Below are 57,671 nucleotides of genomic sequence, written 5' to 3'. Positions count from 1 at the left end.
ATGTCATTTCCATGTCTCTCGGTGGCCCACAATCTAGTCAGGCGTTATTTAAGGCAATCCAATACGCCCTCTTTCATGGGGTTTATGTTATCTGTGCTGCCGGGAACGAAGGCGCACTAAACTCGAACAGTATTGGCTATCCTGGGCGATATGGCGGCGTCATTACGGTCGCGTCACACGATCAGAATGGTAATCCATCTGGGTTCTCTTCTCAGGGCGGTGAAGTGGATGTCATGGCACCAGGCAGCGAGATTTGGTCCACTTACAAAGAGGGTGGGTACGCCAGTTTGAGCGGTACTTCCATGGCTACACCCTTTGTGTCTGGTCTGGCAGCACTCATTGCTTCCAAGCATAAGACTTCAACAGCCAATGACACTCCTTTGCAGAACAATGAAGATATGAAAAACCATTTGCTAAGAATGGCGACACATCCCGGTTATCATGACAATCAATCAGGTTATGGTCCGCTGATCCCATTCGGTTACTTCTATAGCTAGAAGCGTTAATTCGTGCACTCACCTTATGCCCAAAAGAAAAAAGGGCTCAATCAAACGATTGAGCCCTTTTACAACATAGGGGGAAACTAATTCGCCACGTTGATTAGTTTACGCGGTATTTAGCAATGATTTCTTCATCAAGCTCTACACCCAGTCCCGGAGTGTTAGGGACAGCAACATAACCATTTTCAAACGCGATTTGGTTTTTAACCAGTGACGTAAAGAGTGGACTTGTGCTCTGAGAGTATTCAATCAGATCGCCGTGCTCACGCGATGCAAGGAAGTGCACTGTCGCCGCAATCAAGATACCGGTTGAAAAACCGTGTGGAACCAGCTTCATACCCGCCATGTGCGCCATATCGTAGATCTTCACCATTTCGGTGATACCACCACAACGGGTCACGTCAGGTTGAACGAAATCTGCTCCTGATTTTTCGATGAAGTTTGCGAACTCATAACGCGTTGTCAGCGTCTCGCCACCCGCTAGCTTTTGAGTGGTTGACTGAGAAACCTTGCGGTAACCAGCAAGAACGTCATCAGTGATTGGCTCTTCAATCCAAAGCAGGTTGAACTCTTCCAGCTTCTTCGCCATTTCAATTGTGTGACCCGCAGTGCGCCATGCGCTTGCCAGATCGATCGCAATCTCAACGTCTTTGTTGATGCCACGTGCAGTTTCACACACAGTCTTGATGATTTCGTAATCTGTCTCAGCGTTTTTGCCCAGAGGGCCGCCACCGAATTTCAGAGACGTAAAGCCTTGAGCTAGCAGTTCCGTTGTACGGGCAACGTTCTCTTCTTTAACCGCAGAAGGGATAAAGGTACCGTATGCACGGATTTTTTCACGGAATTTACCACCTAGAAGTTGCCATACAGGCACTTGGTAGAATTGACCCGCGATGTCCCACAGTGCCATATCAATTGCAGAGATAGCGTGGATCATTGTCGAACGACGGCCCGCATAGTGAGTACCGTTGTACATCTTGGTGTAAAGACGTTCGATTTCTAGTGGATTTTCACCAATCAAAAGACGCTCAAGACCTTGAGAAGAACCGTGGCTTTGTGTTGCTTTAATGCACGCTTCAATCATCATTGGAGAGCTATCTGACTCACCCACACCTGTGATACCTGCGTTGGTATGAACGCGGATAAGTACACCATCTTCTCCCCACTCACACGCTTCATCGATAGCAGGAACGCGCAGGTGAATTACTTCTACTTCAGTAATTTTTAGTTCGTTGAATTTCATTATGAGTCTCTAAATTTTTGCAGTCTTTGGGTCAAGTCGTTGTGGAGCAAATTCATTGACCTGAAGATGCTGCCAGCATCATTACTGGCAGCATACTTATGAGGGAGAAGATTAGGCAGCAGCCACTTCAATAATTGGTTTCTTGGTGAACTTGTCACCCACCGTGTAGATACACAGTGCGATAACTACCGTCACAACACCCGCAAGTTTCTGCATTGTCATCATTTCGCCCAGCAGGAAGTAAGCAACGATCATTGCGAACAGTGGCAGAACATTCAGAGCCATCGTGGTGATTACTGCATCTTGGGTTTTCAGTGTCGCCACTTCCCAAAGCGCATACGCGATACCCGAACATAGCATGCCAAGTGCCAGGATACTGCCGATATGCTTGCCATTCTCAACCAGAACCGATGCTGACGCGAAGTCTGCACCCGTCACCACCCCAAGAACCAACAGAGCAACAGTTGCTGCGCCAAACTGGTAGAAGCAGCTTGAGAACGTGTCGTAACGCGAATTCAGGTCTGAACCGAATTTGCCCAGAATGTAGTTGTAGGTAACAAAGCCCAATACACCAAACAATGCGAACAGGTGACCCAAGTTCAGGCCTTGGATTTTGTTCGATGGGTCGTAAGCAATCACACCTGCGCCAATCAAAGACAGTACAACCGCAAACACTTTTGGTGCAGAAGGTTTGATTTTGTCTATCACGAAAACAGCCAGCATGGTCAGGAACGGAGCCATGCCGTTGATGACGCCAATCTCACCCGAAGATGTAAATTCGTACGCTAGGATAGTGAAGTAAAAGAAGATTGCTTGAGCAGAAACACCTGCCGCAGCCAACAAAAAACCGTCTTTTTTGTTTTGAATTTTCTTCAGCGTATGTTTCTTAGAGAACATGAAAAGAACCACGAAACCCAGTGTTGCAATCGCGTAGCGTGCGATAGCCAAAACAACCGGATCCAATTTACCCGCCAAAACACCACCCAGTGGGAATGACGCACCCCAAAGGGCAGCACAAACGAGAGCCAGGGTTAGACCCACCGACTTATTCGGAGCAGTTTTACTCATTTTAATTTACTCAAATGAAGGCGCACACTTCGCGCCTTTAAAAAGGAATGCTTATTGAGGGCAGATGCCGATAACGTGTTCTAGACGCTGATCTTTCTGATACAGAGACGCGTACGCGTAACCCACACCTTCAAGGTTGGTTGCACCACCGTTCGCTACATCAAACACTTTCTCAACGATCTTGTTAGAAACGTTGTCGATGGTGTCGGTCGCATCCATGATGCCGCAGGCATTGATATCCATGTCTGCAGTGATCAGAGAGCTGTTACCCGATACGCGGATAACGGGAACGATAGAGTTGTTAAAGCCCGCAGCACCTGCGGTCCAGATGATCAATTGCGCCCCCAGAGATGCGAAGTGCATCGCCGCGCCACCACATAGCATGGTGGTTTCAGTCAGGTAGAAACCTGGCGTGGTTGGCTTCTCACGGTAAATGTGGTTAATACGCAGACAATCTTGGATTGGGCGTGTACCGGTCTTGTGCATTGCACCTTGAGACTTCTCATCGATGGTCGTCAAGCCACCCACACTGTTACCGATAGACATGGTTTCAGTGCCTTCAATGACGTGCCAACGCTTCAGGTCTTCTGCAATCAGACGTTCAATTTTCTCGCCGACTTCTGGGGTAACAGAACGTGCTTTCAGAATGTCTTCACAGCCCAGCAACTCCAGCAGCTCACCCGCCATGGTGGTAGCACCCATGTCGACAAGCTTGTCAGATGCAGCACCCACTGAAGGGTTTGAAGCCAAACCACTCGAGGTGTCTGAACCACCACACTTGATACCGATGCGCAATGAAGAGATCGGCGCGTCAACACGCTCTACGCTGTCTGCGTAAGCTTTAAGTTCTTTCGCCAGCTCGACACCATCTTTGATGGTTTCGATGGTGCCTTTGTTTTTGATAACGGTCAGACTGTGCGCAGGCAGGCCTTCTTTGCGAACAGGACCCGCCACCAGCTCAGGGTCGATCGAACCACAGCCCATCGCAATAACCAGCACACCCGCAATATTCGGGTTGATACCCGTGTGGATGATGGTGTCGATCATCTCTTCGTTACCACCGTACATACAGGTGTAGTGGTTGGTAACAACAACAGATCCTTCGACTTCTTTGCTGATGTTGCGCGCAATGCCTTCACAGCACTCGTCAATCGCCACAATCATGATTTGGTTACGGATACCAAAAGTACCGTTCGGGCGTGGGTAGCCTTTGAAAGTCGCAGTCATTATTGCTCGATCCCCATTTGCTTGATGATTTCTTCGATGATGGCTTCTGGAATATCAAGACGTTCACTGCGAACGTTTTGAACGTGTACCAGTTGACCTAGAGGGATCTCGACAATCGATTTACCAATCGAGTGACCGCACTTCAGAATGTGCTCGTCATTGGCGATATTGCACAATGCGATTTTGTTGCCAAAGGTGATTTTTTGTAGCGCAGTCACTGTCGCGATGACTTCGTTATCAGCAGAAATAATTTCTACCGCTTCGTGCTTTCCTACTTCACCCAGCAGCGTCGCCACATTGTCTGTAGGAGAAAGTTTTATTGCTTTCATTTTGATGTTCTCTTTTAAACAGTATCATTCCGTCGCCTACAGTCCATTGTCCGACAATCGACATTCTACAAATAAACAGTCGACAGAAATTGATATTAATCACATCTCCGATGCAATTTTTTTCGTCGCAAAAAAACACCTTGTTAATCGAACCTCTCAATAGTGTTAATGCACACCATCATCTATCATTAAGTATTTGTTTTTTATTTAGAAAACAACAACGACAAACAGGCAATAAATGTTACAAATATGCTTTTCTCTACACAGGATGAAATCTGTACTAGATTCAGAAGTTTGATCTCGGTCTCACTACTAAATAGGGTTAGAACACCACCCCTCAGAAGTTCGTGGCTAATTACTAAACAAAAAGACGAAAAGCTCGGCTATTACACCGAGCTTTTCGTCTTCGTTTATGTTCGACCCTAACCTACTTTTTGAGGCTGGGTCTTTAAGTGAAATCCGTTTCGTTTAATACTGGACTAATCACCCGCCACACGATTTTGAAGCATTGCACATAATTCATTGAACGACGTAATGTTTGCTTTCGCGGCTTCCATCGCTTTGTCTGCATCCCCTGCGACGATTGCATCAACCAAATTTTGGTGCGTTGCCGCACTCTGAGACAAGTCGTAATCGATATGCGTCATGCAAAGATAGGTTTTCAGCTGATTGGCAATTTGCAGATAGAATTTTTCCATCCGCGGACTGTTACTCGCCTCAACAATGCGAGAGTGAAGGTTAAAGTCCGCCTCGGTTATGGCCATAATGTCGTCTGGCGATTCCTCACAAAGGCGATAGTGTTCTTTTAGCAGTGCTTGCAGTTCTGCTTTGCATTTGTCCGTTGCTTGCTGCGCTGCCATCGCTGCGGACTGACTCTCCAGTGCAACGCGCAGGTTATAGAGTTCCCACAAATCATTCTCATCAATAGAAATGACCTGCCAGCCAGCATACGGTTTAGAAACGACAAGACCCTCGTGAGACAAAGAGTTAAGTGCCATACGCACAGTGCTACGCGATAAATCCAGCTCTTTCGCCAAGGTACTTTCGGTGATCTTTTCCCCTTGACTCATATTGCCGGACACAATTTTCTCACGGAGAAAATCAGTAACTTGCTCTTCAAGACTCTGTTTGTTGAACTTCATGGAAATGTATCTAGGTCTTTGTCGTTATAAAGTAAGGGTCAAGTTTACGCATAACCCCCAGACTCAACAACTTAAACTCGCGGGATCCATCCTCTTCAGTGTGTTTTGGCACAATATCCTCGTGTTATCCGTGTAGCTCTTGGTGTTATCCGTGTAGCTCTTGGCTTTACCCTCATTGCTATAAAGAAAAGCCCAGCGGACGCTGGGCTTCATAGGCAGGGGGAAGTTAAAGCTATTTACTAACGGATTACCAGTAAACTCGCGCACCCAGTGCGTAGCGAACCTCACCGTCATAGGCCGATGGGCCAACAGACCATTCTGAATTACCGTTGCTAAAGCCAGGCGTTTTGCCATCACGGTAGCCTACTTCACCGTATACACGGAAGAAGGAATTAAATTTGTGTACTGCACCCGCGTAGACGTTTACCAGATCATCTTTATCAACCGTCCCGATTGTTTGACCTTTCAGGTCGTAATCAGAGAACTCAACGCCACTGTAAAGCGAAGACTTTGCGTCTACCGCATAGTTCAGTGCCAGCGCGTAACCTGAGCGGTCGAGTTCCAATGATGTTGCATCACTTTCTATTGAGCTGGCGGTGTACTGCACGCCGACAGACAAGTCACCAAACGAACGCTGCGCAAACACGGTGTAATACAAATCATCAATTGAACCTGCTGATACCGCCACGTTATTTAAGGTGAATGCATCATGGTCTTGAGATGATGTCGACACACCAGCAGTTACATCAAAGCCTGCCAGATTTTTACTCACAAACAGTTCTAGAACTTCAGGAGATGTACCGTCTTCAGGCAGTGCGTAACTTGCATCGATGTAGATCGCATCGTTTTCAAAGACATAGCGAATCGCATTGTCGTGCTTACCGCCGGATACTTGCTCTTCAATGATGTGGCTACCACCATAGAAGTAAGAATTATCAATGCCGCCCAGATCATCTGCCGTTAGGTATAAGCGACCAAAAGACACCTGACCAAAATCACCCGATACACCCATGTAACCTAGTCGATTTTTTAGGTTGCTGTCGCTGTCAGAATAAGAAAGGCTGTACTCAACCGTACCAAAAACATTCAGGTTTTCATTAACGGTATAGAAGGCGTTAACACCTGTACGAGAGCCACCATCATCGAGTTTTACATCTTTATTCTCTAGCTTTTGGACAACGGCGCGGAGTTGGCCATAAACCTCTACAGAACCTGCATCACCGCTGTATGCTTCAAATGCGTTTACGTTGCCTGCCAAAATAGCTGCCGGAATTGCCACGGCTAAAATTTTCTTATTCATAAAATACGATCCTGTATTTTTGTTTAAATCCATTTGCAAAAATGTTGCAGAACCAAGCTAACATTCTGAAAACACAGAGATCAACGATACATTTTCTAACAATTTCAATGAATTCAATACATTCCGCTCACTTGTTGAGCAATTTGGCGAGCAAAGCTCTAAACAGCGAAAAGTGCATAATAATTCGCACTTTTCTGAATTGGCAGGGAGTTATTGCAAGGGAAATGAGAATTTGAAGAATGGCTATTCATAGTGACCTGACGACACAATGGTCACTTTTTACACAATTGAATAAATAGAGCACGAAACACTTTATGCGACACAGTTCACATTAATCAGTTTCACATTGTGGTCTCAACTTCGACAATTGACTGTATATCATCCAAATATCAGAGTTTGATTTCGCTTATTGAAGCCTGTCTAGCACGTCATTTCAGCCCTAATTGCTTCAATCGTTTATACACTGTATTGCGACTAACCCCTGAAATTGATGCGATTCGCGAAATGTTGCCATCCGTCTGTGCAAAAAGTGCGGGTAAGGTGTCTTGCCAAGTCGACGCTTCAACGAGTATCTCGGTGTCAACCACCACCTCTTTGTCTGGCTGATTGAGATCCAGAAAAAAATCGTCGGGCAAATCAGTAATACCTATACGCTCCTTGCCAGAAATGGCCAACGATACCCGCAATACATTGATCAGTTGTCGAATATTGCCAGGCCAAGGGTGGAGTCGAAATGCAGCAACCACGTCGTCCTCTAAGTAAATAGGAATCCCATTCGAAAGCTGATGCAGCAGCACTTCAACGAGGGGAAGAATATCTTGCCGCTCACGAAGAGAAGGAAGAAAGACGGTCAGCCCATTTACGCGATAATACAAGTCTTCTCTAAACCGTTTTTCAGCGACGGCCTCTCGCAGCGATTGGTGGGTAGCGCAAATAACACGAAAATCGACAGGATAGCTTTCGGTGCTTCCTAATGGCGTAACCACTTTTTCCTGCAACACACGAAGTAACCTTGCTTGTACATGCAAGGGCATATCGCCGATTTCATCAAGGAGCAAGGTTCCGCCGTCTGCCTGACGGAAATAGCCGATGCTGCCTTTGTTGTTTGCACCCGTAAATGCGCCTTTCACATAGCCAAACAACTCCGACTCAACCAATTCAGCAGGTATTGCCGCGCAGTTTACCGCCACCATTTTTTTGCTCGCTCGCTCCGACGAAGCATGCACCGCTTGCGCGAACACCTCCTTTCCCACCCCCGTTTCGCCTTGCAGTACCAAAGGAATATCGCTGTTTACCACACTCAACGCTTGTCTGATCGCCTTTTGCATACTCGGATCGCCAAGGTCTAAGTGATGAAGCTGCCGCTGGTGCTCGGCGATAGGAGGCTCAATGCGTTTTTGGGATTTGCTAGAAACTGAAGAAAAGATCCGATTTCCCGCAGGCCGTCGGATAGTGCCAAACAGGCGGTAATGCGATAAACCCACAAAGGTCAGAGGGTGGCCTTCAGGGTGAGCAGAAAGCTGAAGTTGGGATATGCCCGTCACCATTTCAACAGACAATCCACGCAGAGATTGTCCCACCAGTAAATCGGCCCGTCGGTTGGCAGCAATGATGTCACCATCGTCATTAAACACCAATAACCCTGCCCACTGGCTCGCCAAATTGTCTGAGCTGGTGTTGAAAATCAACATATTGTTATGGCTTTTGTAGGTCGCCATGATGAGCTGATTTTCTACTGCTTGTGTCATCACTTTTACCATGCCATTCACATGGGAAGTCGGCAGGTAGGCATCAGAAGATATGTTTAATACACCAACCAAGTGGCGCTCACTGTTATAGATAGGCGCAGCAGAAGCGGTCATATAGCGGTTTGCCACCAGATAGTGCTCATCTCGCCCTACGACCACAGATTCACCGGTTTGCAATGCCGTCCCGATGGCATTGGTGCCGTTATAGCACTCTCGCCAACTTGTTCCTTTGTCAAAAAGATGGTTTTCCATCTGATTTACAAATCCCGCTCTTCCCCAGCGGCTTAGCAAGTTCCCCTCTTTATCTGCCAGTAACACCAAGCTATTGCTGTTAACCAAGATGTTTTCGTAGTAAGGCAGCACCTGCTCTTGGGTAGTAAGAATGAGATCACTGCTGCGTTCTTCCGCTTCCTGCCACTGCCCACCATGTAGCGTCACGATTTCCGGGGAATGCTTGGGGTCGAGACCAAACGACTGACAACGCTGCCAAGATGCACGAATAACTTCATCATGCATATGAGCTTTATCGCTCATCTCTCTCTCCTTTATCGCTCATTCGAACATTCCTGTGAGCGTTAAGCATTGTTCACAAATTGTTAACCGTCAACAAAACACTGAACAGTCGATGAACAGCTAACTGACCACCCCGATTGGCAATATTAAGAAAAACAACATGTTAAATTTTCGATCTAAATTGGCACGGTTCTAGCGTATGTCATTCTGATTGTGATGAGCATGTGCGCACTACAAAGAATGTTACGCAGCACAACGATTCGCCCCATCTGACACGGAGTTGTCATGTCACTTGAATTAGAAAATGTCACGAGAATAAGTAACAACGAATGCTGGCTGGACGACATCAATATTCGCATTGAGCCCGGCTCGTTTAACGTCCTCCTCGGGAGGACCTTGGCAGGTAAAACCAGCTTGATGCGGTTAATGGCTGGGCTAGACCGTCCATCTTCCGGACGTGTGTTATTTAACGGTCAGGATGTCACTGGCGTCCCTGTGCGCGAACGCAATGTCTCGATGGTTTACCAGCAATTTATCAACTACCCCAATTTGACTGTGTTTGAAAATATTGCCTCGCCACTTCGTCTTGAGAAACAGTCTGAGCAGGTGATCAAAGAGCGAGTTCAAGAAACAGCGGAAATGCTTCACATAGAAAACTTTCTTAATCATTTCCCGCTTGAGCTCTCCGGTGGCCAACAACAACGCACAGCAATGGCAAGAGCTCTCGTCAAAAACGCCGACCTCATTCTGTTCGACGAACCGCTTGTGAATCTCGATTACAAACTCCGCGAAGAACTGCGACAGGAAATGCGAGAACTGTTTTCTCAACGTAACACCATTGCTGTCTATGCAACGACCGAACCGAACGAAGCTCTCGCCTTAGGAGGTAATGTGGTGCTTATGCACGAGGGCAATGTCATTCAAACGGGGCCAACTGCGGAGGTCTATCACCACCCCGCTTCGGTGACCTGTGCTGAGCTGTTTGGTGAACCGCCCATTAATCTCATTAACGGCAGCGTCGGAGACGGCAATGTGTCGTTCGATGAACACATTCACTTCCCACTGAACACCGACTTAGGTGAGCTTTCCGAAGGCAGTTACCAGTTCGGCATTCGTCCGAATCACTTGAGCCTTGTTCCACGCAATGATGACGACCTCGAGCTCGTGGTCGACGTTGAGCTAGCCGAGATCAGTGGCAGTGAAACCTTCCTGCATGTGCGTAACCGCGACATCAACATGGTGCTCCATTTGCCGGGCGTACATGACTATGACGTCGACGAGAAAATCAGCATCTATGTCCCTACCCATAAGCTGTATGTCTTTGACCATCAAAAAAAGCTGATCCAATCAGCCCGTCGGATTTAGGAGCGCATCATGGCAGAAATTACGCTTCAATCCCTTGCTCATTCTTACCAACGTTCGCCGCAACACCGCGATGATTATGCAATTAGAAGAATGACACACGTATGGCGAAACGGGGGAGCTTACGCATTACTTGGCCCGTCAGGCTGTGGCAAAAGCACCATGCTGAATATTATTTCTGGGCTTCTGACGCCGTCTGAAGGCTCGGTGATCTTCGATAAACAAGACGTCAGCCACCTTGCCCCGCAAGAGCGAAACATTGCGCAAGTTTTCCAGTTCCCGGTTGTTTACGACACCATGACGGTGTACGACAACCTTGCCTTTCCGCTTCGAAACATGAAAACGCCGGAAGCCAAAGTTCGCTCACGTGTCAGTGAAGTGGCCGAGCTTTTAGAGCTTTCCAGTGTGCTCGACAAGCGCGCCAGCAACCTCAATGCCGATGAGAAACAAAAGGTTTCTATGGGGCGCGGTTTGGTACGCGAAGATGTGTCGGCCATCTTGTTTGATGAACCGTTAACAGTCATCGACCCACACCTCAAATGGAAGCTCAGACGCAAACTGCGCCAAATTCATGAGCAATTCCATATCACCATGATTTATGTCACCCACGACCAACTGGAAGCTGCCACCTTTGCGCAGGAAATCGCGGTGATGTACGACGGGGCAATCGTCCAGTTCGGCACACCTCGCGAGTTATTTGAAACACCGAACCATACGTTTGTCGGTTTCTTCATTGGCAGTCCCGGCATGAACCTGTTGGAGGTCGAACGGAACGCGGATGGGAACGTCACGTTTAATCGCTATGACTTGCCACTCACCGCTGAGCAACGTGCCGCACTCGCCGCCACGGAAAGCACAAACGTCAAAGTCGGCATTCGACCCGAATTTGTGCACGTTTGGCAGGAGCAACGCGACGACGCTTGGCAAGTTCCTGTGCAATACGTGGAAGATTTAGGGACATACAAAATCATTTCAGTCCTTTTTGGCGAGCAGGTTCTCAAGATCCGAATAGCGGAAGAAGACCCGGAGCCCACTGACCATGCCTTCATCAGCTTCCCAGCGCAATGGCTGAAACTCTACATTGACGAATATCTGATCGGCGAGCCGGACGTGGTAATGGACGTGATCAACGAGGAGACGCAGGATGCAGACTAAAACGGAAAACAATCGCGCGTGGCTACTCGTTCTTCCGGTGTTTTTGTTGGTTGCCTTCTCCGCCATCATTCCTTTGATGACAGTGGTCAATTATTCCATTCAGGACATTTTTGACCAAAACACCCGTTACTTCGTCGGTACTGAGTGGTACCGAGAAATCCTGAACGATCCGCGCCTGCATGACTCGTTAGTTCGCCAGTTTATTTATTCTTTCAGTGTATTGGCGATAGAAATTCCACTGGGCATCGCTGTCGCACTCACAATGCCAGCGCGCGGGTTTAAGGCCTCCATCGTGCTTATCATTCTCGCGATTCCACTGCTGATCCCATGGAACGTCGTTGGCACCATCTGGCAAATCTTTGGACGTGCTGACATTGGTCTTCTTGGCTGGTTCTTAAACAGCATTGGCGTGCAATACAACTACGCCGCCGACCCCGTTGACGCTTGGATCACTGTGCTTGTGATGGACGTGTGGCACTGGACCTCTTTGGTCGCTCTGCTTTGCTACTCCGGGCTCCGCGCCATTCCCGATGTGTACTACCAAGCAGCAAAAATCGACCGCGCTTCTAACTGGGCAGTGTTCAGATACATCCAACTTCCCAAGCTGAAAAGCGTGTTGCTTCTCGGGGTTCTGCTTCGGTTTATGGACAGCTTTATGATTTACACAGAGCCATTTGTACTGACTGGCGGCGGCCCCGGCAACGCCACAACCTTCTTGTCTCAAGCATTAACAAAAATGGCGGTCGGTCAGTTTGACATTGGTCCTGCTGCAGCGTTTTCGATCATCTACTTCTTGATCATTCTTCTGGTTTGTTGGGTGTTCTACACCGCCATGACCAACATGGATAAGAGGGCCTAATCATGAACAGAAAAACCATTGGCCTTCTTGCCTACATTATTTTCCTGATGGCACCGATTTACTGGCTGTTGATGATGTCATTCAAAACCAATGAAGAAATTTTAGGCAGGCTAACCTTCTGGCCTCAATCCTTCACGTTGGATAACTACATCGTCATTTTCTCTGACCCTAGTTGGTACAACGGATACTTAAACTCACTGACCTATGTGACGATCAACACCCTGTTGTCATTGGCTGTCGCCTTACCCGCTGCTTACGCGTTTTCGCGTTACAAGTTCGTCGGCGATAAGCACCTCTTCTTCTGGCTATTGACCAACCGTATGGCACCGCCTGCGGTGTTCTTGCTGCCTTTTTTCCAGCTCTACAGCTCGGTTGGCTTGTTTGACACACATATCGCCGTTGCACTGGCGCACTGTTTGTTCAATGTGCCGCTGGCGGTGTGGATTTTGGAAGGCTTTATGTCCGGCGTGCCAAAAGAGATTGACGAAACCGCGTATATCGATGGCTACAGCTTTCCAAAATTCTTTGTGCGGATTTTCATTCCCATGATCCGCTCAGGCATTGGTGTCACTGCCTTTTTCTGCTTCATGTTCAGTTGGGTGGAGCTACTGCTTGCCCGAACGCTGACGTCGGTTAACGCCAAACCCATTGTTGCCACCATGACACGAACGGTCAGTGCATCCGGCATTGACTGGGGCGTCTTGGCGGCAGCAGGTGTACTTACTATTGTGCCGGGGCTTCTGGTGATTTGGTTTGTCAGAAACCATGTCGCTAAAGGCTTCGCACTCGGACGCGTATAAGGAGAATCACGATGGGCTGGATGGCATGGACACTCCCAAGCGCACTATTTTTTATCACCATTGCCTGCATGTTAGCGGCAATGACCATATTCGAAGTACTTCGTCCTTGTGTGGAACGAAAGGGATTTCTCCCGATCCGCACAACACGAGGTGATCGACTCTTTATAGGGCTGCTGGGCAGTGCCTATATCCACTTGTTCTTCATTGGCGGCACAGAACTGGCCATTTGGTATCCTTTTGGGATTTCCATTGTTTGGCTGATCACTGTGCTGCGTTGGGGATAAGGAAACACGACAAAGGAGCGAAACTATGAAGCATCTGCCTGCTGTATCCAAATGGACGCCCTTAGGGTGTCTGATAGGTACACTACTGGCACCGGCAGCCCTCGCCGACCAGTACAGCGACGCTGCAGCAAAATGGGTGAGTGATGAATTTACACCATCGACGCTAAGCAAAGATGATCAGCTAAAGGAAATGGCGTGGTTTACTGAAGCCGCTAAACCTTTCCGTGGCATGGAAATCAAAGTCGTATCTGAAACCATCACAACCCATGAATATGAATCGAAAGTGCTCGCAAAAGCCTTTGAGCAAATCACAGGTATTAAAGTGACGCACGACCTGATTCAAGAAGGGGATGTGGTAGAAAAACTGCAAACTGAGATGCAATCAAACCGCAGTATTTATGATGCCTACATCAATGACTCAGACTTGATTGGTACGCACCTGCGTTATGGCAAAGTGTTCCCGATCAGTGACTACATCACCAGCGAAGGGAAAGACGTTACGCTGCCAACACTGGACCTTGACGACTTTATCGGCATCAGCTTTACCACTGGCCCGGACGGAAAAATCTACCAACTGCCTGACCAGCAGTTTGCCAACCTTTATTGGTTCCGCGCCGATTGGTTTGCTCGTGACGATCTGAAAGCGCAATTTAAAAAAATCTACGGGTATGAGTTAGGTGTTCCTGTTAACTGGTCTGCCTATGAAGATATTGCCGAGTTCTTTTCGGTTCACGTAAAAGAAATCGATGGTGAGCGCGTCTATGGTCACATGGACTACGGCAAGAAAGACCCGTCTCTCGGTTGGCGTTTTACCGATGCATGGTTCTCCATGGCGGGTGCGGGCGACAAAGGCATCCCCAACGGCATTCCTGTTGACGAATGGGGCATTCGCGTAGATGGCTGTTCACCTGTGGGCTCAAGTGTTGAACGTGGCGGCGCGACAAATGGCCCTGCGGCCGTCTTCGCCACGACCAAATATGTGGATTGGCTGCGTGAGTTTGCGCCACCAGAAGCCCAAGGCATGACGTTCTCCGAAGCGGGACCGGTTCCTGCTCAAGGGTCTATTGCTCAGCAAATCTTCTGGTACACCGCCTTTACCGCCGACATGACCAAACCCGGTCTGGCTGTGGTGAACGAGGATGGCACACCGAAATGGCGTATGGCACCTTCACCTCGCGGACCTTACTGGGAAGATGGCATGAAGCTTGGTTATCAAGATGCGGGCTCATGGACACTGATGAAGTCCACCGAGCCTAAACGCCGCATGGCAGCATGGCTTTATGCGCAGTTCACCGTGGCCAAATCAATCTCACTCAAGAAAACACTCGTGGGTCTGACGCCAATTCGTGAATCTGACATTAACTCTCAAGCCATGACAGACGTCGCGCCAAAATTGGGCGGTTTGGTGGAATTCTACCGCAGTCCTGCGCGTGTTCAGTGGACACCAACAGGTACAAACGTGCCTGATTATCCAAAACTCGCACAGCTTTGGTGGCAGTTTATCGCGGAAGCAGCAAACGGTGAGAAAACACCACAGGAAGCACTTGATGGTCTGGCAAAAGCGCAAGACCGTGTACTCCAGCGTCTAGAGCGTGCGAAAGTACAGGGTGAATGTGGTCCTAAGTTAAACAAACCACGTGATGCCTCTTACTGGCTCGAACTGCCTGGCGCGCCAAAAGCCAAGTTGCAGAACGAAAAACCTCAGGGACAAACGATCAATTACGATAAGTTGCTCGAAGAATGGAAGTCAGCAATGTAATTTAATTTTTCCCACTAAAAGCACCTGTCATCTCAGGTGCTTTTTTTATTTTAATGAAGGAAAATAGACAGTTACCATGTGTTCAAAGCGTGCACAGCCTTGATTCAACCACGCCAAAAAATAGTGATATTAATCACAAACATCAATAGGTTACGCAAAATGCAATCTTAGTTTCCACTATTGGCTTTTTCATTTTTGCTTACACTCAACTAAAATTCGCGCGCATTTTTTATCAACTTTTTTTATAGGAACGCGCGAATGTCTACGAAATTGGCCAACCCAGCCCCATTAGGCTTAATGGGCTTTGGTATGACCACAATCCTGCTAAACATCCACAATGCAGGCTTTTTCCCAATTGATTCTATGATCCTAGCCATGGGAATTTTTTACGGTGGTTTGAGCCAAGTATTGGTAGGCATGATGTGCTTCAAACGTGGTGATACCTTCGGTACTACCGCGTTCACGTCTTACGGCCTTTTCTGGCTGACACTGGTTGGTCTTATCGTAATGCCATACATGGGTCTGCCTGCAAGCCCTGCATCATTCATGGGTTGGTACCTTGCTCTATGGGGTATCTTCACTGGCTTTATGTTTATCGGTTCACTGTGCTACCCAGTAGCGAAACAAGTGGTTTTCGGTTCTCTGACTGTTCTGTTCTTCCTTCTAGCAGCACGTGATTTCACTGGCAGCACCCTGATCGGCACAATCGCAGGTATCGAAGGTATCTTCTGTGGTGCTAGCGCAATCTACTTCGCGATGGCACAAGTGCTGAACAACGAATACGGCCGCACTATCTTGCCTATCGGCGAAAAGAAAAAGCCAGTCGTTAACGTTGCGACTGCAGAAGTAGCAGCATAAATAGCAACGACGCAATACAAAAAAGGGCTAGCGATTTGCTAGCCCTTTTTTTATGTCAATCAACCACTACCGTGTTTGTGCTTCTTCTTTATTCATTGGGGGAAGATGAACCCGCAACATGCGTTCAAGATCGGCTTTACTGACAGGCTTAGCAATATAGTCATCCATCCCTGACTTCAAGCACTCTTCTCTGTCTTTTGACGTTGCATTAGCAGTTAATGCAACGATAGGTGCATGATCCGCCAGATGGTGATCCCTAATCATCCGTGCAGCCTGGAACCCATCCATAACCGGCATTTGGCAGTCCATAAAAATCAAATCAAACATATCGCTTTCACAATACTCAACGGCAATTTTACCATTCTCAGCGATCACGACATCCACACCCATTTTTGTCAGCATGGCTTCAGTCACCCGTTGGTTCACTTTGGTGTCTTCGACAACCAATATTCTCGCTGAAAACGCCACCGAAGCGATGGCAGACTCACCCACGTGTTGCGTTTTAGGAGAGTTCAGCGATGACACAACGCCAAGTTGAGGCTGTTGATGCCGCAATACACGGAGAATTGTGCTTTTTAGGTCGCTGAATTTGTAAGGGCGGGAAAGGTAACCCTCTATACCGAGCGTATCTAACTTCACGTTGTCATGAACTTCCGGGGCCGCCGTTATCATCATCAAGCTAGGGCATCGAGCACCAAAACGTTTCTTCAATTGCGACGCGACTGAGAAACCATCCACACTTGGCATCAACTTATCCAAAATAACAATTTTATATGGCTTGGCCGTATCTAGGCGTTCAGCAATCATTTCCTCAGCATCTTCCGGCCGCATACAACAGGTGATATGGCAGCCCAAATTGCCCAATTGAATACTGGTGATACGCATGTTCAGGCGGCTGTCATCGACCAACAGCATTTCTGTATCTGCAAATAGAAGCGCATCAATGGGTGTCGCTTCCGGCTCCTGTGCCCTCTCAAAGGTTGCCGTAAAGAAAAAGCGGCTACCGACATGCTCTTGGCTATCTACCGACAACTCGCCATACATCAAATCAACGATCTGCTTTGAAATGGCAAGCCCCAGCCCTGTTCCCCCAAAATTGCGCGTTGTACTGCCATCGGCTTGTTCGAACTTTTCGAAAACGGTTTTTAATTTATCTTCAGGGATACCAATCCCAGAATCCGTCACCTCAAACAATATCGTACAGAAATCCCCGGACTCCCCTACTAATTTAAGGTTTACCTTAACACTGCCTTTCTCTGTAAACTTAACAGCGTTACCCACCAAGTTAATCATTACCTGCCTGAGTCTTGGTGCATCTCCCATCAGTAACGGAGTGATCTCTGGGTCAACAAAGCACTCGAAATCAATGCTTTTCTCCTTCGTTCGAAGCTTAAACATTTGCTCAATGTCTTTGTTCAGCTCAAAGACATTGAGTTCTACTGTGTCCAGTTCGAGCTTTCCTGCTTCAATTTTTGAAAAATCGAGGATGTCATTGATGATATCCAATAAGGTCAGCGAAGAGGTTTCAAGCATCTCGATGAACTCACGCTGCTCCGCATCTAGCTTGGTACCTTTAAGCAGTGAAGACATTCCGATGATGCCATTCATTGGCGTTCGAATTTCATGGCTCATATTGGCAAGAAACTCACTTTTCTTTTTATTCGCTCGTTCAGCGACGTGCTTGGATTCCTTCAGCTCTTCACTGTTGTTTCGCATTCGCTCAACAGTGTTGTTGTATTGGGTGTATAGCTGGACCAGTTCCTCACCCATGCTTTTCTGCGGGGGCTCTATTGGCTCGGGAAGGTTGTCAATATCGAACTTGGTGACACCTTTTGATATCCAAATCAAAGGGCGCACCACATCAACATAAACAATGATAAATACAATACCGCCCAGAACCAGCGTCGCGGCACCTAAGAATAAAAGTAAGGTGATAAATCGATCGGTAAGGCTGTTATAGATATGCTGAAGGCTGATATCGACTTTTATGTACCCAAGCTCAAACTTTTCACCAAACTGGGCATATTCGATCGGCCATTCATACTCTAGCTTTGGCTCAGGCGGCCTGCCACCTGCCTCGGCCAAGACACGGTCATTATCGTAAACAAGAACATACGCAACATCCGGATTTCGAAATATCCCGTCTGTAACCACTTTCAGTTGTTCAACATCTTCTTGCCAAACACTGCTTGCCACAGCTGGCAGATCTGTTGATTTGATCAGCAATGCATTTTCCCGTGCTTGCTGGTAACGCGCCTGATAATCAAGATACAGCGCAAACGCTGCAACCAGAAAGGCCAGCAATGTACATACCAACAATATTCGCCCAACCAATCTAGCAGCCATGCTCACAGGCGGGCGCAAATTCTCGTTTTTATTCAACATAGTCTAGGCTTAGTAGTGTCTTAATAATGGAACGTTTACCTTTAAGAATAGCGTCGATTCACAAAATGAGAGTGCCGATAATATGAACAATTCAAAAGTCCAACGCCCAAACGGATTTAGAGTGTCTTTCGCCATCATTCTCTCCGCTCTGCTCAGTACAACCGCTACCGCCGCATCGATAGACTATTACGTCATACAAGGGCAATCAGAACCGTTGCAAATTCAAGAAGATGGTGAAAATCATCGAGGAATAGTGACCGATATTGTTCAGAAGGCACTGAAAGGGTCAAAGTATCAACTTAATATCCATACCTATCCCTTCAATCGCATGATTGCCGAACTGGCAAAAAACCAACAAGCCAATTGGGTGACCTATGGCAGTCCTTTATGGGGAGATATGCAGGCTGCCAATTTGTCCGAATATCCGATATTGGAAGTCGAGCATAGTATTTTGAGCGGGGCTAAGTCTGAATTTGACTACCAAACGACCGACGATCTCGAAGACAAAGTCGCGATTTTACTGTTTGGCTTTGATTACCCAGGACTAGACAAAAAAATTCAAAGTGGCGATGTAAGTGAAATCCGCGTCAAAAACTACGACTCTGCGCTCCGCGTGGTGGATAGGCTCAAAGGTACTGGCGGATTTGTCGAGATGGACTTGCGACTGCAATACCATTTGAAACAGCTTGGCTTCACGCGAGAAGATTACAAGCTTCAAAAAATCAACAACATGATCCCTAACTACCAGATTCATATTGCTTTCTCTCCAGGCATTGACCCGGAAATTAAAGCCTATATCGATGACAGAATTAAAGAAATGAAAGACAACAATGAGCTGCAAGAAATTGTGGCTAATTACCTTTGATCACAGGTAAACGTTAAACCATGCAGACTATCAAAACCGATGCATCAGACAGTTTCTATCGGCTTCTTTCCGTGGGGTCTCGGCTGAGTATTGAACTCTCGGATGACCCTAAGAAAACACAAGTGAGCTCTAGGCTTGTCGGTTTTCGAAAAGAGCAGTTCTTATTAATTGATTGCCCTACAGGCCAAGACCCCATCATTGAACGTTTTTACATCCCCAATAATGAAATAATCATTCGCGCAGTCACCGACAGTGAGTTTCGCGATGTCATTGCATTTCGTTCACTGGTCATGGGCGTGATCCATAAACCGATTCGTCTTCTCATCGTGTCAATTCCTGAAAATGTCGCGCATCGTCAAATTCGACAAGAACCACGTATCGACACCAACCTATGGATAACAGCCGAGTGCGGAAGTGATACTTTTAAAGCGTTTATGCTTGATTATTCTGTGTCGGGTTGCTGTTTAGAGGTGAACGCTGATGACAGACTCATGTTTGAAGATGAAACCTTGGTATTGAACATCAATAAAGGTGACGATTTAAAAGGAAAAGTCGCTGGCCTTGTCGTCGCGGTTAATAATGAGAAAACCCCGCCCACCGTTGGTGTTCGTTTCGATGAGACACAAGGCACCTTAAGAAAAGAGCTCTTCTATCAATTTTTGTTTGACCTTCGCGCGAACGACCGCTCACTCGACGTCTAAAAAAAGTAGGTCATTGCTGACCTACTCTTCGCTATAAACTCGCCGAGAAGTGATTGGGCTAGCCCGCATCCAATACACCCCGGCGTATTTGATCCAATTCAATCGACTCAAACAATGCTTGGAAATTACCTTCGCCAAACCCTTGGTTGCCTTTACGCTGAATAATCTCGAAAAAGACTGGGCCGATAACGGTATCCGTAAATATCTGCAAGAGAATACCTGTTTCAACGCTGCCATCTATAAGCACTTGTAGATCCTGAAGTTGATTGACATCTTCTTCGTGTCCTACAACACGCTGACCCACTTTTTCGTAGTAGGTCGAAGGCGTCGACATAAACTTCATCCCTCGTTGACGAAGGGTGGTTACCGTTTTATAGATATCCTCAGTGCTCAACGCGATGTGCTGAATACCCTCACCGTTGTACTCTTTCAAATACTCAGCAATTTGTGATTTGTCATCACTCGATTCATTGATGGGAATACGGATCTTTCCACATGGCGCAGTCAGTGCGCGTGACTTCAACCCTGTGCGTTTACCTTCAATGTCGAAAAAGCGAATTTCTTTGAAGTTGGCTATGCGATCATAGAAGTCCGCCCAATTGTCCATATTGCCTTTTTCAACGTTGTGCGTCAGGTGGTCGATAACGCCCAATCCCGCATCACAACGTTTCAGCGTTTCTTTCCAATCCGGGTAAAAATCAAAGTCGATATCGTAAATTTCCTGATCGCCATACCGGTCGACAAGGTAGAGATAAGATTCACCAATACCATGTATGGCGGGAATATTGAGCTCCATGGGTCCGATACAAGGTTCGCATGCTTTTGCACCTTGCTTGACTGCATAGCTCAAGGCGTGCGCTGCATCTTTAACCCGAAAAGCCATCGCGTTAACACTCGCTCCATGCTGCTGTGCAAAGCCTTCTGCCTGTGAACGCGATTCGCCGTTAACGATGAAGTTGATATCACCTTGGCGATAAAGCCAGACAGATTTATGTTTGTGCTTTGCAATTTCGGCAAAGCCCATGAGAGTGAATAGTGCTTTGAGGTCCGTGATGCCCTTTTCTGTCGGGGCCGTGTATTCAACAAATTCGAAACCGTCGGTTCCCATCGGATTGATCATTTTCTCTGCCATTGGTCTCCCATCCCTTTTCGATTCGCGTCATTGCTTAGTTAAAGGAATAGCAGTCGGTATCAGGGAACGACAAAAATGCAGCGCGCACGACAAGGTGCTCACTGTAAAGTGGGAAATGTACACTGAAATTGACGGACGTTAGTTTATGTCTGTTTCAACGAGATATTTTAAAACGAGATCACTGGGTTCTACTTCCTCTCCACAGAGATCCGTTCCCCAATCTGGTCCTAGCATCACGGAATCATTCGCTAAATCCACCAGCCAATCTTCAATAAATTCTTCGAGGGGAATCGCCACCGGAGCAAAGTCTTGCCATTCGTCGACACAATGAATCGCCGCAGCGTCCTTGGTTGACCAAAACGGCATGACATCGGTTTCTTCATAGATGGCAGAGTCACAAATCACCCAACCATCTTTACAGTGTAAACCCCATATTTCCCCGCTTGAACGGGAGGCTGCAACAAACTGTTCAACGGGCGATGTCTCGCTGGTTGTCATGCCATTTCTCCTGTGTAGAGCCGTTATATCTCTAGTCGCAAGGCGACTAACTAACTCTTCAATCTACCCAGTGAAAACGCTTGCTAGTGTCTTAATAGTGAGGATTTGGCCTCTCTTTTCTAAGAGGCGGCTAAAGCTTTATATTTTGATTGCGGCGGTAGCTGGCAGGACTTGCCCCAACACGCTGTTTGAACTGTTGTGAGAGGTGCTGCTGAGAAGAAAAACCACACATAGCTGATATATCTGTCAGCGGACTTTTGCTATGAATGAGCAAAGACTTGGCGCGCTCGATGCGCTTTCCAAGAACATATTGATGAGGCGTACAACCAAAGCTCACTTTAAACATTCTTGCAAAGTGAAAATCACTCAGTTGCGTGATGGCTGCCAAATCACTTAACGTAAATGACCGCGAAAGCGACGCATCAATATATTCCATGACACGTCGCTGATTCACAGGTGACAACCCGCCAGTCACTAACGCCTGTCGGAGCGGTTCGTGACAGTGTTGGCGCACGAGATGAAGTAGCATCATTTGCTGTGCATGAGAAAGCATTAATTGATCCGTCGTATTGGACCAGTCTAATTTCAGCATTGTTTGGCGAATAAGCTGAGTAATAAATGGATCATCGGTAAAGGTGCATTCTTTCAGCTCGATATGTCGACCTTCTTTATCGAAGACTTGCTCAGCAAAACTCTGCAGATGAGATTGCTCAAAATAGAAGTGAAAAAACGAGAATGGATCAGCATAATGCCATGCTGAACGATGGTTAATTGGCATTAAACACAGCTTATCTTCACCACCAAAAAGATCACCGCCCCTCATGGCGCGTTTCGTGTTTTGTCCGCCCTGTACGTAATAGCTTAGGGTGTGATGATTCGGCTTATCATAAACAGTGGTACCGTGACTATTGCTCCAAAGTGCCACACCCAATCCGTTGTCGAGGAAAACCTCATTACGTAACTGGGCGGTGTTACTTTGCAACACATCGTAAACCTGTCTGCTTTTGTTCTCTTCCGCCAATCCTTTCGTCATCTAAAATCACACCTCCGTAACGCTTACTATAAATCCATGCAACACCTCGTGAACACCTTGCATCGTTAAAAATGCGCAAGAATCTATAAAAACAGCAATTTTCTGAAAGCGTTAATAATGTAAAGCCCCTAGCATTCCCATTAAGAGACAATCTTTCTCACTGTCTTCTGAATAATGATAACAACGTTAGTCCGCTAGAACTTACTGGGCATAGGCTAAGCCCAGTGTAATTTAAGGATAAAACAGTGAATACATTTCTATATTTCATCACCGTTTTGATTTGGGGAACCACATGGTTAGCCATCGCCTTTCAGGTGGGTGAAACACCGGTTCCGGTTTCCGTAGGTTGGCGATTTGCGCTCGCTTCTATCGCACTGTTTGCAATCCTCGCTTTTCAGCGAAAGCTGGTGCCGCTGTCTAAAGAAAATCACAAGATGGCTGCACTATTAGCTCTGTGCCTTTTTTCTAACAACTTTCTTTGCTTCTATGCTGCTACCCACTATTTCCCTAGCGGTCTTATTGCCGTGGTATTTTCACTCGCACCGATATTGAATGCATTGAATCTTTGGTGGTTGGAAAAACGCACGCCCAACCGAACCTTTATGCAAGGTGCGGTCATGGGATTCGTGGGGGTTGTCCTTATGTTCGCCTCCCAGTTTTTCAGCGCAGCAATGGACATGAACATCTTGCTTGGTCTGGGCATCTCGCTGGTTGGTACGTATTTTTTCTCAATGGGGAATTTGGTCTCAGCAAAAGCACAGCAAAAGGCCATGCCCTTGCTTCCGACAACCGCTTGGGCAATGGGTTATGGCGCACTCTATCTTTTCGCCATCTCATTAATCATGGGGCATTCGCTTACGTTTAGTACCGACACGCTTTACGTCTCGGCACTTGTCTATCTTGCAATCATTGGCTCTGTGGTGGGCTTCAATACCTATCTTGCCCTGGTTGGGAGAATTGGCGCACCAAAAGCGGCATATTGCACTGTACTCTTCCCCTTAGTCGCGCTGTCACTTTCCACTGTCTTCGAAGGGTATGAGTGGACATGGACATCCCTTATTGGTGTTGTTCTTGTTGTATCTGGCAACTTACGCGTTTTCGGTTTACCCGAACCGATAAAGCGTTGGTACCTTGCCCGCCAATAACATTTTTCAGTGATACCGTCCTATTCGGCCGCTAATTGGATCAGCCACACCATGCTGATTAAAAGCGGCCATAACCAGCTTGGGATACCCAGCTCAAAACGGGCCGACTTACCTTCCTTATTTAGATTTGCCATTGCAGACGCCTTCTGGATTCAATGACGATATTTAACCGCACCGTTATGGCGTGAGCAGGGACGCAATCTAGCAATCCAAAGAACAATTCGGGCCGAAATATGGCAAGGGTTTCGCACTATTCATGAAACTATATGGCTTCTTAAGCCAATCAGATATTTATCATGGAAGTCATTCGGTTACCGCCAGAATCCGTGCCCAACTATTCAACGGAAATCACGGCATTGCTTCGGCATGTTTTTGCAAATCCGGATATGCAAGTCATCTGCAATGAGGAATTGGCGACCTATGTCGTCATCATGGACGGTGGGCAATTGATTGCTTGTAGCTCTGCGCATGTGAGAGAAATGGAACAGGCAAATCAAACCTTTTTAGCCGGTGTTATTGGTAGCGTTGCCGTTCACCCTGAATGGCGAGCAAAAGGGCTTTGTAAAATGCTGATCAACGAGCTTGAAGAGCACTTGGTGATGCGCGGTGTCGATGTCAGTTTTCTATTCGCTTATAAACCTGAAGTCTACCAATCCAATGGTTACCTGTTGTTGAATGCCCCCATCCACCACTTCGACGACATTTCAAATACATGGAAGCGTTTTATCTATCGAGGTGGAATGGTGAAACACTTATCAACACTGACGTTAGATCCTGAGACGGAAATTGATTTTCGAGGCTGCGTTTACTGATCGCTCTCATCAAATCGCAACAGCTCATCAGCTATCCAGCGAGGGAGCATTTGGCCAAATAAAACAGGGACGTTGTCATCCGGGAATTGTGCAACCAATGTCTCGCCAATAACATCCAGCGACTGTCCTTCACGTACACTTTTGATTGCTACTGTCTCGAGGGGAGAGATGCTCCTAAAGTGCGGAGAATAGCCTTTTCGCCATACAAGCACATCTACTGGATTGGCCAGCTGTTTGGCGACAGGTGGCGAGTTATCTTGGTCAATGGCATGCCAGATATCCAAGGTATTAAACCGTTGTGTTACGAGACACAAGGTCGGCACGGTTTCCAACACAATATTGGTGGTGTTTTGCGCCAAGATTTGAAGATGCTCCATGGTCATAACTCCGCTGTCTGCGCCATCAAAGGCCCGTCTCAACGTCCAATCGAGCTCTGCCAATTCGGCAACGTCCAAATCGTCGGGTAGTTGCTCGGCCAAAAAGGCCGGGAATGCTGTGCCATAAAAACCGATATTGTTATGGGTTGAGTGGTGATCCTGCACAAAATCCCGTGCCAATTGGTTAAACCACTCATCGCCCAAATAGGTGACGGTATGCCCAAACGTATCTCTCAGGACATCAATCAAACGCACACGATACGCATTGTGATAAATAGCCAGTCGGTCTTTAGGCGACAAAGAATCCGCTGAGCGGCTAACCCAGCTCGCATCAACACATTCCGTATTTAAAACCAGTTGTTGGAAGCTTGACTGGATATCTTGCAACATCATATCGCGCCTCTCATATCCATCACGTTATGCATGATTTTCTTCGCGGTTTCTAACTCGGCAATCAAATCTTCAAGAGGTGGAATATTGTCATCTCGCTCAATCATGGTCGGTATGTTGCCGAATCGCATAATCGCTTGTTCATACAAACGCCACACACCATCACAAACCGGATGGTCATGGGTATCAATCAGATGATCGCCATTGTTTAAATGTCCAGCCAGATGAAACTGCTGGACACTCTCCACGGGGATCGCGTTAATAAACGCCTGTGAAGAAAATTGGTGGTTGAATGCACTGACGTAGATGTTGTTAATATCGAGCAGTAGCTTGCAGCCTGTCTTTCGTGTCAGCGCAGAGAGAAACTCCCACTCTGTCATTTCCGACGTCGAAAACTCAACGTAACTAGAAACATTCTCCAGCACTAATGGACGCTTCAACACATCCTGAGCCTGCTGAATATTGGTTGCCACGACATTGAGTGTTTCTTCAGTAAAGGGCAACGGCATCAGGTCATGTAACTTTCGCCCATGAACCCCTGTCCAACACAAGTGATCAGACACCCACAATGGCTCTATACGCTCAGCCAATTGCTTCAGCCGCATCAAATATTCATGGTCTAAGCCATTCACTGAACCTATCGACAATGACACACCATGCATCACCATGGGGTAGTTTTCTCGAATTCGGTCAAGCATGGCCAATGGCTTACCGCCATTGACCATATAGTTGTCAGAAATGACTTCTAGCCAATCAACAGGTTGAGAGGTATCCAAAAAATCATTGTAATGCTGGGTTCGCAATCCAAGACCAAAGGTAGATGTCATTTCTTCACTCCTGCCACTAATTAAACATCAGAGATTGTGCCACCAGCATCAAGACACTCTTTTGCTTTCATCGCTTTAAAGCCGTGACCGCCACACTTATTTTGTCCCTTACATGCATGTTCTGCGGTTTTACAATCAGAGTTGCCTTTGCACGAATGAATACCGTAACAATGCACTTTGTCACCCGCACCAATTGCCGCGCCGCTGCTGCCCACCGGTTGCTCAGCAGCAAATGCACTTGTGCTCATGGCTAATGCCAAAGCTACGGACGCAAACGTGGCACTTTTTTCAATCTTATTCATCTCATTTCTCCAATGTTATAGGTACAAATGGAAGACAATGTCGTGCTTTAAAAGAGATGGGAAATTAAAAGCACGCCTACCATTTAAATGTATCCAATTTAAAAACCCTACAAATAGAATTTCCATCCTATGCAGCGTCTATCAAACAGACCAAGCATCTTCTGAAAACATTTCAAAATTAATAAGTCAACTTGATAAAAAAACACATACAAACCTTTAGGTGTTGATTTCATTAATTTAAATTTCACACAACTTTTTCAGTTATCACTCAAAAGCGCTCAGTCAATCGGCTCATGCTTCATAAGTGCGATAAAGGCTGGCATAAGAGACATAGTCAATCAGTTGACTGTTGTATGGCGCACGATAAAAGCGCAATTTTTCATTATATTAGCGAGAAAAACTTGGCGTCATCGTTTTCACTTCCCCACAAAACCTTTGGTGGAGAAATAGCTCCGACAACAATTAAAAAATGATCTCAAAAAATAATTAACCTTGAATTTATTCATCTATGAAAATTGACCGTAATACTTATATTCACAGTTATTGAAAACACCAAAAAAATGTAATTACTAATCTCACCCAAAAAAGCTTCCCATGGGAAATATAAAGTTCGATAGAAACCATTTAAATAGAATGGCAACCAAACGCAGATAATTTTAAGGTGCTGGGTATATCAAATATCGCAATGTCATCTTTTAATTACTGGGGGGTGTGGTACTTGATGGGCGCGAATTACGTGCGACAAAGCACAAACAGAGATGTCGATCGCAATAATTCAACGCAACCCTCTATAAGTGCAACATGAAGGCTATCAACTTCTGCAAATTTTCTGCCGTAGTGTTACCAATCTCTATTAATATAACGCCCCATTTTTATTACTTATTTTTAACGAATAAGATACCTTAACTACGTATTTTCTCGCTTGGCTTCTTGATCTAGGAGATGTAAATGTTTTGTTCTTGGGCTTGCCGGTTTGTCATCGGTTTTTCGCTATTTTTTCATACCATCGCGAACGCTGACTCGGTTGCAAGTTATCCTGAAGACTGGGAAACATGGCCTGTTGTTAAGGAATCACTCACCTTGCCAGCTGACACTGTTCTTCCACCAGATACCTCGCTGTTTATCCAAGAGTCTGTTCGCTCCTATTCATGGATAAACAATGGCCAAGGCTCGCCTTTGACGATTCGCGTCAACCCCAAGAAGCTCGAACAGTACAAAACACATGGTCCATATACCGATGGCCCTACAGTTGTCGCTGTATCTGAAGTTGATGGCATTATCTGGGTAACAGAGCATTTCAGTGGCCTCCCCATTTATGGCAGCTACAACCGGAAAGGAGAAGATATCGCCAGCATGCATCCCACGCTGGAACCGGAATTTTGTCAGCGTTGTCACGATAGGTATAAAGACATTTGTATCAATGGTACTTGCACGGAGCCTGTCCTTTCCTCTTACGAGTAATTGACAGTGCTTAAGGGAAAGAGGCGTCGATGCTGAAAAAACTCACCATTAATCAGTTACTGTTCTTTTCTCATCTCATGTTGGTGGTGATTCTGATCGCGGGTCTTAGCTACTCGCGCTACCAAAGCGAGTGGGAATCACGGGTAAATAATGAAGCTGCATTAATGGAACAATCCATGTCACCCTTGATGCGAGAAATTTCGGCTGCGGTAGCAGGAAGAAACTACACCGCGTTAACCATGCCATCGCACAAAGATACCTTAGCGAGTATCGATTCCCTGCTTTTCCTCGACATAGAAGGCACGTCGGATTATCAAGGCAATAAGGTGTGTGTGCGCTATTTCAAAGAGACAGGAGAAATCTGGCGCATTGATGTGTCAGATGAAGAACTTGATATCGCACGACAAAGTCGTGATGCCTTAAATAGCAAGCTTCAATCTGATGAACTCGACCATGTTGCTGCACGTAAACTGACGTTTTTGTTAAATAAAGCGGAAAAAGATCTCGTCAATTTGACGAAAAGCCAAACACTGACAAATGAATTTAAAACGCCTTGGCCTATTGAGCGACTGACTCAAAAATTTGTCTTATTTCCTGACTATAAAATCGCGGCCATACAACTTCCGTTGTTCAACAAAAATGGGGGCTTCATCTATGCCGTTTTCGATGCCTCTCATTTGTATTCCCTAAAATCTGACATCTATCTGACGATCGCCATCGAAGCGGTAATTGCACTTTTCGTCTCTCTGCTCTTAATTGTCGGTGTGACGCATTGGTTGGTTGCACCACTGCGACGCCTTGCCGCCGAAATGGATAAAGATATTGAACGCCTTAACATTGCTGCACTCGATGAAATTAAACGTACAGATGAGATTGGCGTCTTGGCACGAGGACTTCACACGTTAACGCGAAAAACGCAATCTCAACTCAAACTGCTCAAACACATGTCAGACACTGACGCATTAACAGGTTTAAGCGGAAGGCATAACTATAACGAGCGGGCTGTGGCTCTTTTCAATACCACACGACATCAGGGTGCCAGTTTCGGCGTGATCGTCTGTGATATTGACCATTTCAAGCTATACAATGATTCCTTCGGTCACGGTAAAGGTGACGACGTCATTAAAAAAATTGCAGATGTCCTGATAAGCACGACCCGTACTAATGACCTTTCCTTCAGGATAGGTGGAGAGGAATTTGTTGTTCTCCTAAAAGTTCACGAAGCTGAAAATCTCCTTTTTATCGCCGAAAGGATGCGCAGTGAAGTGGAAGCTCTTGCCATTCCCCATACCACTGAAACGGGTGTCGTCACACTCTCCGTGGGTGCTGCTTTAGTTCCACCCGATAGTCGACAATTGACGTACACCGATGCATTTGAGTTCGCAGATAAGCTGCTCTACTCAGCAAAAAATGCGGGCAGAAATCGGGTTGAATTCAAGGAAATGGAAAGTGGACAGCAACCTTCCAGTCATCAACCGCACGCTGAGATGGCACCAGAAGCAGCAAAGTAACAACCTATAAAACGAGAAAGGATCTCGACATGACAAAAATCGAGGCGGTTTCTCCGCAAGATCTCTCATCAATAATCGCCTTGGTTGGTCACGTGGCTGAGCATGATGTTGTTCCGCACTTTAATGAACAAGGTAAAGACTTTTTCAGACATTCTGTTCTAAACGACCTTGAAACGACATTCGATACAAGGTCATTTCATACGTTTAAGCTGACAGAAGATGACAACCTATTGGGCTTTTGCGCCATGCGAGAAGGAAATTACCTCACGCACCTGTTTATCGACAAACCGGCGCAAGGAAAGGGGTATGGGCAACAACTCCTAAACCATACGTTTTCTCATGCATCGTCCACAGAAATCACCCTGCGCGCGTCGATCAACGCCGTCACGTTTTATGAGCGATATGGCTTTAAAAAATTAGGGGGAGAAGAGGAAATGAACGGTATCCGCTTTGTTAAAATGCGTTATACCTTGAAATCGTAGCTTCGTTCGCTGTTCGGTGAAATCGTATTTTCAACCTGCTTGAGCAATTGCTGCTGCCCTTGTGTATACGCAGAGTATTTTGCCATCTTTGCGTCTTGCTCAGCCACACGATCGATAAGTCCGCGGTAATCGCCACGCTGAGGCGATTCTTCCTGCGCCTTCTCGGTCTGCATCTTTTCTTCGCGCTCTTTCCTGAGCAATTCCGCACGCTCATTGGCCGACAATTTATTTTCACCACGCACGCCGCCAGCCTGCTCTTCCTCACGCTCTTTTTGACGAGAGTTGTAGTAGTTACTGGTGCTATAGCTGGTGTTAATGAGATTTGGCATCAATTTACCCTATCATCGTCGGTCATTTATGCGGTGTATTCTTAACTTTAGTACACCCCTTTCAATGCGGCAGAATTTTTCCGCAAACGCGTTGCATATATACACAAACAACCTAACGAAGCTCGGTTTCAGATTGTTTGGAAATAAATAAGCAAAAGCCATACCACTGGCTTTTGCTTATTGGGTTGTATAAATGAAGAACTGAAGCGAATCTATTGCTTAAATGTACGCTGACGCGTTTTTTCCAGTTTTTCTAAGATCTTATCAATGCGGTCAGGGTGCACCATATATTGTTGAAACCCTTTCATGCCTTCTTTCGCCATCGCAGGATCGGTATCACGGTCGTAAAACTGCGCGGTCCCCGCCGCCTCACCCAGCATGATCACCCCTGCATTCAGGTACTCATCATCTTTCGGTGTCGCTTTGTTATTGGTCGGGATTTGCAGCATGGATTCATTGATCATGGTTTGAATTTCAGGACGAGCAACAAAGGCGAGGAAGGTTTTCGCATCTTCTTTGTTTTTCGCTTTTGATGGAATGTGGAGGGTATCCATCGGCGCATCTTCAGCCATCGGAACATTCGGATCGATAACCGGGAATTGGAAGAATCCCATGTTCGGACGCACTTCATCGGTAAAGTTTGCCGCGAGGAAATTCCCCATCAGGTACATTGCTGCATCGCCATTGTAGAGGAATGGTTGCGCTTCCTGCCAAGAGTACGAGGCGTGATTATCAAGGTAGTAGCCTGGTACCACCAACTCATTCCATTTCTCAAATACTGCTTTCACGCGCGGATCGGTGTAAGGGATTTTTCCGTCCATCAAATCGATATGAAAATCTAAACCGTTCACTCGCATATTAAGGTAATCAAACCAACCCGCTGCCGTCCACAGGTACTTGGTTCCAATCGTAAATGGCGTAACACCATTTTCTTCTAACTTTTTCGCCGCAGCGACGAGCTCATCCCAGGTTTTCGGCACGGCTATGCCGTACTTAGCAAACACATCTTTGCGATAGTAGATGCCCCATTGGTAATACGTATAAGGTACGCCATATTGCTTGCCATCTACTGTCATTGCAGGCTTAGCACTGGAGAAATCCTCTAACATCCCATTGTCTTTCCAGAGACCGCTGACATCCTCAAACAACCCTCTATCAACAAAGGTTTTCATCCGATTCCCCGCGTACCAAAACACCACATCCGGTGGCGATGTCACCAGCCAGTTACGAATTGTCGTTTTGTACGCTTCATGGTCGTACAAATTGTATTTCACATCGATATCTGGGTATTCCTGCTCAAACTTCTCAATCACTTCTGCCCACGCTTTTTTGGGTGCAGGGTCAGAGGCATCGGAGTTAATCACCAAGGTTCCTGATACCGCAGAGCCACTTAGCAGAAGAAACAGACTGCAAAGTACGCTCAGGCCTTTGTTTGCAAGCGTTCTCATCCTATCTTTCCTTATTGATTTCGCCGTCATTAGCCTTTCGTCGCGCCTAACGTTAAACCGGCAATAAAGTGTCGCTGCATAGTGAAGAACAGAGCCACAGGAGGAAGCGCAGCAATTACCGCCCCCGCTGACATGTACTGCCAAGAAGCCAGCCACTGTCCTTGTAGTGCGTTTAGTCCCGCAGTGACAGGACGAACCTCGTCGCTCTGCACCAGCACTAACGCCCAGAAAAAATCGTTCCAAATAAAGGTAAAGACCAAAACTGACAACGCTGCCAATGCTGGCCTCACGAGAGGGAGCACGACATACCAAAATATTCGCCATTCGCTCACCCCTTCCACGCGCGCAGCCTCGATAAGTGCATCAGGAATACCGATGATAAAATTGCGCATAAACAAGGTGCAGAAACCCGCCTGAAAAGCGACATGGAAGAAAATCAACGCCCAATGGGAATCGTAAAGCCCAAAACTGATCGTCAGGTCGCGCACGGGGATCATCAAGATTTGGAAAGGGACAAAGTTACCGCCAATGAAAAGCGCAAAGAGCCAAATGTTTGCTTTGAATTTATATTTGGCAAGGGCAAACCCCGCCAATGTAGAAAGTGCAACCGCGCCTGCAACAGCAGGAATGCAAATGAGTAAGCTATTCAGCAAATATCTCCCCATCGGCGTTGCCGTAAACACCTGCGTGTAGTTTTCGACAAGCTGTAACTCATCAGGAAGCCCCCAGTAATTGCCCGCGTTAATGTCGGCAATGGAGCGTACAGATGTCATCAAAACGGCAGCGAGAGGGATTAGCCAGAGAATGACGGCAATATACAGTGCTGCGCGATACGTGGTGTTTGCCAATTTACCGTGCTGTTCAATGGGTCTTGGGAACATTAGCGTTCTCCCTTTAACATGCGCCACAAGAACCAGGCGATATAAATGTCCATGATGAGAAACAGCACCACTGCGACCGCAGCGCCATAGCCCATGCGGTAATTAAAAATCGACTCTTCATACATTAGGTAAGCCAGTACCGTTGAACTGCCCCATGGCCCACCCGCAGTCATGGTGGCAACCAAGTCAAACGATCGTAATGCCCCGATAACCGTAACCACCACCGCGATAAAGGTCGCCGGCTTTAATTGCGGTACAACCACATACCACAGCATTCGCCAGCTTTTTGCCCCATCTAATCGCGCCGCTTCTATCTGCTCAGGATCGAGGTTATTAAGGCCTGTCAGGTACAAAATCATGCAATAGGCCACTTGCGGCCATAGCCCTGCGGCGATGATGCCGTACGTCACCAGTTTTTCGTCCGCAAGAATAGAAATTGGGTCAAACCCAAGCAGAACCATAAATTGGGTTAATAAGCCAAATGACGGGTCATAAAACCACGCAAAAACAAGACCAACGACAACTTGGGATATAACGAAAGGGAAGAAAAACAGGGCCTTGATAAGGCGAATGCCTGCAACCTGCTGATTGAGAAATAATGCGATCAACAGTCCAATGGGAGGTGCCAGCATAAACAACACCATCCAAAGAAAGTTATTCACCAATGCGGTATAAAATGCATCAGAGTCAAACAGCTCGACATAGTTCTCCCAACCCACCCACTGCTTTTCCCCTAAGCCATCCCATGCGAAGAAGCTCAGCCAGACACTCTGCCCGATGGGATAAAGCACATACACTGTAAAGATGATGATGGCCGGAAAAAGGAACAGCCAAGGGGCCAAAGCCAACTGACTTCGTCTTGGCGACGGGGAGGCGGTGGTGGAAGACTCAGCCATGCAAACTCCTTGGCACGTTTTACGTTCGGTGCATCAACGCTAAATCGAACGCCCGCGTTAATGGCATGTAAACGAACTATTTCATTTTAATTAAATCTAGTTCACGATTTCTCTCATGTAAACGTTTACGTAACGAAAAAATCCGCTACGTTTAGTAAAGGGTGACGTGTTCGACGGTTTCGAAACGCATCAAAATTAAACAGGTTGCATAGGGCGAGCAGTATGGCGGATATCACTCTAAACAAAGTAATAAAGCGGTTCGGAGACGTGGAAACCATTCATGGTGTGGACCTCGACATTGAAGGCGGAGAGTTTGTTGTCTTCGTCGGGCCGTCTGGGTGTGGTAAGTCAACACTGCTTCGATTGATAGCGGGTTTGGAAACGATTACAGAAGGTAGAATTTGCATCAATGGCACCGAAATGAATGATGTAGATCCCGCCGATCGCGGCGTTGCCATGGTCTTTCAATCATATGCGCTTTACCCGCATATGACCGTCAAAGAGAACATGGGTTTTGGGCTGAAAATGAATGGCGTCGAAAAGACCATCATCGATAAGCACGTTGAGCGCGCCGCAAAAACACTTCAACTCGAAGCCTTGTTGGATAGAAAGCCGAAAGCCCTATCCGGTGGTCAACGTCAGCGTGTGGCAATAGGCAGAGCTATCGTTCGAGACCCGAAAGTTTTCTTATTCGATGAACCCCTTTCTAACTTAGACGCAGAACTTCGCGTCGAAATGCGCTTACAAATCGCAAAGCTGCACCAAGAGCTTAAAAACACCATGATTTATGTGACTCACGATCAGGTCGAAGCGATGACACTTGCGGACAAAATCGTTGTACTTCGCGCAGGAAACGTCGAACAAGTTGGCTCTCCGCTGTCGCTTTATCACAACCCGTCGAACCTGTTCGTCGCTGGTTTCATTGGCTCACCAAAAATGAATTTTATTAATGGCATCATTGCAGCGTCGAATCAAAATGAAGCTCAGATCACCATGCCAGATGGACAAGTTTTGTCGGTGCCGACAGTAAGGCCGGTCGAAGAGGGTCAAAAAGTCACCGTTGGCATTCGTCCCGAGCATATTCAAATCGGCGCAGGAAACGGCTTTAACTTCGAATTTCACAGTGAGGTCGTAGAAAGGCTAGGAAACAGTACGTATTTGTTCGGTCAGTATTGTGGTTCTGATGGTTTCAAAGTTCATATTCCCGGCGACAATGCGGTCAGAGCGTTTGAATCGGTCACGCTTCGCTGCTCACCGGAAGACATTCACCTGTTTGATGAGAACGAGCAAACCCTTACGTATAGAGAGCCTTCAACGCGAGAAATTTCCGCATCAGAAGCGAGCGCATAACCAATCAACATGCGATAAGCCACAAAGGTGACCTATGGCGACAATAAAAGATGTAGCTAAGCTCGCAGGGGTGTCTGTCGCTACGGTTTCTCGGGTGATTAATCAGTCCCCTCAGACACGGACTGAGACGGTGGAGACCGTTAAGCGCGCCATGCGAAAACTCGGTTATCGCCCGAACGCTGCAGCACGGACATTGGTAAATAAAAAAAGCAAAGCCATTGGCGTTGTCGTTGCGGATGTGTCCGACCCTTTCTTTGGTGGGCTCGTTAAACATGTCGACAACGTGGCATTCAACCACGGACAACAACTGCTTATTGGTAATGGCTATCACGACGCAGAACGTGAAAGGCAGGCGATAGAGTTGCTTATTGAGAATCAGGTTGGCGCATTTATCATCCACAGCAAAGCGTTAGACGACACAACGCTAAAGATGTTTGCTGAGGACTATCCCGCGATGGTGTTTATCAACCGCTGTATTCCCGGTTTGGAACCCCGTTGCATTTATCTCGATAACTACCGCGGGGCCTTTTTAGCCGCTAATCACCTGATCAGTCACGGCCACAAAAATATCGGTTGTATCAGTTCAAATCATAATATCGAAGACAGCTGGCAACGGACTCGCGGATATATTGATGCATTGGATGCCTCAGGGCTAAGCCAACACGCCACACAAAACCTCATTGTCAAACGCTCGCCAAACGAAAAAGGCGGCGAGCAAGCGATGCTCGCTCTGTTAGATACCCAACCCAACATCACCGCTGTGTGCTGCTACAACGACAACATGGCTGCTGGTGCTATTACGGCACTGACAGACAATGGATACAAGGTACCCGAAGATATTTCAGTGATCGGCTTTGACGACAGTCTCATTGCTCAGTATTTGCACCCAAAACTCACGACCGTGCGCTATCCCATCGAAGAAATGGCAGGTCAGGCTGCCGAACTTGCATTTTCGCTCGCACAACACATTGAAAACCACACTATAAATGGGGGTTATAAGCCATCTCTCGTCCTCAGAGACTCGGTAAAGAACCTTTTTTCGTGAGTGCTGAACTTACATCACTAAAATATTAAAAATTGCTTTCAGTTCAAAGTCATCTGGTTCACTAAATTGGTCTAAGCTTGGCTTTAATAGCGTGAAGAAAACCATGTGCAGCCTTTGTTTCTATTCGCTCGCTGCTACGTTGTCATGGCAAACCAAATAACGGAGAGTGACATGACCCGCTACGCCGAATTGATTCAACGTCGCCATTGGGAAAACCCAGCGATCATCCAACTAAACAGGCTGCCCGCACATTGTCCTCTTGAGTCTTATTCAAACGTAGAACTTGCCGTCGAAAGCCAAGACGATATCGGGCCAAGTCTAGGCAGTGCCATCTCTCTAAATGGGGATTGGAAATTTTCCCTCTTCGATGCCCCCGAATCCGTGCCCTGTTCTTCCGTTTGTCCGAGTTTTGACGACAGAAGTTGGCGGACAATGCCCGTTCCCGCCAATTGGCAACTTCACGACACTGGTGACACGCCTATTTACACCAATGTTCGCTATCCCTTCCCTGCAACTCCCCCACTCGTTCCAACCGATAACCCAACTGCCGTCTACCGAACGCAATTTCAACTGTCAGAGCATTGGCAAAAAGGCGAAACACGCATTTGTTTTGATGGCGTCAGTGCCGCATTTTACGTTTGGTGTAACGGCGCGTTTGTCGGGTACAGCCAAGACAGCCGCCTTCCTGCTGAGTTTGACCTCAGCCCCTTTGTAAATTTGGGTGAAAACACGCTCGCTGTTGTGGTGCTTCGTTGGTGTGATGGCAGTTACCTCGAAGATCAGGATATGTGGTGGCTCAGCGGTATTTTCAGAGACGTGACCCTACGCAGAAAACCGCATAATGCCATTCTCGATTTCACCGTCCGCACAGAACTCGACCCGACACATCAAACCGGCACGCTCAATATTGAAACGAAAGTGCGGGGGGAATCTAAACGCGTCGTGATTCAACTGTTCGATGAAGGCGCGGATATTTCCGGCCCTGTTTTTGCTGAATGTGGCACGACAAGCATTGATGAAAGGGGAAGTTGGAAAGACAGATGCACCCATTCGATCACCATATCCTGCCCACGACTTTGGAGTGATGAAGACCCACATCTCTATCGCTTGGTCGTGGTGTTGCTAGACGAATTTGATGAACCCATCGACATAGAAGCCTGCAATGTCGGTTTTCGGCACGTCCAAATCGCCAACGGCTTGCTGATGATCAATGACCACCCCGCGTTGATCCGAGGTGTAAATCGTCATGAGTTTCACCCTGACAAGGGCTACGTGCAATCTATCGAGGACATCGAGCGAGACATCAAGCTCATCAAACAATATAATTTCAATGCCGTTCGTACCTCGCACTATCCCAACCATCCCGCGTTCTACGCGTTATGCGATAAATACGGTTTGTATGTTGTCGATGAAGCCAATATTGAAACTCATGGCTTAGAACCGATGTGCCAACTGTCTGACAACACCGAATGGCTACATGCCTACATGGAACGTGTCACTCGAATGGTTGAAAGAGATAAGAACCACCCTTGCATCATTCTTTGGTCTCTCGGCAATGAATCAGGCATAGGGACGAACCACCATGCCATGTATCAATGGCTCAAACACCGCGACCCAACGCGTCCTGTGCAATACGAAGGTGGCGGCGCAAATACGGCCGCGACGGATATTCTCTGCCCCATGTATGCCCGCGTGTCGCAAGACATCACAGATACCCCTCTTCCAAAGTGGTCACTACCAAAATGGATTGGGTTACCTGAAGAAAATCGCCCTCTCATTCTTTGCGAATATGCACATGCAATGGGAAACAGCTTGGGCGGATTTAACAAATATTGGGACGCATTTCGACGTCATCCCCGCCTACAAGGTGGCTTTATTTGGGACTGGGTCGATCAGGGCTTAACACGGAAAGATGATCAAGGAGAATCCTACTGGGCATATGGCGGGGATTTCGGTGACATACCCAATGACAGACAGTTTTGTATAAACGGCTTAATGTTTCCAGATCGCACGCCTCACCCAGCTGCTTTCGAAGCCAAATACCACCAGCAACGCTTCATTTTTAAGCTGGATGGAACGTTCCCGTTGGTGGTTTCATTAGAGAACGAGTACCTGTTTCATCCACCGGAAAACCTGTCTTTGCGATGGTCGATACAAAAAAATGGTCAGCAGGTCGCCAGCGGCTCAGAAGGTCTTCATCTTCGCGCAGGTGTAACCATGAGTTACAAGCTGATGGAATCGCTGCCCTACCCTAAGCACGGCGCTGAGTATTTTCTGAACTTGGAAGTAGTGCTTACCGAAGATGAACCTTGGGCAGACAAAGACTTTGTCATCGCAGCATCTCAACTGCCTTTGCCTGTTAATCGCCCCTTACCTGTTCCCTCCGCATCACCAGACCGATTACCCGACGTGCAAGAAGATTCCGATCATTGGACAATCCGTGGCGACAACTTTGAACTGGGCTTCGATAAGCAATCAGGGCATTTAGTACAGTGGTTAATTCATGGCGAGGAGCAGATCCTCGATGCCCCCAAAGATAACTTCATTCGCCCACCTATCGACAACGACATCGGTGCCAGTGAAGCAGGCAATCCCGACCCTAACGCATGGCTCGGGAAATGGGCGGCGGCGAACCTGTTTAAGCTGCGTCATGAGAATCTGTTTAACACGGTCGATATTCTTGCCGATCAAGTCCAAGTGCGCTCTCATCACGGGTATTTCATCGGTGGAGCCATGGTAATCAGCAGCCTATGGCGCTACGAAGTCAATGTTCAAGGTGATGTCCAATTGACCGTAGAGGTCGACGTTGCGCCCGATATGCCTGCTTTACCTCGTGTTGGATTAGAGCTTGCGTTACCCCTGTCTGATTCAATTTCTTGGTTTGGTCGCGGCCCGCATGAAAACTACCCAGACAGAAAAGACAGTGCGCTGATCAGTCGCTATCTTTCGCGTGTCGACGACATGCACACGCCCTACATATTTCCGTCTGAAAATGGGCTGCGCTGTGACGTAAGACATCTTGATATCGATAACCTCAATATTCAGGGAGCGTTCCATTTCTCGGTCAGTCGCTACAGTCAGGAGTCCTTGATCGACGCCAAGCACGATCACGAACTCATCAAAGACGATCACCTCTACTTGCGAATTGATGGCTACCACATGGGCGTTGGCGGTGACGATTCGTGGAGCCCGAGTGTTCACTCAGAGTTCTTATTGAACGAACAGCATTATCGCTACTCACTTAAATTCTCAATTAAAGAGCTATAAGTACATAGAGCCGCCCCTATTCGGCGGCTTTTCTCCCCGTCAAACTCACATCAACGACTAGCCGCTAAAGTGCACACTGGCGGCTATTTTCAAAAACTGCGCAATGGCTTCTTCTTCGGTATAGGTATCATCGTTAAAGTAATGATTGATTAGCTGAAGCATGGGCTCTTGAAGTTGCGGGGCAATTGCCATGGAATCTGACATGCTCGGAAGCAGTGTGTTGTTTTCTTCTGCGAAATGGAACTGCTGTTTTGATGCCTTGGAGCACGAATCAAACGGCGTCATATCCACATCATTCAGAATGGGAATTGAGCCTTTTTTCTGATTAAACTTGGACTGAAACTCCGCAGAAACCAAGGTTTCAGCCAATCGATTTGCCATCGAGACAGACTCTTCCGTCCTCATGCGAAACAGTACAAAACTGTCCACGTTGTAGACAAACGTGTTCGCCGTTCCCGGTGCGGGTAAACAGTAGTAATCCTGATTTGGAAGGTGACCCATAGCGGTGAGCTCTCCTTTCACCCAATCGCCTTGAAGCTGCATAGCGGCGAGACCATTTGCAACATTTAGCGTGGCCTGATCCCAAGATATGGGCTTTTGGATATCGGTCATATAAGGCTTTAAACGGCGGAAGGTTTTGAACAAATCCACGGTTTTCTGGTTCGTCACCAGCGAGTCTTCAAACCGTATCAATAAGTCTCGGTAATAGTCGCTGCCATAAAGCCCTAATGCCAGCACTTCAAACAGCATGGCAAGCTGCCACGGCTCATTGCCGATGGACAACGCGGGCATACCGTGATTTTTCAAGGTGTCCGCGACAGTGAAAAACTCGTCCCAAGATCCAGGCGGTGTCAGGCCATACTTATCAAAAATCGCCTTGTTCGCCCAAAGCCAGTTAACGCGGTGAATGTTGACGGGAGCCGCCACAAAATGCCCGTTGTAACTGTTGATACTGGTGGCGATATCAGGAAAACGCGCCGACCAATTTTGCGCTGTCGCCACATCATGCAAGTCAGTGACAAAACCAAGGGTTGCCCAAGACTGTATCCCTGGACCTTCAATAAGCGCAATTTCCGGCGGATTCCCTGCAATCGCGCGTGCTTGCAACACTGTCATCGCCGTGTCTCCACCGCCGCCATAAACGGGCGTACTCTCAAAAGGTAAACCTTGGCTTTCCACGGCAGCTTCTAGCTCCGCTAAGGCTTGTCGTTCACCTTTAGACGTCCACCAATGCAGTAACTCTACCGAGTCAGCCAAGGCTGAGTTGCTCATCGATAATAACAACGTCGTAAGGACAGAATGCTTCATGATTATTCCTCTCTCGGCAGAGACAGTGTGACGAGAAGGCCACCCTCTTCGTGGTTTTGAAGAACCAATTTCCCCGCATGCCCGCGAACAATGTTGCGAACAATGCTCAGTCCAAGCCCAGTGCCATCCTCTTTTTCCTGCTTGATACGAAAGTACGGCTCAAAGACGCGCTCTCTCAGCTCATCAGGTATACCGGGGCCATGGTCTCGAATTTTGATGATGAGCTTTCTCGGGGTATCCAAAATGGAGATATCCACGTGTTTGCCATACTTCACCCCGTTTTCAATAAGGTTGTGAAGCATGCGCTTAATAGCTACCGGTTTGCACAAAAACGGACGTGTTGCGCCGCCGGCAACGTCCACGTAGTGGCTGTCTGCGCCGTAAAATGCGGAGATTTCTGCTAAGACGGCGTTGATGTCTACCCATTCAACTTGCTCACGGATATCGGTGTCTTTGATGTAGTTCAGCGCGCCTTTGACCATAAACTCCAATTCATTGAGCGAGCGTTCAAAGCGCATTTTGGTCTCGTCGTCGTCCAACATTTCAGTGCGCAGCTTCAAGCATGCAATCGGCGTTTTAAGATCGTGGGAGATAGCCCCAAATAACAAATCTCGGTCACGTATGTATGCGCGGATACGCCGGTTCATCGTGTTAAATGCATGTACCGCAGCAATCAGCTCGCCACTCCCTTCTTCTTTAATAATCGGCGCATCCATTTTACTGCCCATTAACTTGGCAGCACGGGCTAGGTTCTTAATCGGTTTGATTTCTCGTCTCACGATCAGCCACGTACACAGCAACACGAGCACCGACGTCAGCAAAATGAAGTTGATCTGCCGCGAATCGAGAAAACGCGATTCCAGCGAAATATACGGAGACGGTAGATTTGTCGCGAGATACAACCACTGCTCTAAGGGGGCTGACTGGCTTGCTTCTTTCACGGTGGCAGGTAAACGGAACTGCATGACTAATACCGGCGGATCACCTTTTACTTTCTCGATGGTGTAGCGGGCAAAGGCATGAGGAATATCATCCAACGGCACTTCTGCGTCGTACACGCGAAGATCGTTGCGAAGACCAAAGTTAATGTCGATGATGGCTTGTGCCCCAAGAGAGCGTTGCAGCACATCATTGACCACTGTCTCTAGCTCCTGCTTGCGTGAAGACTCCGGCAAGCCATCAATATCAATGCGTTTACTGTTCAAAGAGATAAAGAACCGGGTCCCACCCATGCTTCGGTTCTGTTCAAGAATAAGGTGTCGGCTGGATTTCGGTAGCTTTCGATAATAGGAGACGGTAAACGCCGCATTGGAGGCGATACTCTCAAGGGCGGTTTCTAGTCCTTCTTTTTCCTGAAGGTAACTGTAATTGTACCAAACGGCACTCGTCAGAGCTTGTGATGTCAGGATCACCAAAGACAACATCAAGATAAAACGGCTCGCCAGCCCCAACGGCCACAACCGCCCAAGCAACTTACCAGGAAAAAAGTATCTGGGTTTAGGCTTCATGGATCACGTCTGCACTTAGCATATAGCCTTCATTGCGAAGGGTGCGGATCAATACATGGTCGTGGTCTTCTAGCTTTGCCCTCAAGCGACTGACTTGAATATCAATTCCTCGCTCAAGCGGCATGGCTTCACGACCACGAATCGTCTCAGAGATTATATTTCGGCTAAGGGGTTTATTCGGGTGGCGCAAAAATAAGTTAAGCAACGAAAAGTCCGCACCTGACAAGGTGGACTCCTCACCCTTGGGGGTCACTAACACCCGAGCTAGCGTATCGAGTTTCCAATCAAGAAAGCAGATATATCGTGCTCCTTCTAACCCTTGATTGAATTGAGAGCGGCGGAGCAAGGCTTTAATACGGGCAAGTAATTCACGCGGGCTGAATGTCTTCGTAATGTAGTCATCCGCCCCAAGTTCTAATCCCGTAACACGATCAATCTCGTCAGTCACGGCGGTCAACATAATGATGGGGACGTTTGAGGTTTTACGAATTTGACTACACAGGGTGAAGCCGTCATCCCCCGGCAACATAACATCGAGGATGATCAAGCTAGGCTCTCCGACGGCCAAGACTTTATGCATCTCTTCACCGTCAGCGGCCGTTACCACCTCAAATCCTGATTTGGTGAGATACTCTCTAAGCGCATCTCTCAATTCTTCGCTGTCATCGACAATCAAAATCCTTTTTTGAAATGCCATGTGCCACCTCCTTGTTTTCCATAGGGCAATAATGGCACTGACCTATTTAACAGTGAGTGGTTAGGCTGGTGATTATTCGAACAATATCACGCTTTTATCTGGGTCAAACGTCCTATGTAACCGTGCTGATACAAACTCATTTCCAAATGATACCTACCGAGATTCTGAACCCAATAACATGGAATTATCCCAACTCGCAGAGTGCTGGGATCAAAAACTTCCACAATAGAGGGATCTGTTATGTTCAGCTCATTCTTTGGACAAGCACAAAAAATCGGGCGGTCGCTAATGCTGCCCGTTGCAGTATTACCCGCAGCAGGCTTAATGCTCGGTGTCGGTAACTTTGGTTTAACACAACATTTGTTTTTTCCGGATGCATTCTGGTCAATCATGATGCAATCCGCTGACATGATTTTTGGCAATATCACACTGTTATTTGTCATCGGCGTCGCGATAGGCCTTGCTAAAAACAATGACGGTACCGCCGCGCTAGCAGCAGTCGCAGGTTGGGTCGTTTTTAATGCGGCAATGGGCCAGACTGTGGTGCTTCGGGGCATTGAAGAGCATCAGGGCTATCTCACCCAAATGATGGGGATAAACAGCCTGAATACCGGTATTTTCGGTTCCCTGCTTATTGGTTGTTTTGCTGCTTACTTCTTTAACCGTTTCCATACTATCAAGTTGCCAGATTACCTTGCGTTCTTCGCCGGAAAACGCTTCGTTCCTATCATTACCGCTTTCGTTTCTCTTTTCCTTGGTATTGCTTGTGCATTCGTGTGGCCGTTGGTCAGCGCGGGAATTTATGGTGGTATCGACGCCGTGAGCGGTCTGGGTCAGCCTACCGCATTTGGTATTTACGGTTTTGTTGAGCGCGCTTTGATCCCACTTGGTTTACACCATGTTTGGAATGCGGTGTGGTTCTTCGAGGTCGGGAGCTTCGTCAATGAAAATGGCGACGTGGTTCGCGGTGAACTTCAACGTTTCTTCGCTGGCGATAAAACAGCAACCGGTCTAGGCGGCGGCTTTATGTATACCATGTGGGCTCTGCCAGCGGCAGCACTCGCCATGTACCACTGCGCGAAACCGGAAAATAAAGTCATGGTGGGCGGTTTGATGGCATCTGCTGCATTCACCTCTTGGTTAACAGGCATCACGGAACCCGTTGAATTTACCTTCTTGTTTGTTGCACCTGTTCTGTACGTTGTTCACTGTGTACTGACGGGCATCGGCTTTGCCATCACGAACTACTTTGAAATCCTGCATAGCACTGACTTTGCGCACGGTGCACTTCAATTCTTCCTTTACTGGGGATTGTCTGAAAACGCCGCACTGTACATCATCATTGGTCCGCTGTGGGCTGCCCTTTACTACTTCCTGTTCCGCTTCTCGATCAAAGCGTTTGATTTAAAAACACCAGGGCGTGAAGACGAGCCTACCACTGAGGCTGAAACATCCGGAGCTATCGGCGAAGAATTGGCTCAGAACCTTGTATTGGCAATGGGTGGCAAAAACAACATCGACAACGTAGATGCGTGTATCACTCGACTTCGCGTCAGCCTTAAAGACATAGGTCAGGCTGATGTCAATGCGATTAAGGCGTTGGGCGCGGTAGATGTCGTGGTGGTCGGTGACAACCTACAAGCCATTTTTGGTACGCAATCAGATAACATAAAAACCGATATGACAGCAGTACTCGGGGCTTCTTAATTCCCCCAAGGAGTTCGAGTACTCTTCATGACTCGGGACAAGTCGCTCCTCCCAACTTTTGCGGTGCTCAATGCACCGCTTTTTTGTGATCACCCATTCGGACAATTCAGCCGATCCGCATTACATCTTAGGGGGGAATACAACCACCGATATACCCCGCTCATCTGTCCACTAAGCAGCATAATTCACGCACACTTAGTGACCCACATGCACTTTTTAAACTTAACCAGATGACAGTCTATATCGCGAGAACTACCTTGCTGATGTATTACTTGATATTGCGTTAAATTCACACCTAAGCCCGTTCCATCAATAGCTTAAATAGGACAACAATCATGGCGCTACCCAACAAGCAGCTTTTCATTACTGGAGCCAATCGCGGTATTGGACTCGCGTTGACACGCGCCTATCTAACAGCGGGCTGGGAGGTTGATGCAACGTGTAGGAAACCCTCAGAAGCCTACGACTTGCAAGAACTCGCGCACACTTATCCCAAACTCTCGCTATCAGCGTTAGATGTAACCGATCATCAAGCCATCAATGCGTTGTCCGCAAAGCTAAAAGATCGCAAATACAATTTGGTCATCAATAATGCTGGCTACTTTGGCCCCAAAGGCTATGGGTTTGGAAACACCGATGTGGGCGAATGGCGCAAGGTATTAGAAACAAACACCATTGCTCCTCTTAAAATTGCTGAAGCGTTCTACCCACAACTACGCGCTGGTTCACCCGGTGTCTTTGCTGCGTTGTCATCAAAAGTTGGAAGCATGACCGAAAACACCGCAGGCGGTGGTTATATTTATCGTTCATCAAAAGCGGCACTGAACTCTGTGGTGAAAAGCCTTTCCAACGACCTCTCTCCAGAAGGGATTATTGCAGTCGCGCTTCATCCGGGGTGGGTTCAAACTGAAATGGGCGGGCCTAATGCTCTGATCTCGACAGAAACATCGGTGGAAGGATTGGTCAATGTTCTTACTAACTTGTCTTTGCAAGACAGCGGGAAGTTCCTCAATGTCGATGGCACAGAAATACCTTGGTAAGAAGATGCTTCCGACCTTGTCGACATGAATCGTTCTTAACGTGCACACTTACACATTGTTAACGCAATGTGGATTTTTCAAATAGGGATGATCAGCCCCGTATTAAACTCGCCATGAGGTGTGACCGACATCTCATGATTGAACATTATTTCCGCGCTACTGGCATGCGTTATATTCAAAGTGACGCGATTTCTAGCCGTGTATTGTCACGAAACTGTACAACGTCATTTATTCCGAAACCGGATTCCGCACTTTCGCAAACCCTTCGCTGCAAAAATTCAAACAAATTAATTAAACCCTAAAACTACGTGTTATTTGCTTAGCCACTTTTTGATGCTAAATCATCTCAACAATACAATTAACAAATACATCAATAGTTCGATTATTCACCAAGCTGAATTCCGTTGTGCAATCCCGGCTGTGCTGGTAAATCTCCTGTGACTCTTTGACTTATCGAAAGAAAACCAAAGAAAGTGACACGTTATCTGGCTGCTTTATTCAATGCGGTCGATATGCGTTCGTGTCGATTTTTGTTTATGGAGAAGCATGAATGACAACCTTATTCAGCCTGATAGTGATCGTTGCTGTCGGCTATTTAATTGTTAAGCGTTACAACCCTCAAACCACCCTCTTCTTGGGCGGTATGTTATTAATGGTCGCCAGTGTATTTTTCGGCACAGGTTTACCATTGGCGGAGTCTGCTTCTAGTGGCTCAGTCGCTCTCGACATTTTTACGTTTGTTAAACAGACGATGAGTAAAACCGTCGCTGGCCTTGGTCTCATCATCATGGCGGTTGGCGGTTTTGCCCATTATATGGACCACATCGGTGCGTCTCGCGCTCTGGTAAACATCGCCATTAAGCCACTGGGTTACTTTAACTCCCCTTATCTTGTCATGGCACTGGGCTACATCATCGGCCAGTTGCTGAACATTTTTATCCCTAGTGCTTCTGGTCTCGGTTTGCTGTTGATGGTAACCCTGTACCCAATTCTGGTTCGCCTTGGCGTCAGCAAAATGTCGGCAACGGCGGTTATCGCGACAGCAGCGTGTCTTGATTTGGGTCCTGCGTCAGGCAACGCAAACCTTGCAGCGCGCACGGCTGACATGCCGGTTACGGAATACTTCATTTCTTACCAATTGCCAGTCGCACTGGTGACCATGGTAACCATCGCGGTACTTCATCTGTTCGTTCAACGTTGGTTCGACAAGAAAGAAACGGCCGCTGAAGACACTGAAATCAACGTGAAAGACAGCGAAGTCAACCCGCCAAGCTGGTATGCACTACTGCCTGTCATTCCATTGGCTTTGCTTCTACTGTTCAGCCCAATGGCGATCGACACCGTGAAGATCGACGTTGTCACTGCAATGCTGGTATCTATCGCTGTAGCGATGTTGTGCGAAGGCTTCCGCCGTGCGCCTAAAGCCGTATTTAGCGACATTCTGGTTTACTTCGACAGCATGGGTCGTCAGTTCGCGCGCGTTGTAACCTTGGTTGTTGCAGGTCAGACGTTTGCTCACGGTTTGAAAACAATCGGTCTGCTGAATGCCCTGATAGACGGCGCATTAGCCGCAAGCGTGTCGCCTGCATTGATGGTGATCCTAATGGTCGCAATCATCGCTCTTGCTGCCATCATCATGGGCTCAGGTAACGCGCCGTTCTTCTCGTTCGCCGCCATGGTGCCAGAGATTGCCGGTAAAGTCGGTATTCCTGCGGTTGCCATGCTAATGCCTATGCAGTTGGCGTCTGGTATCGCACGTTCAATGTCGCCCATCACGGGCGCAGTGGTTGCTGTTGCCGGTGTGGCGGGTGTATCACCGTTCGAGCTGGTTAAACGTACTGCCATCCCTATGGTCGGCGCACTTATCGTTTCAACGGGTGCTTCGTTGATTGTCGGTCTGTAACAACTGGTTACGAAAAACGGCGTCTATGAGACGCCGTTTTCATTTCCCAACCCCGCCTTTCCCGTAATATCTCGCCGCTGAATCACCTTTGAGAGATTCAGCCAAAGTCTTTCATTGTTTTTATCATTAAGATCAATGAAAATTCATATTTACCAGTGTCTTATAAAGATTATCACCTCGATTTAACGCACGTTATCTACGATGGTAATTACGCTTGTTTGTCCTCAAGGAATGGGTATATGCCGTTTTGGAATAGTAATAAAAAGAATGAAGAGTTCAGGCTAAAGCTGGCCGACGTTGAGTCCAACTACAACATGCAGTTAACCCTGTTGCAGCAACAACTCGAAGAAAAGGATGCCAAAATAGCCGAACTGAATGGCCAGTTAGACAATTTATCAAAAACCAGCCAAAGCCAGCAGCACGGAGCAAGCATGCTGGAGTCGATCCGAGAAGGATTGTTATCAAACGCTGACACACTCGTCGCTGAAAAAGCGGAGCTTAGTGCGCTCGATGATGTGTTTGCACAAACTTTGACGGCATTAGCCAACCTATCCACCCGCGCAAACCGCATTACCGAAGAGGCTGTCCGAAACAGTGCTGCGGTTGCCGAGTTAACGCAAACCACTACGTCCATCAATCGTTTTGTTGCTGCTGTTCAAGAAATCTCAGAGCAGACCAACCTGCTAGCCCTAAATGCTGCAATTGAAGCCGCACGCGCGGGTGAAGCAGGACGTGGTTTTGCGGTCGTTGCTGATGAAGTTCGTCAACTAGCCCGAAAGGCCGGAGAATCCAGCAGCCAAATTGAAGCATTGGTGAAAAAAGTCATCGACCAGAATGCCGATATTGCGCATCTTGTAGAAGAAAGCCAGCGTGGTGCTGATGATGTCGCCGCGTCGTCAAATCAGATAGAAGCTGTTGTGCATCAGGTCATTGAAAAATCGAAGAACATGCAACGTGTCATTCAAAACGCCGCCGTTTCCTCGTTTTTAAACACCGTCAAACTCGACCACGCTGTCTGGAAGAGCGCGATCTACAAACACATCAGCCTCGGCGAGTTTGGACAGCAAGTGAACCGACATACTGAGTGTCGATTAGGTAAGTGGTACTTCGAAGGCGATGGCGCAAAACATTTTAAATCTACCCCTTCGTTCAACGCGATCGATGCTCCACACAAACAAGTCCATGATTCAGGCCGTATGGCACTGGAAGCCGGACACCGTGGTGATTTCCACTCTATGGTCAGTCACCTCAATGCCATGGAGCATGGCAGTATTCAAGTGACCGATGCGCTAGAAAGACTCATTACTGAAAGCTCTATCAGATAAGCCAGCATGACACGATAAGATTCAAAAACAGCCCTTGCCGACGCAGGGGCTTTTTGCAGGCTATTCACACCTCAATATTTTTGCTATCAATACGGTCAAATGAAAGCATGACAAAAACATAACAACGATAAGGAAGTATTGAATATGCCAGAACTAAAAGCGCACAGCCTCTATCAGCGTACGTTTTGCCCTTACTGCATGAAAGTGCGCGCCGCATTAAAAATGATGAGCCTAGATGTCGCCTTGGTTGATGTCAGTGCCGACCCATCTGCCTATCAAGAACTGGTTTCTGAAGGTGGACGCGGCATGGTGCCTTGTCTTCGTATTACACACGATGATGGTACCGTTGAATGGATGTACGAGTCTGATGACATCATCGAGTACTTTCAGGAGAACTTTGCGGGGTAATCAGCTGTCCATCGCAGCCTCAGGGATACGTTGAGTTAGATGAAAAAGCCAGTAGGCAATACCTACTGGCTTTTACTTAAAACCTTCAACGTGCTTTAACACGATGTGCTAACGGAATGCCTCTCCTCTCACTCTGCCGTCGGAGGCTTAATTCTGAAAAGAACAGAATAGAGCACGGGCACAATGATGAGAGTAAGCAATGTGGCAAAGGTTAAACCGAAAACCAACACGACAGACATCGACTTGAAGAACGCATCAAAGTAAAGAGGAATCACCCCCAATACCGTGGTTAGTGCCCCCATCATAACGGGCCGTACACGGCTGGCTGAGGCCTCAAGTACAGCATCATACGCTTGTTTTCCTCCCGATATCTCAAGGTCGATTTGGTCAACCAAAACGATGGCATTCTTAATCAAGAGCCCAGACAGCGACAGCAACCCAAGAATCGCCATAAACTCCATCGGGGTTTGGGTGACAAGAAGACCTGCAACCACCCCAACGAGTGCAAGAGGCACAACTAGCCAGATCACCAATGGTTGTCTCACTGTCCCGAACAGTACAAGCACGACAATCACCATCGCCAAGAAACCAAGGGGGATGGTAGAGGCAAGGTTTTCATTCGACTCCTTCGAGTCGCCGTATTCGCCACCCCATTCGAGTACATACCCATCAGGCAGATCTATCGCCTCTATTTGTGGCCGAATTCGGTTGAACAAATCTGTCGCATATTCTCCCGCAACGGGATCGGCTTGAACGACAAGTTCCCAGTTCCTGTCTACGCGTCTCACCAGACCGTCTTTCCACACAGTGCGATAGCCATCGGTGACTTGGTCGATAGGCACACTTTCACCCGTGATAGAGCTAACAACGTTAACGTTGCGAATGTCACTCACACTGGCGCGTTCGTCTTCGGTCGCACGGATCACTATCGGGATTAACTCGTCATCTTGACGATAAGCCCCAATGGATTGGCCGGAGAAATTACGCTCTAAAGCAGACGCAAGATCCTCACGAGAAACACCGATACGTTGAGCCGCTTTTTCTGCGTAGATAGGTTCAAAAACAGGAACCGGTTGTCGCCAGTTATCCTTCACAGACAGTGCTTTACCATCATCAAGCAAAATCTTTTTTGCTTCTTCGGACAATCTTCTCAGCACCTCAGGTTCAGGGCCGCTGAATTTTGCCTCGATCTTCGAACCTCCCCCTGGTCCCAACGTAAATTTCCACACTTTCCCCAACGCGTCAGGGAAGTTGGTGTCGATGTAGGCTTGAATTTGCGGTAACAATGGGTCGATCTGTTTGTCGTTCTGTGTTTTTACCAACAATTGCCCATACGATGAATTGGGAGACTGTGGGCCGTAAACCAACATGAAGCGCGGCGCACCGCCACCGACAGTCGCCTGAACATTTTCCACACCTTCAAGCGATGCAACAAAGTTATTCAGCTCATCAATGTCCGCCTCTGTCACCTTGATGTCAGTCCCTTGAGGCTGCCAGTAATCGACGACAAAAAGCGGTGTTGTTGAGGCAGGGAAGAACCCGGGTTTTACAAACTGGAATCCCCACAATGAAAGCGCAAACAAGCCAAAGACACACGCAATCACCTGTATTCTCTTCTTCAAAGAGAACGCCAGCAGTGTTTTGTACCCCTTGCTTACACGACCTTCAGTGTCAGCATTGTCGTCTTGCGCCATGGTGTTCTCTTTGAACAGCCAATAGCAAAACAGCGGCGTCAACGTAATGGCGAATAGCCAGCTGTATAGCAACGCGATAAGAATGACCCAGAACAGATGACCGGTATATTCTGCGGTTGATCCCGGGGCAAAACCGATAGGGGCAAACGCGATAATCCCGACGAGTGTGCCACCAAGAAGCGGCCAGATAGAACGCTGAACCGTTTCTTTGGCAATGTCGAGCTTGGACGCCCCTCGTTTCAGGCCAACCAAGATGCCTTCTGTCACGACAATCGCATTATCCACCATCATGCCGAGGGCGATAATTAATGCCCCCAGAGAGATACGGTGCATTGGAATCGCAACATAGTTCATGGTGGCCAAGGTAGCACCAATGGTCAGTACCAAAATGGCTCCAATAACCAATGCAGACTTAAATCCCATGAAGATCAGCAAGGTCACAATCACGATGACGAGAGCCGCTATCACATTCGCTACGAAGTTCTGAACAGATGCATCAACAATGTTGGCTTGATGATAGAACTCGTGGAGCTCCATGCCAACAGGACGCAGGTTTAAAGAATCCTCTATCGCTTTATCAACGTCCGCTCCAATCTTTACAATGTTACTGCCCAGCACACCGGAAATACCGATGGCTAACGCAGGTTCACCGTCGTAACGATAGAGTTTTTCATCGGGCTCTTTATACCCTTGGTAAACATTGGCAATGTCTTTCAGATAGATGAGTTTGCCATTGGGCTCTACCGTCACGAGAAGATTGGCGATAGCATCGACCGAATCGATAGCCTCAGTGGGTGAAATAACGAGTCGCTTGCTTCCCGCTGTCACGCTACCGGCTGATGCGACGGCATTTTGTTGGGACAAAACGTTCAAGACGTAATCAAACGAAGCACCGAGGCGTTTAATGTCGCTTCTGGAGATCTCGACGTAAATGACCTCTTGTTTAGCCCCTTCTATCGTTACTCGCGCAACGCCGTCTACCTTGAGTAAGGTATTCTGAAGCGTATCGGCATATTGCTTGAGTTCGGCATTGCTATAGCCTTCTCCCGTTAGGAAAAATAGCAGGCCAAACACGTCACCAAAGTCATCTGCGACATAAGGCTTATCTGCCCCAGGGGGCAATGAGCGCTCGGCATCACTCACTTTGTTGCGGAGCTTGTTCCAAACCAGCTGCAAGTCAGAACGTGTTTTTGAAGACTCGTACTTCACTTCCACGGTGATCTCGGATTTTCCGGCAGTGGATACGGATTTGATGCTTTTCACTTCAGCCAATTGTTGAATGGCTTTTTCAAGCGGCTCGGTAATTTCTAATGCAACCTGATGCGGCGACGCACCGGGATAATGGGTGACTACCACCGCTTCGCGGATGGTAAATTCAGGGTCTTCAAATCGCGCCATGTTTTGGTAAGCATGCCAGCCACCAAAAAGCGTGACGAATATAACGATCACGCTTAAGACGGTTTTCTTTATCGTGAACTCAGCGATGTTCATAATTTCTACCTATATCGTGATCGGACTAGTCTTGCTTCCATTCTCTAACTGCAACACCCTCAGAGAGCTGGCTAACACCTGCGTTCACGATTTGGTCTCCCATATTTAGGCCGCTGATAACGGGCAAGAAGTCGCCAATTTCTTCCGCAACTTCTATCTGTTTTTTCGTGACAGTCATGGATGACTCGTCAATCAGCCAGACAAAGGTGCCATTGACGTCACTGCTCACCGCATCGATAGGCACCAAAATGTCATTTTGTCTGCTGTTGTTTTCATCAATATCCACGGTGACATTCATACCGGGAAGCACCAAAACATCGGTTGGCGTGCGAAATGAAAAAGTGAGGCCATAGGTTTGCGTGGTTGGATCGGCGACCAAGGTTGCTTCTTTGAAGGTGGCCGGAAATTGCATCTCAGGATCCGAATCCAAAGAAACAAAACTGGTTGATGAATCGCCAGTTAACGAGTTCTGATATAGCGACGCTAGCAATTTTCCTGGCACATCAATTGCCGCTTCCAAATCACCGCGGCCAATCAAAATAGCGACCGTCTGCCCGCCCGATACCACTTGGTCTTTATCAATAAACGTCTGGGCAATCACACCATCAAAAGGCGCTAGAAGCACAGAGTCCTCTATCGCCTCATTGGCACTATCAAGTTGGACTTTTGCTACATCACGTTCGACGCGCTTCGCTTGAAGGGAGCTTTTTGAAACCGCTCCCGTTTCAGAGAGCTTACTCAGACGTTGGTATTCATCTTCCGCTATTTCATACTGCGATAAGGCTTGGCTTAGTCGGTTATTGAGCTCTCGTTGGTCAAGTCCTGCAATCACATCACCCGCTTTAACATCCATAGCAGCACGAACAGGAAAGTCCGTGACACGTCCACCTGAGACAAAGCTGATCTCTGATAAATTATTGCTTTGAATGATCCCCGGGAAAGAAGCGGTACGAACACTTTGTTGATCAGAGACCACATAGGTTTTAACAGGGCGGATAAGTACTTCTGACTTGGCAGTTTGCGCAGGATCGCTACATCCATTGAGTCCCATCATCAGAGGTAAAAGTGCGAGTAAGTGTTTTTTTTTCAAAGTTTTTCTCCCAGCCAGTCAAGAAAACAAGCCTAGATAGTAAGTATCAAGCTATGTAAGTAATTGAAATGAGAATGTTTACTTAACGTTATGAATGGGATTTTCCTTTATATTGCTAACTATCGGTTTGATTTATTGCAGTAGTGCGAAGAGTGTCACGAATATGATATTGATTTCACCATACAAGGTGACGAGGTTGGTTGTTCTTATCGAAAGCTAGCGGCGAGTTGAGAGATTTGCGTGCAAGCGTTCTCAGAAAACCACAACAACGCTAGCACCCACGATTTGCATACAAAATGCACGAATTTCAGCATTGAGTGTGTATAACTGTGAGTTAATGCAATCTACTGTAATGGAACGTAAATTCGGTATTCCTTCGCCCACTCTCCCCGTAACATGCCCAGCAACAAGAGCCCACTGCTAACAATGATGACAGATCAAAGCGTTGCAAACCTCCGCATTGATTGATTACTAAGGGCACATTACCGAATTTTGGAGATCGCGCATGTCTACAGACACTCAGAACACCCCTAAAACTTCATCTATCAAACGATTCATTACGTTTGTTCTCGACTTTCCACCGTACTTGTATTTCCCGGTAAAAATGAAAGCAAACGAAAAGCCTGCCAGTGACCGCGTGACGAAAGGTGACTAACTTAGACGCAAAAAAGCACCGAAAATCGGTGCGTTACGAAATCTGACATTGGCGTTAGCATGCTCATTAACGCCATGATCAGGGTTACTTAGAAAGGTTGAATTGGATTTTCTGGCTCAAATCAATCAATAGCTTTGCCTCCTCCTCCGTCAATCCTGTCGCGCAGAGTGCTTGCTTAGCCGCTTTTTTCCCTTTTCGGGCGAGCTTTTGCCCTTCTTCAGTCAATGCGACGGACTTTTGTCTTTCGTTGCCTTCAGCAAATGATTTGGTGACATAGCCAACGTGCTGTAAACGCTTCACGATAGGCGTAACCGTCGCTTTAGAAAGCCCGACAGAGTGAGCTAGTTCCGTGATGGAGACATCTTGTTTCTGCCAGAGCGACATCATTACCGCAAATTGGGGGTAGGTAAGGCTTAGCGGCCTAAGAAGTGGTTGGTACGCCTGCGTGATCAGGCTCGACGTGGTATAGAGATTAAAACAAAGTTGCTCTCTATGATTCAGTCCCATTCTGCCATCCATGTAGAAGTTCGTAGTATTCAAACTATGGCTAACACACCGTAATTCATCAACCTTTTTAGTTCGCGCACAAACAATTGTCAATGTACTGGCTTCGCCGAGCCTAACTGCGTTTGTTTCTCACCATAGAGACAGTCGAAATTTGATCTTCTCCAGACCACCGCACATGCTTACCCATATGGTTAGTGCGCGAACCATTCGCACACATACCCAATAAGTAGCATGGAGCAATCAGATGAGAATTGTTTGGTTTACGACATTACTGGCAAGCGTCACGAGCTTTCCAACATCCGCAGAAACTCGCCCAACGTTTCCAATCGAAATGATTGATGCGTTTGAAGCGCAATTCGGTGTAACAGAAGGGAAACGAAGAAATCACACCAAAGGCTTTTGCTTCGAAGGGCATTTAGCACCGCAGGAATCATCCATCGCGCTCTATTCAAATGCGACTATGTTCAAGGCTCCTTCACGTGTCATTGGTCGTTTATCTCATTCTGGTGGCAACAATGAAGCTCCGGATAATCAGTTCGGCGGGGTTGGGATTGGCCTGTCTATCCTAGATCAAGACGGGAACAACTCGCGAATGGCCCTCAACACGTTAGATTTCTTTCCCGTTGCCACACCCGAAGCATTCCTTGCGCTCAATCAGGCGAAAGCCCTCGGCAAAGACGCTGTCGCCAAGGTTAAACAAAAATACCCAGAAATTGGCACGTTCGGCGCGCATATGGCAAAGAAAGACAAAACCGTTAAGCCTTATGAAGATCAAACCTATAACGGCGTAAACAGCTTTTATTTTGTTGATGAAGCGGGAACCAAAACCCCCTTTCGCTGGACGTTCACACCAACGAAACAGCACGGCATCAACGTCGACACTGGCACTGACTTTTTCTTCGATAACCTTGCGTCCAGTTTGAAACGTGGCGAGGTGTCTTGGGACATGACAGCCATCCTCGCTAACAGCGAGGACGATATCAATAATGCAGCCGTCCAATGGACGGGAGAACACAAAACAGTAACGCCAACGCGTTTGGTTATTGAGCGCATCAGTCCAGAATCCGAAGGACGCTGCGACACGATAGTGTTTGACCCTCTCGTTTTGGCGAAAGGTCTCGCGCCTTCCGACGACCCAATATTACTGATACGAAGCCCTGTCTACGCCGTTGGCGCAGGTAGAAGACTCAGTGAGAAAGCGGAGTAAACAGCCTTGCGGTGCACTGGCATTAGCAGTGGAAGCCGCTAATGCCTTTGCCCAAATAAAGCCTTTAAGCAAGCTTGCCTAAGGGGCCTTAGCCCATTCACCGGTTAACTCTGACACAAAATGGTTTAATTCAGTGACTGTCTTGATGACGTGAACATTTTTCCCGCTGGCGTTCTCAATGAGCGACGCCTCAAAATCGCAGTTCCAGAATGTTGGGCTCAATTTAAGCATCTTGTAGCTATTGAGCGTGCCTTTGAAAACCGAACTTCCATCGGGCCAGCCTTCCGGCTTTATAAAGAGCCCTTTCAATAAGCGTTTAGTGACAAACCAATAGCTAACTGGGTAGGGCAAGTCGATGTAGATAAGCGTGTCGGCCGCGTCCAGACGTTTATGAAACGCACTGATAGGCCCCAGCCCATCAATGATCCAGCGTTCCGAGGACATTATATTGTCATGAATACACTCAAATTCTTCTCGCGCGACAAACTCACCGTTTGGCTTGTAGACGATGGAATCGAGTTGATGAAGCGGCAGGACTGCCGCAGACGCTAAGGCTTTGCTTATTGTTGACTTTCCACTACCTGGCTTTCCAAAAACCGCGATCTTTTCCATGTAAATCCCTCTTAGAGCATGTTTCCAAAAAGGCAGAAAAAGAAAACCCACCTTTTCGGGTGGGTTGATTAATCTATGCGCACATAATCCCACCATTCCTATGGAATGATGATAATTCGTGTATTAAGTGGCTTTAGATTAAATTTCATACAATCACTTTCATATAATGCTGATGGTATGTCAATCGGGTTTATGCAAGTACGGCGAGTGCGAGCTTATGCTTCCAACCCGATGATTTCTTAATCGTTAACGCCTGCTTTCTTGTCTGGCTTTGCGTAGTTCAATCGCCCTAACCTATTGGTTACGTGGTAGCTATCAAGTCCAGACACAGCGACTGTTTCTAAAGCTTCGATATCGATATAGCCATCGTCCGCTATCACTTCATCTTCTAACAGCACGTTATTAATTTCACCTATCACCAACACTGTGCCATTAATTTCCAGTGTCTGCGATTCTCGCAATAGCAAAGAATACTTAAGACGGCTCTCTGCGACAAAAGGGGCTTTCACGCCATCTAACCATTCAGGTGTCAGTCCTGCTTCCGTGAATTCCGAAACGAGCTGTTCGTAACGGGCAGATGTTTGATGGGATTCTTTCCAGATATCAGCATTTACCTGATTGATAGTGTACTCACCAAGTTCAAGTATGTTTTCCAGTGTGTCGCGGGTAACAGTATGAGGGCGAATGATCATCCCTACCAAAGGCGGGTTGGCTCCAATGTGAAAAACTGAACTGACAATCGCGAGATTATGATTGCCCCTACCGTCGGTTGTGCCGATAAGATTTGCACTCTTGAATCCTGAGAGACTGTTAATCAGTTTGGCGCGATATCTGTCTTCGAGCTGCCCTAGCTCTTCGAGATTGAAATGCATGATGACCTCTTTTTGTCACAATTGCCTTTCAATACCAGATTAACGCCCATTTCGATCAATTTTCTCTTGTATCGTATAGAGCCTTCCACTGTTAGCTTTATGCTAACTAGCAATCATGGAAAGAGTAGAACAGAGGGACAGACGCTTTTAGAATTCTCCTTACAAGAAGCCGAGAAAGAAGGCCTGAAGCTGGATAAAGTCTATGAGTTAACGCCAAAAATGTTAGATGTTGCTGGCATTTCAGGGAGTAAACGGGAAGAAGCTATTCACTTGCTAGCTGATCGCTAGAAACTCCGGTCATTTACTTTAGAACCCTAGTTAATAATGGGGCAGACCTGAGCTAGCCACACAGCTAACTCGGTG

At 47.3% G+C, this 57,671-nt stretch carries 52 protein-coding genes and 1 pseudogene (1 of these 53 running past the window's edge); 27 read left to right on the top strand and 26 right to left on the bottom strand.

Annotation, left to right across the window (positions count from 1 at the left end; genetic code table 11):
* Nucleotides 1–497: the 3' portion of a S8 family peptidase gene (locus LRP49_RS18520; protein ID WP_274143855.1), read on the top strand. It extends 475 nt beyond the left edge of the window; the window shows 497 of its 972 coding nt (coding positions 476–972); its start codon lies beyond the left edge, outside the window; its stop codon occupies nt 495–497.
* Nucleotides 498–600: 103 nt separating this feature from the next.
* Here LRP49_RS18520 and LRP49_RS18515 read toward each other — a convergent pair whose 3' ends face one another.
* The 7 genes from LRP49_RS18515 to LRP49_RS18485 form a co-directional block, all read right to left on the bottom strand.
* Complete coding sequence (locus tag LRP49_RS18515; RefSeq protein WP_274143853.1) at nt 601–1,743, bottom strand: mandelate racemase/muconate lactonizing enzyme family protein; 1,143 nt, start codon at nt 1,741–1,743, stop codon at nt 601–603.
* A gap of 111 nt (nt 1,744–1,854) precedes the next feature.
* Complete coding sequence (locus tag LRP49_RS18510) at nt 1,855–2,811, bottom strand: DMT family transporter (protein ID WP_274143852.1); 957 nt, start codon at nt 2,809–2,811, stop codon at nt 1,855–1,857.
* 51 nt (nt 2,812–2,862) lie between these two features.
* Entirely contained in the window at nt 2,863–4,038 is a 1,176-nt protein-coding gene (locus tag LRP49_RS18505) for a UxaA family hydrolase (protein ID WP_274143850.1), read from the bottom strand.
* Nucleotides 4,038–4,367 (bottom strand): UxaA family hydrolase, encoded by a 330-nt coding sequence (locus LRP49_RS18500; RefSeq protein WP_274143848.1) that lies wholly within the window; start codon nt 4,365–4,367, stop codon nt 4,038–4,040. The genes LRP49_RS18505 and LRP49_RS18500 overlap by 1 nt, the downstream gene beginning before the upstream one ends.
* A gap of 479 nt (nt 4,368–4,846) precedes the next feature.
* Nucleotides 4,847–5,509: a GntR family transcriptional regulator gene (locus tag LRP49_RS18495; RefSeq protein ID WP_274143846.1), complete on the bottom strand. Its 663-nt coding sequence runs from the start codon at nt 5,507–5,509 to the stop codon at nt 4,847–4,849.
* 247 nt (nt 5,510–5,756) lie between these two features.
* Nucleotides 5,757–6,809 carry a porin gene (locus LRP49_RS18490; RefSeq protein WP_274143845.1) on the bottom strand — a complete coding sequence of 351 codons (1,053 nt, stop codon included), beginning with the start codon at nt 6,807–6,809 and terminating at the stop codon, nt 5,757–5,759.
* Nucleotides 6,810–7,237: 428 nt separating this feature from the next.
* On the bottom strand, nt 7,238–9,091 hold the full coding sequence (locus LRP49_RS18485; RefSeq protein WP_274143843.1) for a sigma-54-dependent Fis family transcriptional regulator: 1,854 nt from the start codon (nt 9,089–9,091) through the stop codon (nt 7,238–7,240).
* A 264-nt stretch (nt 9,092–9,355) separates the two neighbouring features.
* Between LRP49_RS18485 and LRP49_RS18480 the strand changes: the two genes are divergently transcribed.
* The 7 genes from LRP49_RS18480 (at nt 9,356) to LRP49_RS18450 (ending at nt 16,147) form a co-directional block, all read left to right on the top strand.
* Nucleotides 9,356–10,435, top strand: a complete 1,080-nt coding sequence (locus tag LRP49_RS18480; protein WP_274143841.1) for an ABC transporter ATP-binding protein — start codon at nt 9,356–9,358, stop codon at nt 10,433–10,435.
* 9 nt (nt 10,436–10,444) lie between these two features.
* On the top strand, nt 10,445–11,587 hold the full coding sequence (locus LRP49_RS18475; protein ID WP_274143839.1) for an ABC transporter ATP-binding protein: 1,143 nt from the start codon (nt 10,445–10,447) through the stop codon (nt 11,585–11,587).
* Nucleotides 11,577–12,446: a carbohydrate ABC transporter permease gene (locus LRP49_RS18470; RefSeq protein ID WP_274143837.1), complete on the top strand. Its 870-nt coding sequence runs from the start codon at nt 11,577–11,579 to the stop codon at nt 12,444–12,446. Before LRP49_RS18475 ends, LRP49_RS18470 begins: the two co-directional genes overlap by 11 nt.
* Nucleotides 12,447–12,448: 2 nt before the next feature.
* Nucleotides 12,449–13,246, top strand: coding sequence for a carbohydrate ABC transporter permease (locus tag LRP49_RS18465; RefSeq protein WP_274143835.1), 798 nt, complete (start codon nt 12,449–12,451; stop codon nt 13,244–13,246).
* An 11-nt stretch (nt 13,247–13,257) separates the two neighbouring features.
* Nucleotides 13,258–13,530: a DUF2160 domain-containing protein gene (locus LRP49_RS18460; protein ID WP_274143833.1), complete on the top strand. Its 273-nt coding sequence runs from the start codon at nt 13,258–13,260 to the stop codon at nt 13,528–13,530.
* A gap of 25 nt (nt 13,531–13,555) precedes the next feature.
* Nucleotides 13,556–15,289, top strand: coding sequence for an ABC transporter substrate-binding protein (locus tag LRP49_RS18455; RefSeq protein WP_274143832.1), 1,734 nt, complete (start codon nt 13,556–13,558; stop codon nt 15,287–15,289).
* A 258-nt stretch (nt 15,290–15,547) separates the two neighbouring features.
* Nucleotides 15,548–16,147 carry an acetate uptake transporter gene (locus tag LRP49_RS18450; protein ID WP_274143830.1) on the top strand — a complete coding sequence of 200 codons (600 nt, stop codon included), beginning with the start codon at nt 15,548–15,550 and terminating at the stop codon, nt 16,145–16,147.
* A gap of 66 nt (nt 16,148–16,213) precedes the next feature.
* On the opposite strand, the gene LRP49_RS18445 is transcribed toward LRP49_RS18450, so the two are convergent.
* Nucleotides 16,214–18,532, bottom strand: coding sequence for a response regulator (locus tag LRP49_RS18445; RefSeq protein ID WP_420791621.1), 2,319 nt, complete (start codon nt 18,530–18,532; stop codon nt 16,214–16,216).
* A gap of 82 nt (nt 18,533–18,614) precedes the next feature.
* Between LRP49_RS18445 and LRP49_RS18440 the strand changes: the two genes are divergently transcribed.
* Complete coding sequence (locus LRP49_RS18440) at nt 18,615–19,397, top strand: substrate-binding periplasmic protein (RefSeq protein WP_274143826.1); 783 nt, start codon at nt 18,615–18,617, stop codon at nt 19,395–19,397.
* A 20-nt stretch (nt 19,398–19,417) separates the two neighbouring features.
* Nucleotides 19,418–20,098 carry a flagellar brake protein gene (locus LRP49_RS18435; protein ID WP_274143825.1) on the top strand — a complete coding sequence of 227 codons (681 nt, stop codon included), beginning with the start codon at nt 19,418–19,420 and terminating at the stop codon, nt 20,096–20,098.
* Between the two features lie 58 nt (nt 20,099–20,156).
* Here LRP49_RS18435 and hppD read toward each other — a convergent pair whose 3' ends face one another.
* From hppD to LRP49_RS18420, 3 genes are all read right to left on the bottom strand, one after another.
* Nucleotides 20,157–21,230 (bottom strand): 4-hydroxyphenylpyruvate dioxygenase, encoded by a 1,074-nt coding sequence (gene hppD / locus LRP49_RS18430; RefSeq protein ID WP_274143824.1) that lies wholly within the window; start codon nt 21,228–21,230, stop codon nt 20,157–20,159.
* 138 nt (nt 21,231–21,368) lie between these two features.
* On the bottom strand, nt 21,369–21,728 hold the full coding sequence (locus LRP49_RS18425; protein WP_274143823.1) for a DUF2750 domain-containing protein: 360 nt from the start codon (nt 21,726–21,728) through the stop codon (nt 21,369–21,371).
* Nucleotides 21,729–21,858: 130 nt separating this feature from the next.
* A complete protein-coding gene (locus LRP49_RS18420) occupies nt 21,859–22,761 on the bottom strand; it encodes a helix-turn-helix domain-containing protein (protein ID WP_274143821.1) in 903 nt (300 codons plus the stop codon).
* A 245-nt stretch (nt 22,762–23,006) separates the two neighbouring features.
* Here LRP49_RS18420 and LRP49_RS18415 point away from each other — a divergent pair, with 245 nt between their 5' ends.
* Nucleotides 23,007–23,906, top strand: coding sequence for a DMT family transporter (locus LRP49_RS18415; protein ID WP_274143819.1), 900 nt, complete (start codon nt 23,007–23,009; stop codon nt 23,904–23,906).
* A 296-nt stretch (nt 23,907–24,202) separates the two neighbouring features.
* A complete protein-coding gene (locus tag LRP49_RS18410) occupies nt 24,203–24,718 on the top strand; it encodes a GNAT family N-acetyltransferase (protein ID WP_274143817.1) in 516 nt (171 codons plus the stop codon).
* On the opposite strand, the gene LRP49_RS18405 is transcribed toward LRP49_RS18410, so the two are convergent.
* Genes LRP49_RS18405 through bufA2 form a run of 3 tightly spaced genes read right to left on the bottom strand, consistent with a single transcriptional unit; the run spans nt 24,712 to nt 26,614 of the window.
* Nucleotides 24,712–25,488 (bottom strand): HvfC/BufC N-terminal domain-containing protein, encoded by a 777-nt coding sequence (locus LRP49_RS18405; RefSeq protein WP_274143815.1) that lies wholly within the window; start codon nt 25,486–25,488, stop codon nt 24,712–24,714. The genes LRP49_RS18410 and LRP49_RS18405 overlap by 7 nt on opposite strands.
* Nucleotides 25,485–26,312, bottom strand: coding sequence for an MNIO family bufferin maturase (gene bufB / locus LRP49_RS18400; RefSeq protein WP_274143813.1), 828 nt, complete (start codon nt 26,310–26,312; stop codon nt 25,485–25,487). The genes LRP49_RS18405 and bufB overlap by 4 nt, the downstream gene beginning before the upstream one ends.
* Before the next feature lie 20 nt (nt 26,313–26,332).
* Nucleotides 26,333–26,614: a BufA2 family periplasmic bufferin-type metallophore gene (gene bufA2, locus LRP49_RS18395; RefSeq protein WP_274143811.1), complete on the bottom strand. Its 282-nt coding sequence runs from the start codon at nt 26,612–26,614 to the stop codon at nt 26,333–26,335.
* Nucleotides 26,615–27,562: 948 nt separating this feature from the next.
* On the opposite strand from bufA2, the gene LRP49_RS18390 reads away from it, so the two are divergent.
* From LRP49_RS18390 to LRP49_RS18380, 3 genes are read left to right on the top strand one after another with little or no spacing between them, the layout of a single operon-like run.
* Nucleotides 27,563–28,075, top strand: a complete 513-nt coding sequence (locus tag LRP49_RS18390) for a hypothetical protein (protein WP_274143810.1) — start codon at nt 27,563–27,565, stop codon at nt 28,073–28,075.
* A gap of 29 nt (nt 28,076–28,104) precedes the next feature.
* Nucleotides 28,105–29,586, top strand: a complete 1,482-nt coding sequence (locus tag LRP49_RS18385; protein WP_274143808.1) for a GGDEF domain-containing protein — start codon at nt 28,105–28,107, stop codon at nt 29,584–29,586.
* Between the two features lie 29 nt (nt 29,587–29,615).
* On the top strand, nt 29,616–30,068 hold the full coding sequence (locus LRP49_RS18380) for a GNAT family N-acetyltransferase (RefSeq protein ID WP_274143807.1): 453 nt from the start codon (nt 29,616–29,618) through the stop codon (nt 30,066–30,068).
* Here LRP49_RS18380 and LRP49_RS18375 read toward each other — a convergent pair.
* From LRP49_RS18375 to LRP49_RS18360, 4 genes are all read right to left on the bottom strand, one after another.
* Nucleotides 30,050–30,397 (bottom strand): hypothetical protein, encoded by a 348-nt coding sequence (locus LRP49_RS18375; RefSeq protein WP_274143806.1) that lies wholly within the window; start codon nt 30,395–30,397, stop codon nt 30,050–30,052. The two genes, LRP49_RS18380 and LRP49_RS18375, sit on opposite strands and share 19 nt — an antisense overlap.
* A gap of 212 nt (nt 30,398–30,609) precedes the next feature.
* A complete protein-coding gene (locus tag LRP49_RS18370; RefSeq protein ID WP_274143804.1) occupies nt 30,610–31,845 on the bottom strand; it encodes an ABC transporter substrate-binding protein in 1,236 nt (411 codons plus the stop codon).
* A 29-nt stretch (nt 31,846–31,874) separates the two neighbouring features.
* A complete protein-coding gene (locus tag LRP49_RS18365; protein WP_274143803.1) occupies nt 31,875–32,726 on the bottom strand; it encodes a carbohydrate ABC transporter permease in 852 nt (283 codons plus the stop codon).
* Nucleotides 32,726–33,622 (bottom strand): carbohydrate ABC transporter permease, encoded by an 897-nt coding sequence (locus LRP49_RS18360; RefSeq protein WP_274143801.1) that lies wholly within the window; start codon nt 33,620–33,622, stop codon nt 32,726–32,728. The genes LRP49_RS18365 and LRP49_RS18360 overlap by 1 nt, the downstream gene beginning before the upstream one ends.
* A gap of 222 nt (nt 33,623–33,844) precedes the next feature.
* On the opposite strand from LRP49_RS18360, the gene LRP49_RS18355 reads away from it, so the two are divergent.
* The 3 genes from LRP49_RS18355 to LRP49_RS18345 all read left to right on the top strand — a co-directional run bounded on the left by LRP49_RS18355 (nt 33,845) and on the right by LRP49_RS18345 (nt 39,284).
* The gene (locus tag LRP49_RS18355) at nt 33,845–34,972 is read left to right on the top strand and encodes an ABC transporter ATP-binding protein (RefSeq protein WP_274143798.1); all 1,128 of its coding nucleotides are present in this window, start codon (nt 33,845–33,847) and stop codon (nt 34,970–34,972) included.
* A gap of 34 nt (nt 34,973–35,006) precedes the next feature.
* Nucleotides 35,007–36,017, top strand: a complete 1,011-nt coding sequence (locus LRP49_RS18350) for a substrate-binding domain-containing protein (RefSeq protein WP_274143796.1) — start codon at nt 35,007–35,009, stop codon at nt 36,015–36,017.
* Between the two features lie 171 nt (nt 36,018–36,188).
* Entirely contained in the window at nt 36,189–39,284 is a 3,096-nt protein-coding gene (locus tag LRP49_RS18345) for a beta-galactosidase (protein ID WP_274143794.1), read from the top strand.
* A 57-nt stretch (nt 39,285–39,341) separates the two neighbouring features.
* Here the strand turns inward: LRP49_RS18345 and LRP49_RS18340 are convergent, their stop codons facing one another.
* The 3 genes from LRP49_RS18340 to LRP49_RS18330 are packed head-to-tail and all read right to left on the bottom strand — an operon-like array spanning nt 39,342 to nt 42,797.
* Nucleotides 39,342–40,592: an ABC transporter substrate-binding protein gene (locus LRP49_RS18340; protein WP_274143792.1), complete on the bottom strand. Its 1,251-nt coding sequence runs from the start codon at nt 40,590–40,592 to the stop codon at nt 39,342–39,344.
* Nucleotides 40,593–40,594: 2 nt separating this feature from the next.
* Nucleotides 40,595–42,100 (bottom strand): ATP-binding protein, encoded by a 1,506-nt coding sequence (locus LRP49_RS18335; protein ID WP_274143791.1) that lies wholly within the window; start codon nt 42,098–42,100, stop codon nt 40,595–40,597.
* Nucleotides 42,090–42,797: a response regulator gene (locus LRP49_RS18330; protein WP_274143789.1), complete on the bottom strand. Its 708-nt coding sequence runs from the start codon at nt 42,795–42,797 to the stop codon at nt 42,090–42,092. The genes LRP49_RS18335 and LRP49_RS18330 overlap by 11 nt, the downstream gene beginning before the upstream one ends.
* Nucleotides 42,798–43,037: 240 nt before the next feature.
* Here LRP49_RS18330 and ptsG point away from each other — a divergent pair, with 240 nt between their 5' ends.
* The 6 genes and pseudogenes from ptsG to LRP49_RS18305 all read left to right on the top strand — a co-directional run bounded on the left by ptsG (nt 43,038) and on the right by LRP49_RS18305 (nt 49,180).
* The gene (ptsG, locus tag LRP49_RS18325; protein ID WP_274143787.1) at nt 43,038–44,504 is read left to right on the top strand and encodes a glucose-specific PTS transporter subunit IIBC; all 1,467 of its coding nucleotides are present in this window, start codon (nt 43,038–43,040) and stop codon (nt 44,502–44,504) included.
* A gap of 335 nt (nt 44,505–44,839) precedes the next feature.
* Nucleotides 44,840–45,544 carry an SDR family oxidoreductase gene (locus tag LRP49_RS18320; RefSeq protein WP_274143785.1) on the top strand — a complete coding sequence of 235 codons (705 nt, stop codon included), beginning with the start codon at nt 44,840–44,842 and terminating at the stop codon, nt 45,542–45,544.
* A 550-nt stretch (nt 45,545–46,094) separates the two neighbouring features.
* Nucleotides 46,095–47,447, top strand: a complete 1,353-nt coding sequence (gene dcuC, locus LRP49_RS18315; protein ID WP_274143784.1) for a C4-dicarboxylate transporter DcuC — start codon at nt 46,095–46,097, stop codon at nt 47,445–47,447.
* A gap of 239 nt (nt 47,448–47,686) precedes the next feature.
* Nucleotides 47,687–48,370, top strand: a pseudogene (locus LRP49_RS25350) (methyl-accepting chemotaxis protein); the annotation flags it as partial.
* Nucleotides 48,371–48,394: 24 nt separating this feature from the next.
* Nucleotides 48,395–48,772 (top strand): CZB domain-containing protein, encoded by a 378-nt coding sequence (locus LRP49_RS25345; RefSeq protein ID WP_420791626.1) that lies wholly within the window; start codon nt 48,395–48,397, stop codon nt 48,770–48,772.
* A gap of 144 nt (nt 48,773–48,916) precedes the next feature.
* Nucleotides 48,917–49,180: a glutaredoxin family protein gene (locus tag LRP49_RS18305; RefSeq protein WP_274143781.1), complete on the top strand. Its 264-nt coding sequence runs from the start codon at nt 48,917–48,919 to the stop codon at nt 49,178–49,180.
* 128 nt (nt 49,181–49,308) lie between these two features.
* On the opposite strand, the gene LRP49_RS18300 is transcribed toward LRP49_RS18305, so the two are convergent.
* Nucleotides 49,309–52,365 (bottom strand): efflux RND transporter permease subunit, encoded by a 3,057-nt coding sequence (locus LRP49_RS18300; protein ID WP_274143780.1) that lies wholly within the window; start codon nt 52,363–52,365, stop codon nt 49,309–49,311.
* 25 nt (nt 52,366–52,390) lie between these two features.
* Nucleotides 52,391–53,455 carry an efflux RND transporter periplasmic adaptor subunit gene (locus tag LRP49_RS18295; protein WP_274143778.1) on the bottom strand — a complete coding sequence of 355 codons (1,065 nt, stop codon included), beginning with the start codon at nt 53,453–53,455 and terminating at the stop codon, nt 52,391–52,393.
* A 505-nt stretch (nt 53,456–53,960) separates the two neighbouring features.
* Here LRP49_RS18295 and LRP49_RS18290 point away from each other — a divergent pair.
* On the top strand, nt 53,961–54,110 hold the full coding sequence (locus tag LRP49_RS18290; RefSeq protein WP_274143776.1) for a hypothetical protein: 150 nt from the start codon (nt 53,961–53,963) through the stop codon (nt 54,108–54,110).
* Nucleotides 54,111–54,194: 84 nt separating this feature from the next.
* Here the strand turns inward: LRP49_RS18290 and LRP49_RS18285 are convergent, their stop codons facing one another.
* The gene (locus LRP49_RS18285; protein WP_274143774.1) at nt 54,195–54,617 is read right to left on the bottom strand and encodes a MarR family winged helix-turn-helix transcriptional regulator; all 423 of its coding nucleotides are present in this window, start codon (nt 54,615–54,617) and stop codon (nt 54,195–54,197) included.
* A gap of 244 nt (nt 54,618–54,861) precedes the next feature.
* Between LRP49_RS18285 and LRP49_RS18280 the strand changes: the two genes are divergently transcribed.
* Nucleotides 54,862–55,824, top strand: a complete 963-nt coding sequence (locus LRP49_RS18280) for a catalase family protein (protein WP_274143772.1) — start codon at nt 54,862–54,864, stop codon at nt 55,822–55,824.
* 78 nt (nt 55,825–55,902) lie between these two features.
* On the opposite strand, the gene LRP49_RS18275 is transcribed toward LRP49_RS18280, so the two are convergent.
* Nucleotides 55,903–56,436, bottom strand: coding sequence for a P-loop NTPase family protein (locus tag LRP49_RS18275; protein WP_274143770.1), 534 nt, complete (start codon nt 56,434–56,436; stop codon nt 55,903–55,905).
* Between the two features lie 239 nt (nt 56,437–56,675).
* Nucleotides 56,676–57,308: a flavin reductase family protein gene (locus LRP49_RS18270; protein ID WP_274143769.1), complete on the bottom strand. Its 633-nt coding sequence runs from the start codon at nt 57,306–57,308 to the stop codon at nt 56,676–56,678.
* 99 nt (nt 57,309–57,407) lie between these two features.
* On the opposite strand from LRP49_RS18270, the gene LRP49_RS18265 reads away from it, so the two are divergent.
* Entirely contained in the window at nt 57,408–57,596 is a 189-nt protein-coding gene (locus LRP49_RS18265; protein ID WP_274143767.1) for a hypothetical protein, read from the top strand.
* The last annotated feature ends 75 nt before the right edge of the window (nt 57,597–57,671 follow it).

Source organism: Enterovibrio qingdaonensis (genome assembly GCF_028683135.1).
GTDB lineage: Bacteria > Pseudomonadota > Gammaproteobacteria > Enterobacterales > Vibrionaceae > Enterovibrio > Enterovibrio qingdaonensis.
This window is presented reverse-complemented; position numbering and strand designations above follow the sequence as displayed.

What these genes read in the sequence shown, in the direction of transcription:
- LRP49_RS18280 (WP_274143772.1), top strand. Translation starts at nt 54,862, where the DNA reads ATGAGAATTGTTTGGTTTACGACATTACTGGCAAGCGTCACGAGCTTT.
- LRP49_RS18485 (WP_274143843.1), bottom strand. Translation starts at nt 9,091, where the DNA reads ATGAGCGATAAAGCTCATATGCATGATGAAGTTATTCGTGCATCTTGG.
- LRP49_RS18285 (WP_274143774.1), bottom strand. Translation starts at nt 54,617, where the DNA reads ATGGGACTGAATCATAGAGAGCAACTTTGTTTTAATCTCTATACCACG.
- bufA2 (WP_274143811.1), bottom strand. Translation starts at nt 26,614, where the DNA reads ATGAATAAGATTGAAAAAAGTGCCACGTTTGCGTCCGTAGCTTTGGCA.
- LRP49_RS18500 (WP_274143848.1), bottom strand. Translation starts at nt 4,367, where the DNA reads ATGAAAGCAATAAAACTTTCTCCTACAGACAATGTGGCGACGCTGCTG.
- LRP49_RS18425 (WP_274143823.1), bottom strand. Translation starts at nt 21,728, where the DNA reads ATGACAACCAGCGAGACATCGCCCGTTGAACAGTTTGTTGCAGCCTCC.
- LRP49_RS18305 (WP_274143781.1), top strand. Translation starts at nt 48,917, where the DNA reads ATGCCAGAACTAAAAGCGCACAGCCTCTATCAGCGTACGTTTTGCCCT.
- LRP49_RS18275 (WP_274143770.1), bottom strand. Translation starts at nt 56,436, where the DNA reads ATGGAAAAGATCGCGGTTTTTGGAAAGCCAGGTAGTGGAAAGTCAACA.
- LRP49_RS18410 (WP_274143817.1), top strand. Translation starts at nt 24,203, where the DNA reads ATGGAAGTCATTCGGTTACCGCCAGAATCCGTGCCCAACTATTCAACG.
- LRP49_RS18350 (WP_274143796.1), top strand. Translation starts at nt 35,007, where the DNA reads ATGGCGACAATAAAAGATGTAGCTAAGCTCGCAGGGGTGTCTGTCGCT.
- LRP49_RS18450 (WP_274143830.1), top strand. Translation starts at nt 15,548, where the DNA reads ATGTCTACGAAATTGGCCAACCCAGCCCCATTAGGCTTAATGGGCTTT.
- LRP49_RS18370 (WP_274143804.1), bottom strand. Translation starts at nt 31,845, where the DNA reads ATGAGAACGCTTGCAAACAAAGGCCTGAGCGTACTTTGCAGTCTGTTT.
- LRP49_RS18465 (WP_274143835.1), top strand. Translation starts at nt 12,449, where the DNA reads ATGAACAGAAAAACCATTGGCCTTCTTGCCTACATTATTTTCCTGATG.
- LRP49_RS18440 (WP_274143826.1), top strand. Translation starts at nt 18,615, where the DNA reads ATGAACAATTCAAAAGTCCAACGCCCAAACGGATTTAGAGTGTCTTTC.
- LRP49_RS18320 (WP_274143785.1), top strand. Translation starts at nt 44,840, where the DNA reads ATGGCGCTACCCAACAAGCAGCTTTTCATTACTGGAGCCAATCGCGGT.
- LRP49_RS18340 (WP_274143792.1), bottom strand. Translation starts at nt 40,592, where the DNA reads ATGAAGCATTCTGTCCTTACGACGTTGTTATTATCGATGAGCAACTCA.
- LRP49_RS18460 (WP_274143833.1), top strand. Translation starts at nt 13,258, where the DNA reads ATGGGCTGGATGGCATGGACACTCCCAAGCGCACTATTTTTTATCACC.
- LRP49_RS18380 (WP_274143807.1), top strand. Translation starts at nt 29,616, where the DNA reads ATGACAAAAATCGAGGCGGTTTCTCCGCAAGATCTCTCATCAATAATC.
- hppD (WP_274143824.1), bottom strand. Translation starts at nt 21,230, where the DNA reads ATGGCAGAGAAAATGATCAATCCGATGGGAACCGACGGTTTCGAATTT.
- dcuC (WP_274143784.1), top strand. Translation starts at nt 46,095, where the DNA reads ATGACAACCTTATTCAGCCTGATAGTGATCGTTGCTGTCGGCTATTTA.
- LRP49_RS18290 (WP_274143776.1), top strand. Translation starts at nt 53,961, where the DNA reads ATGTCTACAGACACTCAGAACACCCCTAAAACTTCATCTATCAAACGA.
- LRP49_RS18470 (WP_274143837.1), top strand. Translation starts at nt 11,577, where the DNA reads ATGCAGACTAAAACGGAAAACAATCGCGCGTGGCTACTCGTTCTTCCG.
- LRP49_RS18365 (WP_274143803.1), bottom strand. Translation starts at nt 32,726, where the DNA reads ATGTTCCCAAGACCCATTGAACAGCACGGTAAATTGGCAAACACCACG.
- LRP49_RS18490 (WP_274143845.1), bottom strand. Translation starts at nt 6,809, where the DNA reads ATGAATAAGAAAATTTTAGCCGTGGCAATTCCGGCAGCTATTTTGGCA.
- bufB (WP_274143813.1), bottom strand. Translation starts at nt 26,312, where the DNA reads ATGACATCTACCTTTGGTCTTGGATTGCGAACCCAGCATTACAATGAT.
- LRP49_RS18300 (WP_274143780.1), bottom strand. Translation starts at nt 52,365, where the DNA reads ATGAACATCGCTGAGTTCACGATAAAGAAAACCGTCTTAAGCGTGATC.
- LRP49_RS18510 (WP_274143852.1), bottom strand. Translation starts at nt 2,811, where the DNA reads ATGAGTAAAACTGCTCCGAATAAGTCGGTGGGTCTAACCCTGGCTCTC.
- LRP49_RS18375 (WP_274143806.1), bottom strand. Translation starts at nt 30,397, where the DNA reads ATGCCAAATCTCATTAACACCAGCTATAGCACCAGTAACTACTACAAC.
- LRP49_RS18390 (WP_274143810.1), top strand. Translation starts at nt 27,563, where the DNA reads ATGTTTTGTTCTTGGGCTTGCCGGTTTGTCATCGGTTTTTCGCTATTT.
- LRP49_RS18445 (WP_420791621.1), bottom strand. Translation starts at nt 18,532, where the DNA reads ATGTTGAATAAAAACGAGAATTTGCGCCCGCCTGTGAGCATGGCTGCT.
- LRP49_RS18505 (WP_274143850.1), bottom strand. Translation starts at nt 4,038, where the DNA reads ATGACTGCGACTTTCAAAGGCTACCCACGCCCGAACGGTACTTTTGGT.
- LRP49_RS18435 (WP_274143825.1), top strand. Translation starts at nt 19,418, where the DNA reads ATGCAGACTATCAAAACCGATGCATCAGACAGTTTCTATCGGCTTCTT.
- LRP49_RS18270 (WP_274143769.1), bottom strand. Translation starts at nt 57,308, where the DNA reads ATGCATTTCAATCTCGAAGAGCTAGGGCAGCTCGAAGACAGATATCGC.
- LRP49_RS18265 (WP_274143767.1), top strand. Translation starts at nt 57,408, where the DNA reads ATGCTAACTAGCAATCATGGAAAGAGTAGAACAGAGGGACAGACGCTT.
- LRP49_RS18475 (WP_274143839.1), top strand. Translation starts at nt 10,445, where the DNA reads ATGGCAGAAATTACGCTTCAATCCCTTGCTCATTCTTACCAACGTTCG.
- ptsG (WP_274143787.1), top strand. Translation starts at nt 43,038, where the DNA reads ATGTTCAGCTCATTCTTTGGACAAGCACAAAAAATCGGGCGGTCGCTA.
- LRP49_RS18405 (WP_274143815.1), bottom strand. Translation starts at nt 25,488, where the DNA reads ATGATGTTGCAAGATATCCAGTCAAGCTTCCAACAACTGGTTTTAAAT.
- LRP49_RS18355 (WP_274143798.1), top strand. Translation starts at nt 33,845, where the DNA reads ATGGCGGATATCACTCTAAACAAAGTAATAAAGCGGTTCGGAGACGTG.
- LRP49_RS18480 (WP_274143841.1), top strand. Translation starts at nt 9,356, where the DNA reads ATGTCACTTGAATTAGAAAATGTCACGAGAATAAGTAACAACGAATGC.
- LRP49_RS18335 (WP_274143791.1), bottom strand. Translation starts at nt 42,100, where the DNA reads ATGAAGCCTAAACCCAGATACTTTTTTCCTGGTAAGTTGCTTGGGCGG.
- LRP49_RS18330 (WP_274143789.1), bottom strand. Translation starts at nt 42,797, where the DNA reads ATGGCATTTCAAAAAAGGATTTTGATTGTCGATGACAGCGAAGAATTG.
- LRP49_RS18360 (WP_274143801.1), bottom strand. Translation starts at nt 33,622, where the DNA reads ATGGCTGAGTCTTCCACCACCGCCTCCCCGTCGCCAAGACGAAGTCAG.
- LRP49_RS18495 (WP_274143846.1), bottom strand. Translation starts at nt 5,509, where the DNA reads ATGAAGTTCAACAAACAGAGTCTTGAAGAGCAAGTTACTGATTTTCTC.
- LRP49_RS18420 (WP_274143821.1), bottom strand. Translation starts at nt 22,761, where the DNA reads ATGACGAAAGGATTGGCGGAAGAGAACAAAAGCAGACAGGTTTACGAT.
- LRP49_RS18345 (WP_274143794.1), top strand. Translation starts at nt 36,189, where the DNA reads ATGACCCGCTACGCCGAATTGATTCAACGTCGCCATTGGGAAAACCCA.
- LRP49_RS18515 (WP_274143853.1), bottom strand. Translation starts at nt 1,743, where the DNA reads ATGAAATTCAACGAACTAAAAATTACTGAAGTAGAAGTAATTCACCTG.
- LRP49_RS18455 (WP_274143832.1), top strand. Translation starts at nt 13,556, where the DNA reads ATGAAGCATCTGCCTGCTGTATCCAAATGGACGCCCTTAGGGTGTCTG.
- LRP49_RS18385 (WP_274143808.1), top strand. Translation starts at nt 28,105, where the DNA reads ATGCTGAAAAAACTCACCATTAATCAGTTACTGTTCTTTTCTCATCTC.
- LRP49_RS25345 (WP_420791626.1), top strand. Translation starts at nt 48,395, where the DNA reads ATGCAACGTGTCATTCAAAACGCCGCCGTTTCCTCGTTTTTAAACACC.